We start from the raw sequence: 43,512 nt of genomic DNA, 5'->3' as shown, positions 1-43,512 counted from the left end.
TGAATCGCCCCGAGTTCATCGGAGACCAGTTTGTTTAAGTCAGGCCACTTTACCTGACTCGTTTAAATTATCATAGTAGTCTGTTTCATATTGAGCTGGTGAAATATACCCAATTGAAGATAATAAGCGTTGATTATTAAACCAATTGACCCACTCTAACGTTGCGTATTCAACAGCATCAACATTCTTCCACGGGCCATTTCTGCGAATAATCTCTGTTTTAAATAATCCATTTATTGTTTCAGCCAATGCATTGTCATAAGAGTCACCCACACTGCCTACAGACGCTTGAATTCCAGCTTCAGCAAGTCGCTCAGTGTATCGTATAGACAAATATTGGCTGCCTCTGTCGCTGTGGTGAATTAACCCTTCGGGGTTGCCACGATGCCAAATAGCTTGCTCTAACGCATCAAGAATAAGCTCTGTGTGCATTGTCGTTGATACACGCCAACCTACAATGTATCGTGAAAAAACATCTATCACGAAAGCGACATAAACAAACCCACTCCATGTGGCAACATAGGTGATGTCAGCTACCCAAAGTTGATTTGGCTGCTCAGCAGTAAATTGACGATTAACTAAATCAAGTGGCTTATCTTGTTGCTCGTCAGGTATCGTTGTCTTATGTGCTTTACCCCGACGAACACCTTGAATTCCCATAACTCGCATCAATCGTTCGACTGTACAGCGGGCGACTTGATGGTCGTCAAGCTGTAGCTGCTTCCATATTTTTCTTGCACCATAAACTGACATATTATCCTCCCACACTTCGCGAATGAGTATTATCAGCTCAGCATCACGCTTTTTGCGGTTAGACAGTCGCTCAGGCTCTCTTTGTATCTGTTTATGAGAATAATACGTTGATGGTGCAATCGGCAATTCCTTGCAAATTGACTCGACACCGTAATGCTCTCTGCAAGCATCAATAAAATCCACTATTACTTCTGTTTGCGGTCGAGCTCCGCTTGGGCGAAAAAAGCGGCAGCTTGCCTCAGGATATCATTCGTTCGCTTGAGCTCTTTATTCTCGCGCTCTAAGACGGCAAGGCGTTCTTCAGTTGATTGCGTATTAGAAGAGGGTTTAGACGGTTGAGCTTGAGATTTCTTGACCCATGCTCTAAGTGTTTCTGGGGTACATCCCAGTTTATCTGAAATCGATACTAGCGCAGCCCAAAGAGAAGGGTATTCATGCTGTTGTGTGGTAACAAGCCTAATTGCACGTTCACGAAATTCTGATGTATAGCGATTTGATTTTTTCATAGTTCCAGTTTCTCAAGTTATTGAGTCTCTGGCAAACACGGGGCGATTCAAACAGTTTGAAGATTTATTTATTGTATAGCGCCCCTTAGATAGAATATAAAACAAACTATTAAGCTTTGCTTGTAACCCCATAGTCGCAAAGGCATCAATTAAGCTTTTGCCTAGCTCTTGTTCTTGCAATAAGTATTTTAAGTCGCTTAGAGCTTCATTTAGTATTGCTTCTATTGCTAAAGCGCAAAGTAAAACAAAGGGCTCTCGCTTATCGCACAAAAATAGCTCATCGTCTTCGATTAAATCTAGCAAAGTTTTTGCAGCAGATATAAGTCGTTGCGATCTAACAATAGATATTTCTATTTGGTTTGACATTAATTGTTTACCTAAAAGTAATTCAACAGCTTCTTATTTCTGTCAGCCAATATGAGCAATAATCCTCACCATCATATATAGATGAGCTTAGTGCGGATTTATCTTTTGAACCTACTCTAGCATTACAGCTGAGGCTTATCTTCTTCATGCATGGAAGTAAGAAATAGCCTTCATATTCATTGAGCCGATTATTCTTTTTAGCTTTTTCTAAATCGTTTACACGACCATTTACTTGTTGTTTTAATTTGGAATATTTGACTGAGATAACATCCAAATTTATTTCTTTGTCATCAAATAGGCGCATTAACTCAGTAAATTGTATTTGCAGCTCAAAGATTTCTTTTTCCACTTCATTTTTCATCATTACATACACCTAAATACTATTAACTCTCAAGGGGGGAGCTGTAAAAATATACTTGCTCATATAACGAGGCATATTCTATTTTTAGTTGATATCTGGTAGTTAGTCTCTTCTCGATAGAGCTCATATCCATTCCAGGTAAAAAATGTAATTTAAGAATACATACTTTTTCATTTTGAGCTATGTAGCTCGTGGCAGATAAACTTGATGTATATATATTCTTAGTGTCTAACTCAGCTTTAAAATAATTACGAATATCACTATCAAGTTCAGGCCAAGAGATGCTTTTATCATTAACAATGAACTCAAATGATCTAACTTGTGCAGTACCTAGCCCTTTATTGATTATATCAAAACAAATGGAGCTATCGTCCGTATGAAGCCAGTCACTTAGCCTTGGTGCAACCGATAGTTTATTGTGTTTTTGTTGTGTTCTAATAGTCCAATAGGTAAGCCCAATAGCTAATAACGCTGTTATTGTTGTAATGAGCTGAACCAAAAGGTTTATATCCATTCTAACCTCTTAATTGTAAGTTAATTATTTTCACATATTTTAGTTAGTTTCATAAATTGCTGATTATTAACAATATCATTGTTTGCTTGCTCTATAAGATCTAGAACTTCTTTTAAGTGATAAAGGGATGAACGTGTCTCTTTTGGTATTATCAAATCACACAGGCTTAGAACCTCATTGGGAAATTGAGATGCTAATGGAATTGAATCTGAAGTATTGCGTGCAAATGAATTTAACCAATGATGTTGAACTTCCAATGGTGTTAAACACCACTCCATAGAGTGAAATAAGTTGGGAAAATAGCTACCAGACTTCTCTAATAAGTTAATCCATGCAGAAGTTTGTTCTTTAGTTCTGTATTTTCTCTCTCTGGGCCAAATACTCTCGATAATAGTAGTTACGTCTCTAAGACATTCATTAGAATTTTTTGCAAAGCCCTTACTCAAATAACGAATTACCGCTGCTCTTTCTTTTTCTCTCATATTTCTAAAGCAATTTTTAGCATCTGAAGCGTTTATTTTATCCTTACCTTTATATGAAGGTAAGGCAAGCTCAATTATTTTATGTGATGTGGCCTCTATGAGTCTCTGATCCCAAGCCCATTCATAAATTTTGGGGAATAGATGAGTAATCTTTGGCTTCAATAGGACGCTTACTTCGACAGATGGTAATTTATTTGCAATCACACCACTCCAAGCAGGACCAGATAACTTATTATCTAGATTTAGTAATGGCAACAGGAAGCTTTGAACCCAAGAAGAGTCTATATAATGTAACCAACTTATTTGATAAGAGAGTATTGCTGATGCGTAAGCGCTAACAGTATCTTCACTTATTAAAAATTGTTCAATTTTGTCTTTAAATATGCTTGGTATTTCAGCATCTTTGTCTAAACGATAGGAGTCAATTTCTTGAATATATGTATTAAGAATAGCCCCTGTCAGGCTACTTTTAGCTTCAACCCATGTAATATGACTTAATGAAGTCTCCTTGGATTTCGAAGCACCTTGCTTACCCCTTAAAACTACTAATGTACAGTGGTCAAAAAATTTATAGCATAAGTTGGGCAACTCTTTTAGATAGATTTGTCCGTGGCGATCAAGCCAATTACCTAAGTGATAACTTAGCTCAGTTAATATCTCTTTAGGTAATAAATAAAGCCGATTTAGTAATGTAATTTTAGTCTTTCTGCTTGCACTATCCGGCCAATTATCTAATAAAACCGACCAGAAATACTTTGGGTTATCTTTTCTTTTACTCAAATACGACAATGCTAATAACGCTTTTTTAGGCCTAAGTTTTACTAAGCCATCAAATGGCCTCCTAGCTGTATATTCTTCAAAGCCTCTATTATAAACTTGTATTGATCTTTTAATTACTTCACTAATAGGCGCATTAATGATTAAATCAGCTTCTTCATCAATTGTAATTCCATGAACTTTTACAGATGTGTTATGCACCAGCTCTGCCGGTTCTTTAACCTGCCAGTCTTGATGCATGGATATGATCATATCGATTTTTTTTCTGTACTTTTCAGGCAGTACCAATTGACTGAGTTCACACCATTTAATGTAGCGAAATATCTCTAAGTTCTTGAAAATTTGAAATTCTTCATCTGTTATTTGTTTAGATTTATTAGGACCATCTAAGATTTTTTTAACTAGCTTTTCTTTATTTGTATTAGAAAAATCTTTCCATCGTTTTTCTAATAAACGAAGCAAATCGAGTTGATAACTTCTATTCCAAAAGTATTCTAGATCAATTGATAATACGTAGTTTGCGGCTTCTGAAGCGGAGAAAATAGAGTTAAACCCAAATGAATATAAGCTTAGTTTATTAAAATATAAGGAGTTTTTTAAATTTAAATTAAAGCTAAGCGCTTTTGCCTGTGAAGGAAACTTATCAACTAATCGTTTAAAGTTTTCAATAAAGAAATAAAATGAGCTGTGCTCTTCTAAGTTGTAAGTGTCTTCATTAGGGTCTGGATAACACGAAGGAGTATTATAAAAGTGCTTGTGGCCAAACTCATCTGATAAATCACTAGCGTATTCCAAGTGGGTTAAAGTAGCTTGCAATATTCTGTACAAGTTGTCATATGGAACTTCAATACTAGGGTTAAGCTTTAAAGGAAACTTTATTTCGAAATTACAAATATCAGATAAATGTATTGCACTCCATGCTTTTAAAGGAGGCTTTGATGCATGTATACCATAAGGGTTTTCAAACTCTACGAAAGGCTCTAACTTTGTCTCATAAAAACGCAAGGTTGTTAAATTCCATCCTTCATTTTTTATTAGATCTTGAAATCTATAGTAGTTATGGGACGGGTTAAACCATTCACTACTCTCAAACTGCTTGCTAGCTATAAAGCCTAGTATTTTTTGTGCCTTAGCGGGAAGTGAATTGGCACTATAAAGCTTCACTAAGATTCTTTCTTTTAAGGCGTTATGCAAAGCTCTTTTTCTAATGGCCCACCATGCAATGACAGGATCGTCTAAGTTCTTTACTATCCAATTTGTGATATACCAGAGTCTAGGTGATATCAAGTTATTGTTTGAGCGCAAGTCCATATCTTCAGTTGCAATATTGTCACACGGTAACCATGATAAATAGTTTTTATGTGGTAGTGTTGGTAAATTGTAGTTTTCTTTATCCACCGGTCTCGAAGGATCATCGTCTAGTCCATACTCAATAAATGGGTCAAATGATTCGCCATCACTATCCCTAAAATTGTGACCTTTACTCGGGTTTCCTATCCTTATTTGCGGGTCAAAAACACATAACCATTCAGCTAAAGGTGTGGGCTCTGTAGTACTAAATAATTTAGCCCCAGCTGAGGTAGTAAGAAAATTAGCAACTTGGCCTCTTTGGAATGATTTCAACTGCCTTGGGCTTGAGGCTGCAAGGTTTAATATGTAACTTATCCATTTTTTTGGCTTATCGACTTTTTCTGACCAAATAGAAAGTGTTTCCCATAAATCACTATGGTCAGGGTATGCTATTGCAGTTACACCGCGATCACGCCATTTGACTTCGATGTCTTCAGCCTCACCTTTATCAAATGCGTAAATTTTTGTCCGGTCAAACTTTTCATCATGATTAAGTCCCTGAAGTAAATATTTCACCTGAGGATCTTCAGCTTGATAGCCGACTAAAACAACTGTGTATACCTCTAATAATTGAATTATAAATTTAGTTGCCCAACCTTCGGATAAATATGCTCTTCCAAAATCTGCGCTACTTAAAATATAAGGATGATGTTTTTCAGACGGATCTTTTAGCCTGCCATGCAAATAGGTTATTGCTTCGAGACTTGCGCCGGATGATAAATCAGGGAAAAATGGAGGTTCACTATAAGAGAGGATTTCGTTCTGCTCAAAAAGTAGGTCAAAATTTGTAGTTACTATTTTTGGTTTACCGCTTTGACCACTGGATAAGAGTTTTAATATACCATGCTCCTTGCCAACATCATCAATAGAATTAGATTTGGAAAGTACCCTGGCAACGATTTGATTAACTTCGTCACGTCCATAGTCTTGGTATAGCAAGTGGAAAATTTGATCCAATGGAGTTCTTAGATGTGACTTATTAGAGTTTTCGGTGATCCAAGGTAAGAACTCTTGGTAAACCTCGGAGCTTTCTAGTGGAGAAAAAAAATCAATTACAGCTTTTGTTAGTTCTATAAAGCTTGGTAGTCCAGAGTTAAAAGAAACACCAGCCCCACAAAATAAAACTACTTTGCCGTGGTCACATTTATCAAGAAGTTCATCTGGAATATTAGGTCCATTTTCATTAAATCGCATTTAACCTTCCTTGTGTATGGGTACAATATAGCTATTTAGATGGTCCTTTAAGCTCTTGAATTAATAAAAGCTTTTTCTCTGTATCTAACTTTGATATTTCAATTGCTAGTTCTGCTGTTGTCTCATCTTCACAGAAAAAATAATTCAATGGAACATTTAGTTCATTAGCGATCTTTTTTAGAGTCGTTAAATCTGGAATATGACGGCCTTTTTCATAGTGGTTCATGCGACCACTCGCTGAGTTTTCATCCATACCGATAAGTATACCCAGTTGCTTTTGAGTAATACCTGACTTAGCGCGGGCTTGTTTGAGTCTAATTGGAATTGGATTTTGGAACACAGAAGCATCATTTTTCAGTCTCTAATAGCTTAGATTGTCTAAGTTTTACAAAGGTTTGTACACTTAGGAATCCTAAGTTCTATTTGTGGGAATGTTCTTAAAATCACTCTCGAGCATAAAACTTAGTATTTCTAAGTTTTGCATTGTTCTATATACTTAGCAACCCTAAGTTTTCTTAATTGTTGTAGTATAAGAAATGCCCCAAGTTATCAAATTAAACCAACACATTTACTCCCTTTTGATCGAAAAAGAGTGCAATGGTTTTACAATTGTCGAGCTCAGAGATGAGTTATTAACCGTAACTGATAAATATCAAGATATCGATGAGGCGCGTAAATTCATTTATAGGCAAATTACAGCGCTTGAACGAAAAGAGCTCTTAAAAACAAAAGGAAGTGGCCGCCATAAAAAGTATTTTAAAACTGAGCTGTTTAATAACGCTACGTTTGTGGCGAAACAAGTTGTAATTGAAAAAGAAAAATCAATTAGCAGTCATACTAATAATCAAGCATCACCGCTTGTTGAAACTTTATTGAATGAAAAGAAACAGTTTGAGGCTGAGCTTGCGATTTTGTTAGGGGAAGTTGATGAATATAAAGCTCTACAAAAGCGATTCCCTGAGCACCTTAGCTTGTTTTATTCTGCATTAGACGATGCTAAAAATAATTCAGCGAAGTTATTAGGAAAAGTTAACGCTTTAACTAATATATTGGCCTCTTTGGATAATGGTGCACGGCAATGCTGAGAAGTTGGCAAAGGGAATGTGTTGAGTTAGCAGTAAAAAAATATACAGCTATTGATAAGCACTTTCTATGTCAGGCCACTCCTGGTGCTGGTAAAACAATAATGGCAGCTTCATTGGCCAAAACGTTATTTGATAAAGGAATGATAGATAGAGTGATCTGCTTTTCACCATCGGTTGAAGTGGCTAATAATATCAAAAGAACATTTGGAAAAATAATTGGGTGTTCGTTTGATGGCTCATTTACGGCTGTAGGTGCCTCTATGACTTATCAAAGCTTATGCTCTATTCCTGAAAGTACTTGGGATGGGCTTAGAAAGTATCGTACATTTTTTATTTTTGATGAAATACATCACTGCTCATTCTCGCAAGATAAATCTAAAATCAATACGTGGGGTGAGAAAGTTGTTTTCCATTTACAGGATATTGCAACTTACACACTTGCGCTATCGGGCACTCCTTGGCGCTCAGACGCCCTTCCTATTGCTTTAGTGAATTATTCTGACCCAGAAGGTGAGTTGATATGCGATTATCAATACAGCTTGAGTCAAGCTATTAGAGATAACGTCTGTAGAGAGCCAAAAATAGTTTTAGTTGATAGCAATAGTATTTCGGATGGCCAAGATACATATGGATCAATAGCTGAATTTGTTAAACAAGCTCAATCAGCGTACCAAGAGGTACTTAATAATGACTCTGCACTTAGGTATTTATTGAAGTTAGCCGTATTAAAACTGTCGGAGATAAGAGCTTCAAACCCGGCTGCCGGCGGCCTAGTTGTTGCGTCTTCAGTTAAGCACGCTGAAATGATAAACAGCTTATTAATTGAAGAATTTAATCAAACGTCAACCATAGTTACTTACTTACACGATAATTCAACACAGAAGATCAACTCATTTAAGTCATCTACTGAACAGTGGATCGTTAGTGTTGGTATGATCAGTGAAGGGACCGACATACCTAGGCTACAAGTATGTTGTCATTTAAGCTCTATAAAAACAGAGTTGTATTTTAGGCAAGTTCTAGGGCGCATTCTTAGGTCTGGCAAAGGTAAAGTTGAATTCGCCTGGTTATTCACATTTGCAGAAACAAGCTTAATTGAGTTTGCTGAGCGTATTAATATTGATATACCAGATAGTTGCTCTTATGTTGATATGGAATGTGACACAACTTTGGTGAGAAAAGATACATTTAGACCTTTAACATTGCCAAAAATAAACAGGGATAATAAGTTAAAAGAAAACCTTGATAAACTCGTTCTAGGGGGCCTAACTTCAGAGCGCGGTTTAGCTTATTATGAGCTGCTTTCAGGTTGTTCATTGAGCAGTATACAAATTAAATCACTTAGAACTAGAGTTATAGAAGCATTTTTATAGTTCCATAAAATGAGCCATATTCTGTTTATATTATCACTCTTAGTACATAAATAAGGCTAGCTTTTATTTGACTCTGCTAAGTAATGGGAAATTTTTTAGAGATAAGTATCGAAATTATTGCCTCAGCTACATCCTTGATTTCACCATATTATTAATTTCAGAAACAACTTTTAGGGTAATAAATTTATTCCAAATTTACTAACGACGAATGCAAACACTCCAAAAATAAAACAAGTTATTAAGGCGCTGAGGCCGAGTGATGGCCAAAAACCAAATCGGTGTAGTAATGATGGAAATATTAAAAACATCGGTAAGGTAGGCACAACATACCAAAATGTGTACCAGGCATGACTCGCAATTTTCTCTGGCGGCTGTTTTTCAACGTACAACCAAATCATCGCTAAAATGGTTACCAATGGAAGTGCTACAATTAGTGCTCCGAGTTTATCACTGCGCTTTGCGACCTCTGAAACCGCTACAACAATTGCTGCTGTCACTAAGTATTTAAAAATTATCCAACCCATGTATTACTTTCCTTTTTAAATAAAAAAATAAAAACCGATTGCCTATCGGTTTTTATTTTGCCATGATATGGCTATGTTGTTAAGAGATATTTGATTATGCAGTTAGGCGAATTAGAAAAACTAGTACTTCAATATTTGTGGTCTTCTAAAGAAGCGGATGCAAAGCATGTGCACAGTCGTTTAGGTAAAACACGTGGCTGCACTCTCAATACTATTCAAAGCACCCTTGAAAGACTTTATAAAAAAGGCCTTCTTAGCAGAACTAAGCAGGGTCATGCTTATAATTACCGAACTAAAGTTGATCGTAACTCGCTTATAGCTACTTTAATAAATGATATTACAGCTGACTTTGTTGAAGAGGGTGAAAACAGTTTAATTGCTGCATTTTCTTCTACTTCGACTAATTTTAATGATACACAATTAGATGAGCTCGAAAAACTTATAGAGCAGCAGCGAAAACTACGAAGCGGAAAAGTGTAAACATGATTGTTGGAAATTGGGCCGTGTTTTTAAATCTAGCGAGCGCAGCGGTGACCGCTTTTATTTGTGTGATCATATTGATTTCCTTCTTCCACACCTCGCTTTGTAAAAAACTTACTATTTTCCAGTTTACCGAGCGTAAGTTCATGCTTTGGTTAACTATTAGCAGCCCTTGGTGGATCTCATTATTGTGTGCAGCTGTATTTTGGCAGGCACATCAAAATCCAATGTCTAATTGGTGGCAAGGAGTCGCTCACTGGCATCACCTTGAGGTTTTCTCTGTATATAGTTGGCATTCGGTATTGCTTATATCGGCTGTTTGTTTGATGGCAAGTGCTAGCGTACATGCATTTTTTAGTCTTAATAGACATAGTTCAGCAATGAGCAGTCTGTTGGCTTTATCAAATACTCAACCTCACAAAGATTATCCAAACCAGTCTGTACACGTTATTGAACACCTTATACCAGAGGCATTTACTGTTGGTTTTTTCAATCCAAAAGTATATATAACCAGCGGATTACAAGCACTTGATGAAAAAACAGTACACATAGTCATACAGCATGAACTAGCACATTTAAAAGCCCGAGATCCGCTTTTTAAAACACTGTTTAGTCTATTTGGTTGGTGTTTTCCTGCGTCAACGCGCGCGGCGTTACAGCAATCTTATACGGCTTTAACAGAACAAATTGCTGATGTCGGTGCAACGCAAAGTTTTGATGGCTTAGATGTGGCTCAAGCACTTATTAATGTTGCTCGATTTCAACGACAACAACATATTACGAATGACAATATATACATGAGTCATTTTAGTAATGAGCAAATAACTCAGCGTATACAAACATTGTTAATGCCAATCTCCACTACGCCTAAGCTACTTTTAATGATCACTTTGTTTAGCTTTGTGGTTATCAGTTTATTCACACTGTCGACTGTCGATAGTGTCCACCATCTTATCGAAACTTTTTTCATCCACTAAGTAAGGATTAAAATGAAATCATTTAGTAGTCATTTCACCCACAAAAAACCGATTGGCAGTCGGTTTTTTGTGGGGGTATTGATGGCTTTTACAGCACTGCCGTGTTTTGCAAGTGCTGAGGCTTATCAAACATTAAATCTAAAGCAAGCCATCTCATTCACGCTTGCTAACAACCCGCAGTTACAGGGCTTCTTTTATCGAGATAAAGCCCAGCAAGGCAAAATAAAGCAAGCAAGTATAGGCCAAAGACCACAAATAGGCTTAATGGTTGAAGATGCTTTTGGGACAGGTGAGCATAGTGGTTTGCAAAATATGCAATCAACCTTAACTTTCTCTTGGCTGATTCAACAAGAGCAAATTGATAGTCGCGTAAAAGCAAGCCAGTCTGAACTTGAGCAGTTACGTTTAGATAAACAAATTATTGCACTTGATTTAGCCGCGATGACTGCGAAGCAATTTATTCAACTACTGGTGAAAGAAGAGGCACTAAAGCTCAATAAAATGGCAGTAAGACAAGCGAATGAAGTTGTAAATGCAATAGATAAACGAGTTCGTATTGGTCAGTCGTTGGCTATTGATAAAAATTTAGCCAAAGCTGAACTAATTAAACAAAAATTACTTGTCGAAGATCTTGAGCATGAAATAGCCAGCGGAAAATATCAGCTTTCAGCCTTGTGGGCAGAGCCTCGCACTGACTTTACACTTACAGGTAACTTATTGCAGTTACCTAAAATTGTAGATTTTCAGTCACAGTTCGAGCGCTTTAAAAATGCGCCTCGTTTGATGCAGTTAGCAAGTCAAAAACGTATTGCACAATCACACATTGAATTAGCTCAAATTGAAGCAAAACCACAATGGCAATTTACAACAGGCTTACGTCGTTATGAATCAACGGATGACTATGGGCTCGTGGCCGGTGTTTCTATTCCGTGGGGAGCATCTGGCAGCAATGCCGGAACGGTCGCTAAGTTACGTGCCGAGCAAGATGTATTAACAGCGCAAGCGAAGAGTTTAACTCAACAAGCTAATAGCCAGCTTTATGCTTTGCTTCAAGAAGTTAAGCATTCTGTTCATGTAATTACCACCTCAAAAAATGAAATCATTCCCACGCTAGAAACCGCGCTTACCCAAGCAAAACAAGCATTTAACGTTGGTAAATTGAATTACAACCAGTGGAGTAGCGTGCGTCAGGCGCAATTAAGCGCGCAATCAGAACTACTTAGCGCTTATGAAAGCTTACATTTACAACATATAGAAATTCAGCGTCTTACTGGCGCATCGATAGAACAATGAGATTATTTATGAAAACGACAAACTTTATTTCCTCCATAACCGTTGCCGTATTACTCGGCCTCAGCGCGGGGGTACATTTACCCGCTAGCGCAGTATCAACACCTACTACAGAGCAAGCAGAGCCTGAAAAAGGGCCGCATAATGGTCGTATGCTTCGTGAAGGAAACTTCGCATTGGAGTTAGCGATTTTCGAAACAGGCGTACCACCTGAGTTTAGAGTATGGTTAACAGATAATAAAAACCCAATTAATCCCGACGATGTTGAATTAACGGTTACGTTAACCCGATTAGGTAATGTGATTGATGATATTAAGTTTATTAGCCAAAGTGACTTTTTACGTGGGGATATGGAAATTTACGAACCGCACTCTTTTATTGTCACAGTAAATGCGAGCTACCAAGGAAAAACATATCGTTGGCAATACGATAACCTAGAGGGGCGAACAAAAATCGAACCCGCAGTAGTAGATGCAATGGCGATTGAAACTGCAATTGCAGGGTCTCAAAAGCTTCATCAAACGATCCCTGCTTATGGACAGGTTTGGTTACCGCCGAGTGCGCACCGCACTGTTTTTGCACGTTTTGAAGGTGTTATTACGCACTTAAATGTAAAGCTTGGCGATAAAGTAAATAAAGGCCAAACTTTAATGACGATTGAAAGTAATGAAAGTTTAAACCCCTATGAGATAAAATCGCCTATTGCTGGTTTTGTCGCAAAACAAATGGCTAATTCAGGTGAGCAAACGAATAACCGTGAACTGCTTGTTATCACAGACGCGAGTCAATCTGTCGTTAAATTAGCTGTCTACCCGAGCGATTACAGCAAAGTATCTCAAGGCACTCTAGTGAGCATTAAGGCAGAAGGTAGTCTTGTGAATATTGCTGGTAAGGTATCATTTATAGAGCCAAAAGTTAGAAGTGATCAGGCAAGAATGGTGTGGGTTACGTTGGCACAACAGACTGAGCCTTTGTTGGAAGGGAGTTTTGTTAAAGCCGATATTGAAACTGCTTCTTTTGAAGTTCCTTTAGCGGTAAAGAAAATAGGCTTACAGAGCTTTCGTGATTTTACGGTCGTGTATGCAAAAGTCGCTGATGAATATGAAGTCAGGATGCTTGAGCTGGGTCGTTCAGATGCAACATGGATAGAAGTACTAGGTGGACTGCCTGCCGGTACCGAGTATGTTACTGAAAATAGCTATGTCATCAAAGCCGATATTGAAAAATCTGGCGCGTCACACGATCACTAGGAGAGCGTAATGTTAGAATCGATTTTACGCTTTGCTATAAAGCGCAATATCCTCGTTCTTGTCATGGTATTAGCCATTGCAGGATTAGGCTTATGGAATTTTACTAAACTGCCTATTGATGCAGTACCTGATATAACCAATGTTCAGGTTATGATCAACACCGAAGCGCCAGGCTATACGCCGTTAGAGGTTGAACAACGCGTTACTTTCCCCCTCGAAAACGCACTTGCGGGGTTACCAGGACTTGTAAACACACGCTCAGTGTCTCGTTATGGTTTATCTCAGGTTATTGCTATTTTTGCTGATAATACCGATGTTTACTTTGCTCGTCAGTTGGTTAATGAGCGGTTGTCTAGTGCACGTTCGGAGTTGCCGATAAACCTTTTACCTGAGCTTGGTCCCATTGCTACTGGATTAGGTGAGATTTTTATGTTTACGGTTGATGCTGTGCCTGGTGCTAAAAATCCCGACGGTAGTGATATAACCCCCATTGATTTACGAACAGTACATGACTGGACAATTCGCCCTCAATTAATGCGGGTACCAGGTGTTGTTGAAGTAAACCCTATTGGTGGTTACGAGCGTGAAATTCTCGTTGCGTTTAAACCTGAAAAACTACTGGCTTATAATCTTACCTCAGCAGATGTTGTTGATGCTATTGGTCAAAACAACCAAAACCAAGGCACCGGATTTATTGAAAAAAGCGGTGCGCAATGGTTAATTCGTGTCCCAGGTCAGGTTGCTGGTTTAACTGAAATCACTAATTTACCCATCAAAACCATAGACGGCAGTGCAGTGTTTATTAAAGATGTTGCCACTATAAGTGATGGCAAAGGATTGCGTACTGGTGCTGCTACACAAAATGGCCGCGAAGTGGTGATGAGCACCGTGTTCATGTTAATAGGTGAGAACAGTCGCACAGTTGCACAAGGCGTTGGTGAAAAGTTAAAAGAAATCAATGGCAGTTTACCCGAAGGTATAGTTGCAAAAGCCGTCTATGACCGAACTAAACTGGTAGATAAAACGCTTAATACTGTTCAAACTAACCTGCTCGAAGGGGCCATTTTAGTTATTGTTGTATTATTTATATTACTGGGGAATTTCAGAGCCGCATTTTTAACGGCTTTAGTGATCCCATTTGCAATGTTGATGACAATAACCGGTATGGTACATACGCGAGTCAGTGCAAACTTGATGAGTTTAGGGGCATTAGATTTTGGTCTATTGGTTGATGGTACGATAATTATCGTCGAAAACTGCTTACGTCGTTTAAGTATGAGAGGTGATACCCCTCTTTCTTTAAAAGCACGTTTAGACATTGTTTTTACGGCTACACGAGAGGTTATTCGACCCGCTTTATTCGGTGTATTCATCATCACCGTTGTTTATTTACCTATTTTCGCGCTTGAAGGCGTTGAAGGAAAAATGTTCCATCCAATGGCATTAACGGTTGTGATTGCTTTGCTTTGTTCAATGGCGCTTTCGATCACATTTGTGCCTGCAATGATCGCCCTATTATTTAAAAAGCCAATTAAAGAAAAACCTAATCATATTATGCTGGGGTTAAGTCGTATTTATAAGCCGGTACTCTCATTAGCATTAAAAGGCCGCTGGGCTGTGGTGCTAATAACTTGTTTACTCGTAACATTCTTTGGTTATCAAGCGACACGCTTAGGAAGCGAGTTTGCACCAAATCTTGATGAAGGAGACATTGCCATGCATGCGCTTCGTATTCCTGGTACATCATTAAGCCAAGCGATTGAGCTACAAAAAGTGTTGGAAGAAAAAATTACGCAGATGCCTGAAGTCGAGCGTGTATTTGCAAAAATCGGCACCGCAGATGTAGCAACAGATGCAGTACCCCCTAGCGTAGCCGATAACTTTATTATTCTAAAACCACGAGAGCAATGGCCAAACCCTGATAAGTCAAAAGCACAAATTGTTGAAGAGTTAGCAGCCTTAGTTAAGCCAATTCCAGGTAACCGCTATGAGTTTTTACAACCAATTCAAATGCGCTTTAATGAATTATTAGCAGGTGTACGCGCTGAGCTGGCAATTAAAGTGTTTGGTGATGACTTTGAAACACTTGCTGCGTTAGGTAAGGAGATTGAATCCGCTATTGGAAATGTTGACGGTATTGCCGATTTAATGGTAGAGCAAACAAGCGGGTTGCCAATGCTTGAAATTGTACCCAATACTGAAAAGCTAAGCCAGTTTGGTATCAGCAAAGCACACATTCAGTCACAGTTAGCCACCGCATTAGGAGGGACTATTGCAGGTAAGTATTATCAAGGGGATATCCGCTCTAATATTGTTGTTCGTTTAGAAGAGCAGCAGCGTAATAATGTGCAAGAGATAGGTTACTTACCTATTAATTTACCTAATGGTCGCGCTGTGCCGCTCCAAGAGTTAGCAACAATCAAACTCACTAATGGCGCAAGTCAAATTAATCGCGAAAATGCTAAACGTCGTATTGTAGTGACTACCAATGTACGAGGACGTGACTTAGGAAGCTTTGTTGGAGATATTCAAACAATTATTGAAGATAAAGTCACTATTCCTGCTGGTTATTGGATTGAATACGGAGGAACGTATCAAAAGTTACAATCGGCCTCTGAGCGTTTGAGTGTGGTTGTGCCCGTTACATTGTTAATGATTATAGGCTTGCTTATTTTAGCTTTAAACTCACTTAAAGATGCTGCGATTATTTTTACCGGTGTGCCTTTAGCGCTTACCGGTGGAATTGCAGCACTGCTGTTACGTGATATTCCATTTTCAATATCTGCAGCGGTCGGTTTTATTGCTTTATCCGGCATTGCCATATTAAACGGCTTGGTAATGGTATCGTTTATTCGTGAATTACGCAGCTCAGGAATGGGGCTTAATCAAGCGATAACAGAGGGGGCATTAACACGTCTTCGCCCAGTGATAACTACAGCACTGGTTGCCTCATTAGGATTTATTCCTATGGCACTTAATACAGGGATTGGCTCAGAAGTACAGCGGCCTTTAGCAACCGTGGTAATTGGCGGCATTATTTCGTCGACCTTACTAACATTATTTGTGATCCCCGCACTGTATCGACTTTTACACAATGAAAAGGAGTCTATTTTGACTGAAAGTGAAACGTTGGAGCAACATGATGTCAACTAAAATAATAAACGTTAGCATAATGATTATGGTGCTTGTTTTGGCTTTTCTTAGCTTTGAGACCTTGGCCCATGGAGTTGATGACAGCACTCGCGCTTTTTTAGAGCAAAACCAAGGCGTACAGTTTGTGCCATTTATTTATATTGGTGCAAAGCACATGATCACCGGTTACGACCATATATTGTTTTTAATCGGTGTTATCTTCTTTTTGTATCGCAGTAAAGAGGTTTTGCTGTATGTCACCATGTTCACCATCGGCCACAGCACAACGTTACTATTAGGTGTGCTTGGCGATATTCAGATTAATGCCTATTTAATTGACGCTATTATTGGTTTTTCAGTTATTTATAAGGGCTTTGATAACTTAGGTGGGTTTAAGCGTTGTTTTAATTGGCAGCCAAATACAAAAATGGCGGTGCTTATTTTTGGTTTGTTTCATGGCTTTGGTCTAGCAACCAAGTTACAAGAGTTTCAATTACCCGAAGATGGATTACTGACAAACCTAATCGCCTTTAATATTGGCGTAGAGCTTGGCCAATTTTTAGCGCTCGCAGTTATTTTAATTGCCATTAATGTGTGGCGTAAACGGCCGTCATTTCATCGTTTTTCAACATTTATCAACGGTGCGTTAATGAGTGCCGGCTTAATGCTAGTCGGCCTTCAATTAACCGGCTATATAATTAATTAATTTAGAGAAATATATGCAACATACAGTTAGTTCAAAAACACTTATAAAAGCCAGTATCACCGCTTCATTAGTTGCGATAATCGCCTTTGTGCTATTTATCCTTCCGGCAGAATATAACATTGATCCAACCGGGATCGGTAAACAACTGGGCGTTACTAAAATAGCTCAGGCATCAGCGCAAAAACCACTTAAAACATCAGATTCATTGCAAGTGGGCAGTGATGAGTTTCAAACAATTGAAGTCACTATCCCTGCAAATCGCGGGGTTGAATATAAATTTGAGATGCAACAATATGAAAAAATGACCTACGAATGGATGACCGATGGCGCTTCTTTACATTTTGATTTACACGGAGAGCCAGCAGGAGACACAACCGGTTACTTCGAAAGCTATGCAATTGCCAATTTAAGCGAAATGAAGGGCAGCTTTACCGCCCCATTTGGGGGCTCACATGGCTGGTACTGGAAAAACAACTCAGATAACCCCGTGGCTATACAACTTTTAGTAAAAGGTCAATTTAAAGTGATTGGCTTAAAAAAGTAAACTTAAAATTTAACCGGAGAAAACAATGAATAAATTAATTTCAATCGTCTTAGTTTGTATTACGTTAATGAGTACTGGTGTTTTAGCACATAGTGATCATGCCCATGGCTACATTAATGATCAACAAGCGATTAGTATCGCAGCTAAATCAATAAAAAAATTGACCTTTAAAGACTATGGTTTTGAAGTTGGAAAATTAAATGATTCTTGGCAAGATATTTCTTCAGAAGCGTTTTCAGTCATAAGCAAGAACGGTGACTATTATGTTGTTCAAGCATCAAATAATAACGGTAGTGATCACGTTTATTTCAAAATAGCTAAAAATGGTCAGCTACTAGATGTAAAACCGAAGAACGATTTCTAAGCTTAAAGGTAAATTGGCACTGTGAGCTTTTACAGTGTCAATTTTCAATTTGTATTTTTGACACTAATTAAATTAGAAGGTAAGGCTTAGTAGGTAATAACTAAAATGGGTGTCGCATTTGTTTTTTATAAAATATTTTTGTATTAGCTGGTCTTTAAGCCGCTTTACTAATGAAAGTTGGCTCTTTTTCGAGAAAAGGAAGGCTTTAGTTGTACATAATATTGAAGAGGGCTTTTTATTCTCACCTAAGCGTCAGTACTTTTGTCGTTTTCTCATTATGAAATTTAAGCTTATGATATAAAAATATATAGCTGTAAGTTCAAGTCTAAACTAATACATGCTATAAATTGGTACATTCTGCTAGTTACTTCCCTTAAGCAGAAATAACTCAGATTCGAGGTCATTAATCTTTTTTAAGTGCTGGTGATTTGAAAGCGCTAGGGCATTGTGGGTAGAAGCCATTTGTGCCATTTGCTCTTTTAAGCTGGCTATTTCCGCTCGATATTTTTCTTTTAACCGTTTCTCGTTGGCAAGCTTTTCACGTAACTTAGTAACATCTGAGTTTTGCTGTGCTTGCTTTTTTGTTATAGCTTTTGATTTTAGTAGTTTAATTTTTTCAATGACGTCTGAGTAATAGTAAGCTGAGCCATTACCAAGGTTAGCTTCTTCCTCAACTGCAATGGCACTTAAACCTCGTTTGGCATCAATACGTACTGTATCGCCAGAAAGTATCCTGTCAATTGCGCTTAGAAGCTCTAACCTTGTATTCTCTGACTTACTCAAAGCTGTCTGATCTCAATTTCGGGTTTGTATGGAGTGTAGCTTATCTCAAAGTAGTCCATAACCTTTTCAGCTGCACGTAATTGCGTAATAAAATGGCTTAGCTGCGATTGAGATAGTTTAGTATGCTGCTCCATTTCAGTTATAGTCTCAACAATCCACTGATGTCGTTTTTGCCAAGCTTGTGCTTTAGTTTCGTCTATGACAACGTTCTCGCAGTTAAAACAGTTGGTTGGTGATACGACCTTTTCCATTCTGCATTCATAACCAGCCATGCAGTATGAGTGAAGTGTACCAGCAATAGATATTCTACCAGCAGATACTTGAGCATAAAGAGCATCCCAGGATGAGTATTTAACAGCGGTATCTTCTCTATCTTTAACAACATCTATACCTTTCTTACCATATAGCTTGTCATCTGAGTTATACCACTGATGCAATAGTTGTGTAGTGACTTCTTTATCCACTTCTTGAAGTAAATTATTGAGTTCTGAGTCCACTTTTACATGTTTTATTTTGGCTGCTACGCCTCCTTCTGAGTACCATTGAGACATTGGTAAATATATATGCTTATACTGTTGTTTAATGGCAACGTCAGAGAGTAAATTATAGCGTTTACCAAATACTGCAAAAGTTCGCCTGAGTTGGTGGGTTGTAAAAGCCCAAGGCTTACCTATAACTATCTTTTGCTTGTAAGCGTGTATGTTTAGGTTTGGATTTAGAAGTTTAAACTCTTCATAATCTTGCTCATTTACGATGGCGCCAGCCTCTTCTACTAGCTGCTTATGATGAAGAGCAAAAGGTGGACCTGTCAGCATGTTTGGCTTTCTGCATTTCATTTGTTGAACTAGCCAGATGCTTGAGGCTCTAGCATTTTCGACTCGGTCATCTGAGAGCATGAGTTGAGTTCTCATATTTTGAGTGAGTAGTGATGCGAGCTCGATTGCTTTCCCAGTAATTGGAGATGCCAACCACTCTGCTTTTTCAGGCACCGCAGGTGTCATTTTACTGTGGTAGGATTGTAACGAATAAAACACTTGGTCTTTTAATTTTAATGTTTTAAAGCTATCAGAGTGTAAACTATAGATCTCGCTTCTTCTCATGCCCGAAAAGGCTCCACAAATTATAAAGCAGCAAGTTAGAATATGGGAGTATAACCAATTGAATCTTCGTATATCACTAGGAATTAATTTTTCGATATCAGCGTTGGAAATATAGCTTTTAAGTATATTGGTAGAAGTTTGGGGTTTAGCTTTAGTTATCTCAGCTTTGTAGTGAGGGGAATCAGATGTTAACCAGTTCCATTGACCTGATTTTATTTTGTTATCAACAGCCGCTTTGCCAATTTCATAGTTTTCTTGCTGCTCGGTATGGATATCTAATAATGTATCTCGAATAGGATAGTAAGTATCTATATACTCGATAGCCTTTGAGTATATGAGTTGCATCAAGCGTGATGGTATAGCGTAATACTGCTCACTTTCTAGTTTGGTTGGGCAACCTAATTGACGGCCTAATTCTGTAATTGATGTCGTCAAAGGTAATGATAGTTTTATGGGGGTTTGGTTCTTAACCGCTTCGATCCAGTTTAATGCGAAAATAAGTTTTGAAGTATATGGCCCACTCATTTTAAGTGACTTTAAATATTCGCAAAACCTAGAAAACTGTATGGGATGGTTAAGGACACAAATCGAATCTGCTTTGATGGATTCTATGTATTTATATACTTGGGTTAAATTGATATTTCTCTCTAAAAATGTTGTGGTTTTTATCATTGCCCCTTGCCTTAAGGTGCCGACAGCAAATAAACCAAGGAATGCGAGTAACTTTTGTTCTTGCAACAAGGAAATAGTTGTTAAATGAGTAAAAGAAGCCCGCTTTTTCGAAACAATTTTGACATCTACATAGTGTGTTAAATCCCATGTGTTATCGCCAAAGTAACTTATGGTTTTACCATTTTGGTCAATCATTACTGGGATTTTGTTTAAATTGTCCCAATCCTTATTTTCAAAATACTGTATTGCCTGTTCAACAAAAACAGTATTCTCTTTTATAACTTGTTCTGGTGCAGCAAGTAACGGTTTCATAGCATTTCCTTATAAAACCAAATTAAGCGTATCGGGCCAAAAAGGGTGGCGACCAATTGTATGTAGCTTCCGCTCAGCTTGCCTGCGCACTTTTAAGTCGATACTAAAAAGCACTTGCTTTATTTTTCTTAGTACTCGATCAAAATTGTTTTTAAAGTGTGACATGTTGAGGTGATCTTCTTTGGCATCCTCTAACGCTTCATAAAAACTCAATAAACACCAAATATCATCAACTTCTTCAACCAGCACTTGATTTGGGCAGGAAAAGCAATTTAATAAGTCTGCACAGGCAAGATGGGTCATGTCAACGCTATCGATAGAGGCCTTTCGTCGAAAACGGTCACCATGGTTATCAAAGGGGTCTTTGCAACCTGTACCTAAAGGTGTTTTTTGACCATTCCCTGATTTAGCATAGCGGTTTACGAATTCATCATAGGGTAGTATTTCTAGATTCATTTGCTCAAGAGTTTGTTCTCGTGCTCTACTAATATCGCCACATTTAATTGCATTTTCTAAGGTGTTAGCTGTGGCTTGAAGTTGGGCGTTATTTTCTGACTCGTTACCTCTGCTATAGTGCTTTCGAACTACATCAGGTGTGTTATTGAGCAACATGGATGTTTCGAGTGAGTTTCCTGTGAGTGCTAAGTAATTAGATGCACCTGTAGCTCTAAAGCGTTTAGCTTCAGGCCTAAGTTGTTGACCATTGTCATCAGTCAAATCGAATATATTAATTAGCCAATTCATATTGGAACGAATATGCGTTGGGCACAAGGGCTTATTTATCCCGTTTAGACATTGATGAAGTAGTCTATTGGCATCTGGAAACAGCACGTGCGTAAGGGTGATAAGGTCATTAATAAAATTTAGCGCATGCTTTGGAATGTCTGTGCTAAGATTATCGCCGAGCTCGATGGTAACAAATTTATTAGCTCTCTTCTTTAACGCTGTTTGCACAAACCACTTACCTTGCTGTCCCTTTTTTTGTGAAGCTTTGGGGATATCCATATCTCTTATCGTACTAGCGTTTGCCCATGTGTAATAGGCAAGTAAGAAATATGCAGCACAGTAACACTTGGTAATAGCACCACTTACAGGCACTTCGATTTTATTAAAAGAAAAGCTCGCGTATTGGTCGCTTCTCCTTGCTTGAATGTATTCTTTAGGTGAGGTTTGAATTTGCTTGGAAAGCTGAAAATATAGTTCTTTTAGTATTTTAATTAACTTTTTCAATTCAGATTCTGAGTATGCTTGAGTTGGATTTATTTGGCTGCGAAATAGTTTGAATTTAGAAAACCACTCATCAACAGGGTGATCTAGCATCTTCATTATTGTTCTTATACTACTTAATTCACCTTTTGCTGTGTTTGAACTTTTGCTGCCAATTCTAACGCTGTGAACTAGAGCTGTTTCAAATGCATTGATACCCTCTTTTGAATCTGGATTTACTGGAATACTGTCACAAATATTCACATACCGTGTAAATGTTCTAAAAAGGGTATTCATTGTTGTGTCAGTATATTCTGTATTAGCTTTGAATGCTTGATACCACTTAATAATTTGGTTGTCTCGGTTAAGCAAAGTACCCCGATGCATTTCAAAAAGTTTAGGCACGCCTTTGTATCTAAATCTTTGAAAGTCTGGGTATACAAATTGATCACCATAAATATTTAACTTAAGTTTAAGGTCAATATTTAAATTTGATTTGTTAATCACGAGAGATCCTCATTAATGACTGACTCCATAACTTGATCTAAAAAGCAAACTGCACGTATCGATGCCTTGCTTCGGTTTATAAAGTTCAGGTATCGCCAAGTTGTTTTCTCATCTTTATGTCCCATCCACCCCATGATTAATGACATAGCATCGAATGGTGACAACCCAACTTTTTCGTCTAAAAGGGACGCAAGGCGAAATGTACCGTAAGTTGCACGTAAATCGTGAGTTCTATGCTGAAAGTGGGTATTTAGCTCATTGCGTATGTAATTACGAGTTAAGCTAAAGTGACGCTGTATTGCATTGGTAGTATATGGTTTACCTCGATTGGTAATTAATAATTCCGTAATCGGTTTATCGGTTTTAGACTCTCTTTTCTGGCGACGCTCACTAATCAAGTAGCGATGCATCTTGTTCATTAACAGTGTTGGAATTTCGATAGTTCTGACTGAGCCAAATTTGGTGAGTACACCGTTATGAGGTCCTATACTAACTTGAATATGGTATTTATTCGGGTCACATCTATTCACTAGATTAGCAGGAAAGGTGCAGGCTTCTTCTATACGAAGGCCGCACATGAGTTGTAATAGTTGATGTATTTGGAACTCAATTGACTGTTCTTTGAGTGCTCGCGAATATAATTTTACCTCATCTTCTGTAAGGGGATTCAAGCTTTGCTCTGGTGTACGCCTTGGGACCCTGATCCTTAAGTCTGAGCTTCTAACAACATAATTACGATTGATATGCGCAAGCATCCCAGTCGTTTTGATGCTAACAAACTCTACTTCAAATGGTTTATTTTCCTTAGAGAAGTTAATTAACCTCTCGTAATATGCCCACTCGTAGAATTTAATTATATGGTTCATATATACAGCTGCTGTTGAACTATTTAGCTCACCGGCTTTCACTGAGGCCAAAAGATCTTGGTTTCGGAAAATATATGTGGGCTTATTTGATTTGATAGTTGGAAAGTCTTTCCAAGAGAGTTCATGGCTTTTTAAAAAGCGCCAATATCGACTTATGGCACGAACGTTTGAATTGATGTTTTTTGCGCGCTTAACGTTAATGAGGTGATTCATCCAAAGGTTTATTGGCATGACGTATTCACCATCTTCATAAAAAGTTGGAAAGCCTTTTAGCTGAATGCTTGATTTTGTTTTGCAAAAGGGAGTTTGGATCTCAGTTTTAAAATCATCTGATTGAACTATTGTGAGCATGAAAAAGCCGACCAAAAATTGTACGTTACTTGGTCAGCTTAGTTCGTTTTCCAGAGTTAGCAAATGTAAAGTTTCACTTTTCCAGAGAAAAATTTACATAGTACACTTGGGTTTCAATATTTATATCTTTGTAAGGAGAGACTAAATCGTTTAGCCATAGCTCACGATCTTTTAGTACGGCGTCACGCATTGCTTCGCGTTCATCGCCTGATAGCATGGTTGTCATTTCGTAAGAGAAGTCGTAAACCGTCATAAAAGCGGTAATACTTGCGCCAGACTTTTTAGCTAAATCTATTGAACGTGCTAAGCCGTGTTGATCGTCTTTGGTAGGGTCAATAACCGCAATAATGCGTTTAATAGTGTTCATATGCTACTCCATTTACATAACGGGTGTACATTTAGTGTAACGTAAATATAAAACAGTTAAAGGGGTAGCATATAAATTGTTGTTCTAAATCAAACTATTTAATTTGACGAGGTTTTACTATTGCTGCTGTTTTAGCCAAGGCATCATTATCTAAAATTGTAATAAATTTACCTTCTACTTTAATTAAGTCTGCTTTTTGAAAACGACTTAATAAACGACTAATAGTTTCTACAGTTAGGCCTAGGTAGTTGCCTATTTCACCGCGAGTCATCGTAAATCTAAATTCCTTACGCGAAAAACCGCGCTCACCAAAGCGCTCAGATAAGTTATAAATAAAACTAGCTAGGCGCTCTTCTGCTGATTTTTTATTGAGTAGTAACAGCATTTCTTGATCGTAAGTAATTTCGCTACTCATTAAACGCATTATTTGTTGGCGAAGTTTAGGTAATTTCCCTGATAGTTCGTCAAGAGTATCGAATGGGATTTCGCAAACCATTGACGTTTCAAGTGCTTGTGAAAAACTCGGATGAGTCATTTTATTTATCGCATCAAAACCAACTAGATCGCCAGCTAAATGAAAACCAGTAATTTGCTCATCACCTCGCTCTGATAATGTGTACGATTTAAATGAGCCTGAACGTACCGCATAAATAGCCTGTAGAGGTGCGCCTGATTCAAATAAGTAGTCGCCTTTATGGAGAGGTTTTTTTCGCTCAATAATTTCGTCTAGCTTGTCCATTTCTTGGCCATTAAGTGAAAATGGCAAACACAATTGACTAATACTGCAGTTATTACAGCTAATAGCACAATTACCTTTAGTACGGCTTTGAGAGAAATCCATAATTTAATCCGTTTAAATTTTTATTCACGACATTGTGTAGATTAATGTACCAACTTGTCGGTTGCAATAATCAATAAGTAGATACCATACCAAATTATAACACTGCCTAATACAATTCGGGTCCATGGGTGGTTAATAATAGTATTTAGTTTTTGCGCTGCAACGCCTAACGTGATCATCGCGGGAAAAGTACCCAGAGCAAAGCAAAGCATAACTAAAGCACCATCTAAAGCACTAGGACTAGTCATCGCCCATGTAAGCGCTGAATATACTAAACCACAAGGCAGCCAGCCCCACAAAGCACCGTAACCTAAGGCTTTAAAAGGAGAGTTGATAGGCATTAAATATTTATTTAGTTTAACAATGTGTTGCCACACTAAAGTTTTGCCAATTCTTTCTAACCACTGCAAAGTAGGGCCCAAGCGCATTATATACACGCCAACGAGGAGCATAAAAATAGCAGCAATGAATGAAAGGGCTAAAGAAAAGGACGTATTTTGCCTTGCAAATTGGCTACTAATTCCTGCAACAAGTGCTCCTGCTGCCATGTAGCTCAGGGCACGTCCAACATTATAGGCAAATGAATAGGTAAATGTTTTGCGTTTGTCACTAGCCAGTTGTAATGAGCTTGCAATACCGCCACACATAGCAATGCAATGACCGCTACCGATTAGGCCCATTAAAAATGCGCTGGTATAAAGAGGGTCAATCATTACTTTTATTATGTTGCTCTTTGTCGTCTTCAAACAAAATACTATGACCTTGCTTGTTTAAATCCGAAAACTGCTCACTTTTTACGGCCCAAAAAAATACGCCAATAGCAATAATGACAAATAAAATGGCAATAGGGATCAAAATGTAAATTATGCTCATAACTTTAATAGCCTTAGTGAATTACTAATCACAATAATTGAGCTGGCAGACATGCCAATAACAGCCATCCATGGGGCTACTAAGCCCAGCGCTGCCAATGGTAATATGGAAGCATTATACAATAAAGACAGCGCAAGATTTTGTTTAATAATACGTCTGGTTTGTTTGGCAACATTAAGTAAATGACCAATGGAGGCTAAATCGCTATTAAGAAGCACTACATCAGCGCTATTTTTTGATATGTCAGCACCGGTTTCCATAGCAATTGATAAGTGCGCGCTGGCAAATACTGGGCTGTCGTTTATGCCATCACCGACCATAGCAACCACTTCGCTTTGTGAAGACCATTGCTCAACTGCGGTTTGTTTATCCTGTGGGGAACATCCTGATTGTACGCTTTCAAGTTTAAGCTGTTTAGCTACTTTTTGCCCTGCATCTGACGCGTCACCGGTCAACATATGACACGTTAAGTTTTGCGATTGAAGAGACTCTATAAGCTTTTTCGCATCGCTTTTTACTTTATCAACAAAGTAAAAACGTGCAACAACTTGTTTATTTATATATAAGCTTGCTTGTGCATTCGATTTTTTGCTATCAAACCAGCCACTTTTACCAATTGCGTAATGATGAGTTGCATCTTGTGCGCTAATTCCTAGCCCTGGATGTACTTCAACGTTATCAAGAGTATTATGAACGGGCGTGATTTCATCAAAAGCGCTGGCAATAGGATGCTCAGAATAACGCTCTAGCATGGCTGNCTGCCATATCTAGCACTTGCGTTTTTGTATATTTTTTATCGATTATATCTACTTCATCAAGGCTAAATTTACCTTGCGTAAGTGTGCCTGTTTTATCAAAGGCAAATAACGTAATTTGTGAGAGTGTTTCGAGCACATGCGCTTGTTTTATTAATACGCCTTTACGGGTCAAGGTTGCAACCGCGCATGTAAGCGCGGTGGGTATCGCTAAACTCAGCGCACACGGGCAGGTAGCAACTAAAACCGAAATGGTGATCCAGAATGCGTGCTCAGGATCAATTTGGTACCAGCCGATCGCTGTAAGTGAAGCAAATACAAGCAAACAAGCTATGAACCACTGCGCAACTTTATCAGTAATTTCAACTAGTTTAGGGCGCTTGGTTAATGCGTTATGTTGCAGGCGTATTATTTGATTCAAAAGTGTATTTTGGCCAATTTTATTAATTTTTATTTCAATAACGCCGTCGTGGTTAACGCAACCAGCATAAACATTGTGACCAATAAACTTAGTTACAGGTTGATGCTCCCCCGTCATCATTGACTCATCAACGGTGGTTTTACCTTTAATTAGTTCGCCATCNAGGAATCGTTTCACCCGCTTTAATAAGTACTACGTCATTAAGTTTTAGTTTTTTGGCTGCAATTATAAGCTCTTCGCCACTTTCGTTAATGGTGCGGGCTGTTAATGGCAATAGTTTTTGTAAGTTGGCAGTAAACTCACTCGCTTTTAAACGCGCTCTAAATTCAAGATATTTACCCAACAACAGTAAAAAGGTAAACATGCACACAGATTCAAAATACACTTCGCCGACTTGCATAAATGTGGCGTAACAACTTGCACCAAATGCGCCAAAAATGGCCAGTGATACAGGTAAATCCATATTGAGCTGTTTTGCTTTTAAGCCATTTATAGCGTTGGTTAAAAAGGGCAGAGCACTATATAAAATAACTGGTGAGGCCAGTACTAAGCTGATCCATCTAAAATACTGCTCAAAATTACTGTCCATGCCTGAAAACATGCCAAAGTACATGGCAAATGCAAACATCATTACTTGCATGGTCATTAAACCGGCAACACCTAAACGGCGAATATAGGCTTTTGCTGTTTGTTGCTTTTGTTGGGATTCAGTATCGGCTTGAAACGGGTAGGCTTTATAACCAATCTTAGCAAGCGCAGTAATTATTTCGCTTAAAGGGGTGCTGGTTTTATCCCATTGGATCATAGCGCGGTTAGTGGATGTGTTTACATCAACACGTTTTACTGAGGTTAAATTTAATAGTTGTTTTTCGATAAGCCACGCACAAGCGGCGCAGGTTATACCTTCGACACTCAGTAATACTTCTGAGATATTATCGTTAGTGGCTATAAATTCGTCTTGAATGTCTTCGTTGTCATAACTTTTTATAAATGCGAGTTGCTCGGGTACCAATTGTTCCACTTTACCTGCACGTACGGTCCGATATTTGTAGTAATCGGTCATACCTTGGTCAACGATGTTTTGTGCAACAGCTTGGCAGCCAATGCAACACATTGGCTGGGCTTTATCGTCAATTATAACGCTTGCACTAAATCCGTTTGGCACATTTTCAAGGCAATGAAAACAAGAGTTAGACATAGTTATACTACTTATAATTAGGAGTAACTAAAACAGTTTGTTCAGTTGGTAACGTTATATTTTCTTTCATTTTCCAACTGCTATCTATAGGCTCAATAAATACTGAGTAGGCACCTGGTGTGTACATATCAAGTAGTGCTGTAAACTCTTGATTGGCATTAGGCGTAAGTGTTGCCTCAAAGTCATGCGCTTTAATAGTACGGTGGTAAAACGAAAGTTTTAAAACATGCACGTTGCTACTGTCACCTTTTGTAAACTTAAAGCTTACACGCTCGTTGGTTACATTTAATTCGCCATGTAAGTAAAGTGCTTTTGCTTTTTCAAACTTAGTCAGTTCTAAGTTTATTGCTTTGCCTTTTTTGTAGTAGTCGTCAACAACCATATCTGGGCCGTTACCTATTGCCGTAATAAATAAGCTAATACAGCCAATAATGGCAACTAACGGAAAAAAGATTAAAAACCAAGGCCAAAAATTCTTATACCACGGAGTAGGTTGCATAGTTGCTCTAAATTAGTTTAGGGAGGTTTATTTTATAGGATTTATACGTAAAAGACTAAAAAAAAGCCTCACAGTGGAGGCTTTTTTGATCTGGATTAATCTATTGAATTAAATAAATTAATTTATAAACATTTTATTAACCGCATGCTTATTTATCTTGCGATAAACTGTAAACATAGGCTGTTAATAAGTGAATTTTTTCTTCACCTAAAATGTCTTTCCATGCAGGCATTACACCAGCACGACCATGGTTAAGTGTTTCTTCAACTGCACGTTGAGAACCACCATATAACCAAATGTTATCTGTCAGGTTAGGCGCGCCAAATGGTAGGTTATGTGCAACCGACCCTTTACCGTCAGCACCGTGACATGCGGCACACATTGCAAACTTAGCTGCACCTGCTGCTGCATCTTTTTGGTTAACAGTACGGCCAGAAAGGCTTAGCACATGTGCTGTCATTTCTTTAACGCCTTGCTCACCAAGAGCATCGCCCCAAGCTGGCATTGCAGCTATACGACCATTAAGGAGTGTTTCTCTAATTTTGTCTGGTGTTCCGCCATATAACCAATCTTTATCAGTTAGGTTAGGAAAGCCGGTACCACCACGCGCATCAGAGCCATGACATTGCGCACAGTTTTGTGAGAACAAACGCTGACCAATTTCGATGGCTAATTGACCATCTGTTTGCTCGTGTTTGTCGCCATTATCAAGTGCTACTTGCTGCGCTGCGTCACCTTCAAACTTAGAATTAACTAAATCTAAAACCGGTACCTGTGCCAATTTATTAAAAATAGGACCGAAGCGCTCTTCTGCAGCTTCATACTCTTTATCAAGTTTAACAAAGCGACCTTCTGCTTTGGCCTCTGCAACTGCTTTTTTAGATTCAGCTAAAGACGTAATACCTTGGTTAGAACTCGTCCATTTACCCAAACCTTCCCAGTTGCCTAAACCTGGGTAAGCTGCAAGGTAATATACTGACCAAATAAAAGTTGCGAAAAACATGTAAGTCCACCATTTTGGTAGTGGATTATTTAGCTCTTCAATGCCGTCAAATTCATGTCCACAGCTTTCACCTTCTTTTACGCCAGCATAGTTTTTTAAGTTCCAAACTAATAGGCCAAAGATGATGCATAAGCATGCAAGGGTTAAAACAATAACCCAAATACTCCAAAAGCTAGTCATTTTTCAGACTCCTTTTCCTCGTTAGAGAGTGTGTTGTTATGTTTTTTTTCATCTTCAAAAATGGCATTAGCAGCGCTGTCAAAACGATTTTTGCTACGCTTGCTGTATGCCCATACAACAATCACAATAAACAATACTAAAATTACCAGAGTCAAAATGCCTCTGTATGTTCCGTAATCCATAATAATTTACTTCAAGTGGGTACCAAGTTGCTGTAAATACGCGATTAGAGCTTGGATTTCTGTTGCGCCTTCGCCGTTATTCATAGCGTTAACTTTTTCAACATCAGCTTTAAGTTCTTCGTCGCTGCCATAACCTAGGCCCGGGTGTTTAGGGTTTTCTGGGTTAATAGCAAAAGTATCACGGAAAATTTGTAGTTTTTTCAGAGTCAGGCTTGTGTCTACCTTATCCTCTGCTAACCAAGGAAAACCCGGCATATTCGACTCAGGAACCACAGCACGTGGGTCAACTAAGTGAGCATAATGCCAATCGTCCGAGTAACGTTTACCAACGCGAGCAAGGTCAGGGCCAGTACGTTTAGAACCCCATTGGAAAGGGTGATCCCATACTGATTCGCCTGCTACAGAGTAGTGACCGTAACGCTCAACTTCATCACGAAAAGGGCGGATCATTTGTGAGTGACAGTTATAACAACCTTCACGTACATATATGTCACGGCCTTCCATTTCTAAAGCATTAAGAGGGCGTAGGCCTTCTACTGGTTTAGTTGTGTCGTCTTGGAACATTAGCGGAGTAATTTCAACTAATGCACCAAAGCTGATAGCAAAAACAGTCAGAATAGCCATAAGGCCAACGTTCTTTTCTACTATTTCATGTTTGTTTTGTGAATTTTTATTGCTCATCATCTCACTCCGTTATGCTAATTGTGCTTGCGCGTCTAACTTCAGAGATTCTTTCTCTGCTGAAATTGTACGGAAAACGTTATAAGCCATAACTAACATGCCTGTTACGATGAATACACCGCCTACAAAACGCATAATGTAGAAAGGATGCGACGCTTCTAAAGACTGCACAAAGCTGTACATTAATGTACCGTCGGCATTTACCGCACGCCACATAAGACCTTGCATTACACCAGAGATCCACATTGCAACAATGTATAAAACAACACCTACAGTGTGTAACCAGAAGTGGGTATTAACTAATTTAACGCTATACATACGACCTTGCGCAAATAACGCAGGAATTAAGTGGTAAATAGCACCAATTGAAATCATAGCAACCCAACCTAGTGCACCTGAGTGTACGTGGCCGATTGTCCAATCTGTGTAGTGAGATAACGCATTTACAGATTTAATTGCCATCATAGGGCCTTCGAACGTAGACATACCGTAGAAAGACAATGAAACAACTAAGAAGCGTAGTACTGGATCAGTACGCAGTTTATGCCATGCGCCTGATAGGGTCATAATACCGTTAATCATACCACCCCAAGACGGTACGAATAGGATAATAGACATAACCATACCTAAACTTTGCGTCCAATCAGGAAGCGCAGTGTAGTGAAGGTGGTGAGGACCTGCCCAAATATATAATGAAATTAATGCCCAAAAGTGAACTACCGATAAACGGTATGAGTAAACTGGGCGACCTGCTTGTTTTGGTACAAAGTAATACATCATACCCAAGAAACCAGCAGTTAATAGGAAACCTACAGCGTTATGACCGTACCACCACTGAACCATAGCATCTACCGCACCTGCGTAGATTGAGTATGATTTAGTTAACGACACAGGCACTGCCATGCTGTTTACAATGTGTAGTACTGCAACAGTAATAATAAAGCCAGCATAGAACCAGTTAGCAACATAAATGTGCGACACTTTACGCTTGATTAAAGTACCAAAGAATACAATAGCGTAAACAATCCAAACCACAGCGATTAAAATATCGATTGGCCATTCAAGTTCTGCGTATTCTTTTGAGCTAGTAATACCAAGTGGTAATGTAATTACTGCTAATACAATAACTAGCTGCCAGCCCCAAAATGAAAAGGCGGCGAGTTTGTCTGAGAAAAGACGCGTTTGGCAAGTACGTTGTACGACGTAATAAGACGTCGCAAACAGTGCACTAGTACCAAATGCGAAAATTACTGCGTTCGTGTGTAACGGACGTAGTCGAGAGTAAGTTAACCATGGTGTATCAAAGTTAAGTGCTGGCCAAGCTAATTGGGCAGCAATCAGAACCCCAATACTCATGCCAACGATGCCCCAAATCACTGTCATAATAGCGAATTGGCGTACAACCTTATAGTTATACTCAGTTTGTGATGCTACTGTTTGGCTCATTTTCTGGCTTCCGCTGCAATAAATGCGTTTAGAAATGAATTACCCACTATTAAAAGTGGGGCCTACTATTTTTCTCAAGCGTGTTACCTAAAACTTCCAATACATGAAAACTTCAGAAAAAAAACTTGAGAAACCCTTATTTTTTTGCGGGTGAAATGATAAATTTTTTGGCCTAAAAAAGATAGGTCAATTACATAAAATTATGACATCAATCAAACTTTGTGAGCTTGTTGTTTATTTTTTGATACAGTTTGTGCCTAATTTGGCCTAATAGTAACACTCGCACTTGTTATTTACAGTCACGATTATTAGTATTTGCTTTTCTTTAGTGCGAAATTGTTATGCTTATATATAGGTTAAGTTTATTCACTGTGGTGTTTTTTTTATTAACAGCGTGTGATTTTTCTAAAAATACAGATGAAAAATTTCTTAAAAATGCCCAGTGCGAAGCCAATTTGCCTTGTACTTTTTCAAATGATGTTAAAGTATGGTTAAGCGAGAAAACCCTTTCCCCCGAAACCCCATTTACTATCTTTAGTGACTTACCTGCAAACGTTACAATTGAAGATGCCAAGCTTAAAGGCATCACTATGTACATGGGTTACATTCCCCAAAAATTTAAAAAAAATAATGATCTTTGGCAAAGTAATACTATGGTTGGTATTTGTTCAGAGCAAAATATGCTTTGGAATTTAGAACTAACCGTTAAAGATAATGCCACCTCTGTAATACAAACACTCAATTACTCTTTTTACGTTACGTATTAAAGTTGCGACTACAAACTCTTGTATACAGCTTACATTTTTGATGTGAGTTCGTTTTCTTATACATACGATTATTTGAGTGACAAGATCAATAAAATTGCCTTTTTAGGTTTTAATACTGACAAAACTTCAATAGTGAATAAGTGCTCTCAAAAAGTTCAACTTTAATTACGACTGAATAAAAAAATCTAATCAAAAAACCTTCCAAAGAGGCTAAATAAGACTATTTAAGCATCAAGTATGCATAAATATGGTTATTAATTAACATTTAGTTTTGCGGTTTTAATAATGTGCTGTGATTAAGTTGTTAATTTGTCTGTTTTTGGTACGTAGCTCAGTTAATTACATTTGATTACAAAGTGAATCACTTTGGTTTCAGGTGTGTTTCTAATGTTTCCTTGTATTTTCAAGGTATTGTTTTTAAAGTGTATTTATTAATTAACACTGAAACATAATGTAACCTATGTACCTACTATGGTTATTCCATTTTATTTCTTGATATAAATTGAGCTGCCATTAAGTTTTCGTTCAGTTAAAAGCGCCTAAGTTGCCCACCTGACTCACTATTCTAATAAAAAGTGAGCATTACCAATAAAGGTAAATTTCCAACAAGTAGGGTTCTTTCATGAAAAAATCAACTCTTGGTTTAGCTGTAATCGCAGCATTTCCAATGTTCTCAAGTGTGCAAGTTCTTGCTGCTGAAGACTCAGCACAAGCGATCGAAAAAATTCAAGTAACGGGTTCTCGCATTAAGCGCGCAGATATGGAAACCGCTAGCCCAGTTACTATTATCGGTGCTGACGATATTGCTGCTTCAGGCGCAGTATCAGTAGATTCTGTACTACAAAAAATGACCGCTACAGGCGGCGCAATGACAAACCCAGGTATCAATAATGGTTCTGGTGGTAATGCATCAATTGATTTACGTGGTTTAGGTTCACAACGTACTTTAGTACTTGTAAACGGCCGCCGTATGATCAACTCAGGTACAGGCGCAGCTTCTACAGTTGATTTAAATACTATCCCAGTATCTATGATCAAGCATATTGAAGTGCTTAAAGATGGCGCATCTGCTGTTTATGGTACTGATGCTGTTGCGGGTGTTGTAAATATTATCTTAAAAGATAACTTTGAAGGCTTAGACCTTAATGTTAAATCAGCAATCACTACTGAAGGTGATGCAGATGAAACGTCTTTTGATATTACAATGGGTGGTAACTTCGGTCGTGGTAACGTTGTAATCGGTTTGCAGTACACAGACCGTGGCGATGCTTCTCAGGCTGATCGTAGCTTTTCTGATTGTCCATTAACTGAAGATGGCGATGGCAGTGCTCCGTACTGTTCTGGTTCTTCTTATACTCCTAATGGTCATGTTTGGTCAGGTGATGAATCTTTACAAGGTCAAGCTGATAATGGTTGGCATGACTTTGGTACTAGTGATGCTTACAACTATTCGCAATCTAGCTACTTATACACGCCAATGCGTCGTTTAAACCTTACAGGTATTGGTAGTTTTGATTTAACTGATGACACGCGTTTATACTCTGAGTTTACATACTCAAAACGTTGGTCAGAGCAGCAACTAGCACCTCAACCAGTATGGTTCGACTTTGACTACGCTGAGTGGATGGGTGATTCTTTAATCGACCAAAATATTAATTACGGTGATGAAGTTTCTTACGGCCGTCGTATGGTTGACACTGGTACACGTGATTCATCTCAAGTAGTTGATACAGTTCGTTCTGTTATCGGTGCTTCAGGTTATTTAGATAACGGTTTAGAGTGGGATACATCAGTAATTTTTGGTCGTAATGACTCAGTAGATCGCTTAAGCAACCTTCACAATATGGGTTCAATTCAAAGCGAAATTGAAGCTGGTAACTTTAACCCACTTTCACAAGCTTCATGGTCAAGCAGTAGCTTTAGTGATTATGTTTACACTGAGCAAAACTCAGGCGGCAGTCAATTATTTATGATTACAGCTGCGCTTTCTGGTGAGTTAATGGAAGTACCTGCGGGCTTTGTAGGTTTTGCTGCAGGTCTTGAACGCCGTGAAGAAAAAGCGTGGTACACACCAGATTCGATCACTTCACAAGGTCTTGCAAATGATCCACGCGTTGATGCAACAAGCGGTCGTTTTGATGTAAACGAAGCATACCTTGAGCTGGCTATTCCTTTAGTTGCAGATGCTTATCTTGCACAAAATGTAGAATTAAGCGCTGCGATCCGTGCTTTTGATTACAGCACATTTGGTTCTGATGAAACGTGGAAACTTGGTTTAACTTGGCGTGTAAACGACGAATTAATGCTTCGTGGTGTTCGTTCTACAGCTTTCCGTGCTCCTACAGTTGCTGAGCTATACTCAGGTGACTCTCCATCTTATGAGCAAGTTAGCTTCACCGGTGCACAAGATCAGGCTGAAGTAACCGTTGGTGGTAATGACCAATTAACACCTGAATTAGCTGATACAGTTACCGTTGGTGTAGTTTACGAACCAGAATGGTTTGAAGGTTTCTCAATGACGTTAGATTACTACGACATTGAAATCGAAAACGCTATTGCTACAGTAAACAACCAATACATTGTTGATTCATGTCTTGCAACAGATGGCTCTTTAGCGAATCAATCAACAGCACTTTGTAGTTCAGCAAATATCGATTTTAACCAAAGCACAGGTCGTATCGCGTTTAATAACCAACTACAAAACGTAGGTTATGAGCAAACAAAAGGTTATGACTTAAACTTAAATTACAAATTTGATTTAGCTGGCCTTGCTTGGAATACGTCATTAGATGTTACTTACCTTGACGAGTACACTGTTGATGTTATTGAATCAAGCATTGATTACGCTGGTTTAATTACTTCTGGTATAGGTGGTTATGCTGACGTAAAAGCAAACTTTGAGCTAGATGTTAAAGGTGATGCTTGGTCTGCTAACTACAAAGCACGTTACATTGCAGGAATGGATAGCTACAGCTGTTTAGGTAAAGAATCTACATGTTATGCACCAACAACACCATCTGTTGTTTACCATGATGTGAGCGGTTCTTACTTTATCAGTGACATGGTTTCGTTAACTGCAGGTGTAAATAACTTATTCGATAAGCAACCACCATACTACTCAGGTAACAACGATTCTAATACTGACCCGTACACATATGATGTACTTGGCCGTCGTGTATTTGCTGGTGTAAACGTTAAATTTTAACTAGCACATTAATCTTATTAAGGCTCAGTATTTACTGAGCCTTTTTTATTGAACAAAATAAAGGAGACAAGTACACTAAAACGATATTTTAGAAGGAGAACTGATTGTTAAAACAAGATGAAAACTTATCTTTTGTCATTGAACCAGAACTAACACCTCGTTCTGAACAGCGCATAGATCTGTATTTTTCTATCCCTAATGAAATGGGGATTAATCCGCAAACACTTACCGAAGAATCTTACTTTAATAACCACTTTAAATCGCACTTAGCGTATAACGCTAACAATATACACTTGCCTTTAGTGCGAAGTCGTTTTGTTAGTAAAAACAAAGGTGAGCAACAAGATTACCGGCAAAATCTTAATTTATTTTGTTACCAAGTACGTTTAGCCCTTGATGCCGATATAAAAGACGCGTTAAAAATTGATGAGGCAGAAGATTTTTATAAACGGGCTAACGAGGTATATGAGCAAAGCGAAGGGCTTTTAAAAAAGCTGCGTCGCTACACACCAGATGACGAAAAACTACTGCCGTTTTTTACCAATGCTGATAACTATTTAAGTTGGCATGTTGAGCAATCTTTTTTAAAGCTTTTAGATGAAGGCCCACGTAGTAGCGATTATGCAAAAGAGCGTAACGATTTACTGCAGTTTTGTAAAAGCGAAAATACGTATCGAGCAGAGAAAAGCTACAACTCTGAAACAACCATGCAAGACGCAAATCGAATAACAAATAAAATGCGCTTGTTACAACGCTTAATTGAGCACGGCGTAATATTACAGCGTCAAACGCGGTTTCTTAACAGCTACCTTAAGCGATTAGTTAAAGGCACTGTTACAGCCGTTATCATGGCATTTGTGATGGTTGTAATACTCAATGCTCGCTCAACGTTTACGGAAGTCACCGCGACGCTTATTTTAATTTTAGGTGTTATTTACGGGCTACGTGAAATATTTAAAGAGGATATTACACGTATGATTTGGCGAGCCATTGTACAAGGGCGACCTAAGTGGCGATTTAGTTTTAAAAATAGTATTACCAAAGACAAAGTAGCGAGTCAGTTAATTTGGCTTGAATACATGCGCTTTAAAAAAATACCTAAAGAAGTGAAATCTATTTTTTCAAAACGTCGTCAACAAAATAAACAAGCTGCGCAGTGGTTACACTTTGCAAGTGAGACACGTGTTAGTGCGAAAGAATTTTTGCCCGGCTACGATACACTACAGCACACGCTACAATTTAATCTTGCACCATTTGCACGTTATTTAAAACGTGGTGAAGGGAAGCTATATCATTTAGACAGTAATAAAATTTCTAAGCAGGCTGTAGAAAGGCGTTATCAATTAAACATGGTACTTGTGCTAACTGAGGAAGATAAAACACTTTATCAACGCTATAAAATAACGTTAAATCGCAGTAAAATCGTTAATATTGAGCTTATCTACTCCAAAAAATGAGTTTAATTAATTTTAAAAGGGGCTGATACAATCAGCCCCTAATATTTGGTCAGTTTATTTATTAGCTAAGCCATGTTTGCTATATAAAGTTACTTTGTCTGATACTAGCGTGATCTCGATATTTTTTGCTTCATCGCCCCATACACAGTTAGTATGTAGTGTTTTTTCAACACAGTTATCAGCACTGCCTAAAATAGTTTCAACTTCAGTCTTATCCATGCCTACTTTAATTTTTTCATAATTTTCAAGACTTACCTTAGAACAAGCCGCAAGGCTTAATGTAGCTGCGATGATAAGGAGTTTTTTCATTGTTATATCCTACTTAATATTAATGTTTGAATTTTCTGATCTGGACAATCATGCCCATTCGTGGATGGTCAAAGTAATGTACTTCACCACTAATTACACGTCTAAACTGAGAAAAACGGGCTGACTCTATATCGCCGTTTTCTAGCTTTTGGCTAATATCAAAATTAGCTGTTATGTATAAATAATGTCGTAAATGTATTTTAAATAAACCGTCTAGTTCCCATTCTGCTTTTGATTGATCTGGGTCGTTAAATAGCGCCGGTTGTGAATTTAATAAACTTACAAAATCAGGGTTTGAATAGCTAGGTGTTACATTGGGTTCATTTTTAAGATGCTTACCCGCTATTAAATGCATGCTTGGGGCGCGTGACTTGCTTGCGCCTTCAAAGCGCCAGCCAGTGTGTAGAATAGGTGTTAAGCCTTTGCGGTCTAGTTGCCTATATTGCGCTTTAAATTGCAGCTGTTGCGGCGCTAATAAATAAATTTGCTGCATATCATCTTTAGCGGGTGCTAAAGGCGTTACAGGTAGCTCCTCGTAGCTTTGTAGGTAGTCAATACTGTTGTCACATACACCCGATTGCGGGTTTGAATTAACTAATGAATCAGTAAAAGTGCGTTTTTGAAAACGCTCATCGCCATCTATGCAGGCCTGAATTGCTTGTTCAGTGTAAAGAGGGGTCAGTAAGTCTAGCGTATTTTTATCTTCAATAGCTTTGTGCTTAAGGCTAAAGTCTTCTTGTAAATACGGGGCAGGGCGCTGTTTAAATACAAGCACCTCAACCTCAAACCAGCGTTCTGCAAATGCAGTGCTGCTAAATAAGCAGCATAAAACAATAAGCGATTTTTTTAGCAACATTAATGGCTAACCTTTTTTTCGAAATCTGCAATCATTGCAGTGACCATTTTTAAGCGTTCGCGGGCATTTGCCTCACTAATTGCAAAGCGCAGTTTATTTGCGCCATCCATTTTGTACACCTTAGGTGCACTTTGTATCAAGCCAATGATGAAGCTAGGGTTAACCTTGGTATCTTGGCTAAACTCAAAGTAACCACCTTTTGGGTTTGCCTCAATTTTAGTTATACCTAAACTACTAGCTTTCATTTTTAATAATTGTAGGCTAAATAGGTTTTTAGCAGCATCAGGTAGTAAACCAAAGCGGTCTATTAGTTCTACCTGAAGTTCATCCATATCATCAAGGTTAGCACAACTTGCAATGCGCTTATACATACCCAAGCGTGCATTAACATCGTGTATGTAGTCATCAGGTAATAATGCAGCCAGCTTTAAATCTACTTCGGTTTGTTTTTGAAGTAGGTTTTCAAGCGTTGGCTCTTTACCTTCGCGCAGCGCATTTACGGCTTGTTCGAGCATTTCCATATACAAACTAAAGCCGATGGTTTGCATTTGGCCTGATTGATCATCGCCAAGTAGCTCACCCGCACCACGAATTTCTAAGTCATGTGTAGCGAGGGCAAAACCTGCACCTAAGTCCTCTAATGATTCAATTGCTTGTAAGCGTTTACTCGCATCTTTAGAAAGGGCTTTAGGGTCACCTGTTAGTAGGTAGGCATACGCTTGATGGTGGCTTCGACCAACTCGTCCACGTAATTGGTGTAACTGGGCAAGGCCGAGTTTATCTGCTCTGTCCATGATAATGGTATTAGCCGTAGGCACATCAATACCGGTTTCGATAATCGTGGTACATACCAGCACGTTGTATTTTTGATGGTAAAAGTCAGTCATTATTTGCTCAAGCTCTTGCTCGCGCATTTGGCCATGGGCTGTAGTCACACTGGCTTCAGGTACCCATTCACTAATTTCTTGTGCAACACGCTCGATAGTTTCTACGTTGTTATGTAAAAAGTAAACTTGGCCACCGCGTTTAATTTCTCGCAGTACCGCTTCGCGTATTAGTTCTACATCGCGTTGGCGTACAAAGGTTTTTACCGCTAAACGTTTAGCCGGTGGCGTTGCGATTATCGATAAATCGCGCATGCCGCTCATGGCCATGTTGAGTGTACGAGGTATTGGCGTTGCAGTCAGTGTGAGTATGTCTACATCGGCGCGCAGTGCTTTAATTTTCTCTTTTTGGCGAACACCAAAGCGATGCTCTTCATCAACAATTAACAAGCCTAAATCGTTAAATTTAATGTCTTGTTGAATAAGTTTATGCGTGCCAATAACTATATCGAGCTTACCATTGGCCATTTTTTCAAGTGTGTCTCTTTGCTCTTTAGTGGAGTTAAAGCGCGAAAGCACACCTACTTCAATAGGAAAATCAGCAAAACGGTCTTTAAAGTTTTCATAGTGTTGTTGAGCGAGCAAGGTGGTGGGCACTAAAATGGCTACCTGCTTATCATCGTTAACTGCTACAAAAGCAGCGCGCATGGCCACTTCTGTTTTACCAAAGCCTACGTCACCACACACTAAACGATCCATCGCTTGTTTTGATTGCATATCACCTAATACGGCTTCTATGGCGTTGCGCTGATCGTCTGTTTCTTCAAAAGGAAAGCTATCGCTAAATTGACGATATGCGGGGGCATCTAGAGTAAATTTATTACCAGGTTTTGCTTGGCGCTGAGCATAAATGTCGAGTAATTCTGCGGCGACATCGCGAACTTTTTCAGCAGCACGTTTTTTTGCTTTTTCCCATGCATCTGAGCCAAGCTTATGCAGCGGGGCGCTGGCTTCTTCACCACCAGAGTATCGACTCAGCATATGCAATGCAGATACCGGCACGTACAATTTAGCTTCACTTGCGTAAGTAATTGTTACAAACTCAGTAACTACACCTGCAGCATCAATTGTTTGCAACCCCTGATAACGGCCAACACCGTGATCAAGATGCACAACAGGTTGACCTTCTTTAAGCTCTGCTAAATTACGAATTAGCGCATCTTGGCTGGCTTCGTACTTGTGCTTGCGGCGTCTGCGCTGAGATACTTTTATGCCAAGCAGTTCTTGCTCGGTAATAATAGAAAGGCTTGGTTTAGTGCCAAGTACGACACTTTGCTCGAGCGGACTTACTATTAAGCCTACGTCACTTGCACTTTTTATAAATTGTTCGAGTGTTTCAAATTCTTTAAATTTTAAACCGCTTGGCTTTAAAATGCTCAGCAATGATTCGCGACGACCGTCCGATTCAACACTGAGTAATATGCGGCCTTTTTTCTTTTTTTGCTCTGCTACATAATTTATAAACGCGCCATAAGGTTCATGCTGTTTATGATCAATACGAATGGCCGGCAGCTCGCTAACGCTTAAGTTTTTATTACCTGCTTTAGTGCCAAGCTTTGCAAGGGATAATCTAATACGTGCAAAATTGCCTAAATTAGAAAACAGCTCTTCAATAGGCTGATAAAGCGCATTGGGTTCAAGTAATGGACGAAGTGGGTCAACTCTGCGGTTTTCATAGCGTACATTTACATCGTGCCAAAAGTTATCTGCCGCATGCTCTAAATCACCCAGCTGCATAACGGTTGTTGTATCTGGCAGGTAGTCAAAAATAGTCGCGAGCTTTTCAAAAAACAACGGCATGTAGTATTCAATACCTGCAGGCCAGTTACCTTTGCTTACTTGCATGTATACTGAATCTTGCTGCGAGCTTGCGCCAAATTTTTCACGGTAGCTTATTCTAAAGCGTTCAATATCAGCGTCGTTAGTAGGAAATTCATGCGCTGGAAGTAGCTCAATTTTATCTACTTTTTCATCAGAGCGCTGTGTTTCTACATCAAATAAGCGAATGGTATCGAGTTCGTCATCAAAAAAGTCGAGTCTAAATGGGTGTGGGCTACCCATTGGGTATAAGTCAACGATAGAGCCGCGTATAGCGTATTCGCCATGCTCCATTACTTGTTGAACATTTAAATAACCAGCTTGCTCTAAGTTGTCACGAAAATTATGTGTGTCTAGTTTGTCGCCTACTTTAAAGTTTATTGTTGAACCGTAAATAAATGAGGCCGGGGCTGTGCGCAACATTAAAGTAGATACAGGCACAATTAACACACTTTGTTGTTCTTTTTTTAAGGTGTTTAAAGTGGCCAAACGGGCTGAAATAATATCTTGATGGGGAGAAAAATGATCGTATGGCAGAGTTTCCCAATCAGGAAATACCATGACTGGGTTATCGGGTAATAAATATTCTAATTCTGTTTCAAGGCGCAGTGCACTTGGTGTATCAGGCGTAACAATTAAGACTAAGTTATCTTGTTGTTTAACGCCTTCAGCAATAGCAATACTTAAACCACTTCCGCTTAGCTGGCCCCATTGAATTTTATCTTTATGAGATTTTACCCAAGGCAAGGCTGCCCATTGCTCAAACGCCATTTATTACTCCATTTATAGTTGGCTCTTAGCAAGTAAGAGCCATCTTGAGTTAAGGTTACTTAGTCTCGGTATATTTTTGTTAGGTCTTTATAGTGATCAATTCGTCTATCACGTAAGAAAGGCCAAATACGTCTTACGTTTTCTGAGCGTTTTTGATCAATTTCTACTACTAAAATTTGCTCATCAGTATTATTAGCCTCTGCTAATAGTTCACCTTGTGGGCCTGCAATAAACGAATTGCCCCAAAACGAAATACCATCGCTTTGCGCACTAGGGTCACTTTCATGGCCAACGCGGTTACAGCTAATTACCGGCACGCCATTGGCAACAGCATGGGCACGCTGGCTAATAACCCACGCATCTTTTTGACGAGTTTGCTCAGCAATGTCGTCATTAGGATCCCAACCGATAGCAGTTGGGTAAATTAATACCTCAGCGCCAGCCATTGCCATTAAACGTGCAGCTTCAGGAAACCATTGATCCCAACATACTAGCACGCCTAATTTACCCACCGAGGTTTGAATAGGCTCAAAACCGATATCACCTGGGGTAAAGTAAAATTTTTCGTAAAAACCTGGATCATCAGGAATATGCATTTTGCGGTATTTACCTGCAATACTGCCGTCTTGCTCTAATACAACCGCAGTATTGTGATAAAGGCCCGTAGCGCGTTTTTCAAATAAAGACGCGACAATAACAATGCTTAGCTCTTTAGCAAGCTCACCTAAGGCATTACTGCTAGGGCCTGGAATGGTTTCGGCTAAATCAAATACGTCAACATTTTCGGTTTGGCAAAAATAGAGGCTTCGGTGTAGCTCTTGGAGTACAACCAGTTTTGCACCTTTTTGAGCGGCTTCACGAATGGCACTTATTGATTTTGCCATATTGTCCTTTGCGTTATCGGTATTGCTTTGTTGCACTAACGCAACGGTTAATTTTGCAGGGCTTGTCATTGTGCTGCTCCAGCTAAAAATCCACGAGGTAATTGCATTGTAATACAGTGCAGGCTGCCAAATTGTTCAATAATTGGTTGGCAATTTACGCCAATAATAGTGTGTTGTGGGTATGCTTTTTGAACTTGTGCAAGAGCACGTTTATCATTGGCATCATTATACGTTGGCACAAGCACAGCATTATTAATAATTAAGTAGTTAGCGTAGGTAGCCGGTAAGCG

Annotated in this window: 37 protein-coding genes, 2 pseudogenes and 1 other annotated feature; of the genes and pseudogenes, 13 read left to right on the top strand and 26 right to left on the bottom strand. The window is 38.7% G+C overall.

Annotated elements, in window-relative coordinates; genetic code table 11:
- Positions 1-39: 39 nt before the first annotated feature.
- From L652_RS0119090 to L652_RS0119060, 6 genes are all read right to left on the bottom strand, one after another.
- Positions 40-1,259 (bottom strand): IS3 family transposase gene (locus L652_RS0119090; protein WP_223230517.1). Its coding sequence is split into 2 segments (ribosomal slippage): positions 40-971 and positions 971-1,259, totalling 1,221 coding nucleotides; the frame shifts between segments, so codons are not numbered across the junction.
- Positions 865-981 (bottom strand) — a sequence feature (AL1L pseudoknot). Its footprint overlaps the gene before it by 117 nt.
- 12 nt (positions 1,260-1,271) lie before the next feature.
- Positions 1,272-1,625 carry a hypothetical protein gene (locus tag L652_RS0119080; RefSeq protein WP_024597109.1) on the bottom strand — a complete coding sequence of 118 codons (354 nt, stop codon included), beginning with the start codon at positions 1,623-1,625 and terminating at the stop codon, positions 1,272-1,274.
- A gap of 22 nt (positions 1,626-1,647) precedes the next feature.
- Positions 1,648-1,989 carry a hypothetical protein gene (locus L652_RS0119075; RefSeq protein ID WP_008467175.1) on the bottom strand — a complete coding sequence of 114 codons (342 nt, stop codon included), beginning with the start codon at positions 1,987-1,989 and terminating at the stop codon, positions 1,648-1,650.
- Positions 1,990-2,008: 19 nt separating this feature from the next.
- Positions 2,009-2,500, bottom strand: coding sequence for a hypothetical protein (locus tag L652_RS0119070; RefSeq protein WP_008467177.1), 492 nt, complete (start codon positions 2,498-2,500; stop codon positions 2,009-2,011).
- A gap of 20 nt (positions 2,501-2,520) precedes the next feature.
- Positions 2,521-6,303, bottom strand: a complete 3,783-nt coding sequence (locus tag L652_RS0119065; RefSeq protein WP_024597110.1) for an SIR2 family protein — start codon at positions 6,301-6,303, stop codon at positions 2,521-2,523.
- Between the two features lie 31 nt (positions 6,304-6,334).
- Entirely contained in the window at positions 6,335-6,643 is a 309-nt protein-coding gene (locus L652_RS0119060; protein WP_008467181.1) for a helix-turn-helix transcriptional regulator, read from the bottom strand.
- A 196-nt stretch (positions 6,644-6,839) separates the two neighbouring features.
- On the opposite strand from L652_RS0119060, the gene L652_RS0119055 reads away from it, so the two are divergent.
- Positions 6,840-7,388 (top strand): hypothetical protein, encoded by a 549-nt coding sequence (locus L652_RS0119055; RefSeq protein ID WP_024597111.1) that lies wholly within the window; start codon positions 6,840-6,842, stop codon positions 7,386-7,388.
- Positions 7,382-8,761, top strand: a complete 1,380-nt coding sequence (locus tag L652_RS0119050; protein WP_008467184.1) for a DEAD/DEAH box helicase family protein — start codon at positions 7,382-7,384, stop codon at positions 8,759-8,761. The genes L652_RS0119055 and L652_RS0119050 overlap by 7 nt, the downstream gene beginning before the upstream one ends.
- A 170-nt stretch (positions 8,762-8,931) precedes the next feature.
- Here L652_RS0119050 and L652_RS0119045 read toward each other — a convergent pair whose 3' ends face one another.
- Entirely contained in the window at positions 8,932-9,285 is a 354-nt protein-coding gene (locus L652_RS0119045) for a DUF3147 family protein (RefSeq protein WP_008467186.1), read from the bottom strand.
- Positions 9,286-9,381: 96 nt separating this feature from the next.
- Here L652_RS0119045 and L652_RS0119040 point away from each other — a divergent pair, with 96 nt between their 5' ends.
- Genes L652_RS0119040 through L652_RS0119005 form a run of 8 tightly spaced genes read left to right on the top strand, consistent with a single transcriptional unit; the run spans position 9,382 to position 18,028 of the window.
- Positions 9,382-9,765 carry a BlaI/MecI/CopY family transcriptional regulator gene (locus L652_RS0119040; RefSeq protein WP_008467191.1) on the top strand — a complete coding sequence of 128 codons (384 nt, stop codon included), beginning with the start codon at positions 9,382-9,384 and terminating at the stop codon, positions 9,763-9,765.
- 2 nt (positions 9,766-9,767) lie between these two features.
- The gene (locus L652_RS0119035; protein ID WP_008467193.1) at positions 9,768-10,742 is read left to right on the top strand and encodes a M56 family metallopeptidase; all 975 of its coding nucleotides are present in this window, start codon (positions 9,768-9,770) and stop codon (positions 10,740-10,742) included.
- Between the two features lie 12 nt (positions 10,743-10,754).
- Complete coding sequence (locus L652_RS0119030; protein WP_008467195.1) at positions 10,755-12,035, top strand: TolC family protein; 1,281 nt, start codon at positions 10,755-10,757, stop codon at positions 12,033-12,035.
- An 8-nt stretch (positions 12,036-12,043) separates the two neighbouring features.
- A complete protein-coding gene (locus L652_RS0119025; RefSeq protein ID WP_008467197.1) occupies positions 12,044-13,282 on the top strand; it encodes an efflux RND transporter periplasmic adaptor subunit in 1,239 nt (412 codons plus the stop codon).
- 9 nt (positions 13,283-13,291) lie between these two features.
- Complete coding sequence (locus L652_RS0119020; protein WP_008467199.1) at positions 13,292-16,435, top strand: CusA/CzcA family heavy metal efflux RND transporter; 3,144 nt, start codon at positions 13,292-13,294, stop codon at positions 16,433-16,435.
- Positions 16,425-17,120: a HupE/UreJ family protein gene (locus tag L652_RS0119015; RefSeq protein WP_008467202.1), complete on the top strand. Its 696-nt coding sequence runs from the start codon at positions 16,425-16,427 to the stop codon at positions 17,118-17,120. The genes L652_RS0119020 and L652_RS0119015 overlap by 11 nt, the downstream gene beginning before the upstream one ends.
- Positions 17,121-17,133: 13 nt before the next feature.
- On the top strand, positions 17,134-17,664 hold the full coding sequence (locus tag L652_RS0119010; protein ID WP_008467204.1) for a hypothetical protein: 531 nt from the start codon (positions 17,134-17,136) through the stop codon (positions 17,662-17,664).
- 25 nt (positions 17,665-17,689) lie between these two features.
- Positions 17,690-18,028: a DUF6488 family protein gene (locus L652_RS0119005; protein WP_008467207.1), complete on the top strand. Its 339-nt coding sequence runs from the start codon at positions 17,690-17,692 to the stop codon at positions 18,026-18,028.
- A 360-nt stretch (positions 18,029-18,388) separates the two neighbouring features.
- Here L652_RS0119005 and L652_RS0119000 read toward each other — a convergent pair whose 3' ends face one another.
- The 14 genes and pseudogenes from L652_RS0119000 to ccoN form a co-directional block, all read right to left on the bottom strand.
- Entirely contained in the window at positions 18,389-18,811 is a 423-nt protein-coding gene (locus L652_RS0119000; protein WP_008467209.1) for a hypothetical protein, read from the bottom strand.
- Positions 18,808-20,895, bottom strand: a complete 2,088-nt coding sequence (locus L652_RS0118995) for a hypothetical protein (RefSeq protein WP_008467210.1) — start codon at positions 20,893-20,895, stop codon at positions 18,808-18,810. The genes L652_RS0119000 and L652_RS0118995 overlap by 4 nt, the downstream gene beginning before the upstream one ends.
- Positions 20,896-20,904: 9 nt before the next feature.
- Positions 20,905-22,608 carry a hypothetical protein gene (locus L652_RS0118990; protein WP_008467212.1) on the bottom strand — a complete coding sequence of 568 codons (1,704 nt, stop codon included), beginning with the start codon at positions 22,606-22,608 and terminating at the stop codon, positions 20,905-20,907.
- Positions 22,605-23,825 carry a site-specific integrase gene (locus tag L652_RS1000000125535; RefSeq protein ID WP_008467214.1) on the bottom strand — a complete coding sequence of 407 codons (1,221 nt, stop codon included), beginning with the start codon at positions 23,823-23,825 and terminating at the stop codon, positions 22,605-22,607. Before L652_RS1000000125535 ends, L652_RS0118990 begins: the two co-directional genes overlap by 4 nt.
- Before the next feature lie 103 nt (positions 23,826-23,928).
- Positions 23,929-24,192: pseudogene (locus L652_RS0118980) on the bottom strand (universal stress protein); the annotation flags it as partial.
- A 94-nt stretch (positions 24,193-24,286) separates the two neighbouring features.
- Positions 24,287-25,033, bottom strand: coding sequence for an FNR family transcription factor (locus tag L652_RS0118975; protein ID WP_024596435.1), 747 nt, complete (start codon positions 25,031-25,033; stop codon positions 24,287-24,289).
- 41 nt (positions 25,034-25,074) lie between these two features.
- Positions 25,075-25,746, bottom strand: a complete 672-nt coding sequence (locus L652_RS0118970; RefSeq protein WP_024596434.1) for a sulfite exporter TauE/SafE family protein — start codon at positions 25,744-25,746, stop codon at positions 25,075-25,077.
- Positions 25,739-25,906 carry a cbb3-type cytochrome oxidase assembly protein CcoS gene (gene ccoS, locus L652_RS0118965; RefSeq protein WP_002963071.1) on the bottom strand — a complete coding sequence of 56 codons (168 nt, stop codon included), beginning with the start codon at positions 25,904-25,906 and terminating at the stop codon, positions 25,739-25,741. Before ccoS ends, L652_RS0118970 begins: the two co-directional genes overlap by 8 nt.
- Positions 25,903-28,280: pseudogene (locus L652_RS01000000124135) on the bottom strand (heavy metal translocating P-type ATPase). The gene ccoS and the pseudogene L652_RS01000000124135 overlap by 4 nt, the downstream one beginning before the upstream one ends.
- 7 nt (positions 28,281-28,287) lie before the next feature.
- Entirely contained in the window at positions 28,288-28,779 is a 492-nt protein-coding gene (locus tag L652_RS0118955) for a FixH family protein (RefSeq protein ID WP_024597382.1), read from the bottom strand.
- Positions 28,780-28,927: 148 nt separating this feature from the next.
- Complete coding sequence (gene ccoP / locus L652_RS0118950) at positions 28,928-29,962, bottom strand: cytochrome-c oxidase, cbb3-type subunit III (RefSeq protein WP_024597381.1); 1,035 nt, start codon at positions 29,960-29,962, stop codon at positions 28,928-28,930.
- A complete protein-coding gene (locus tag L652_RS0118945) occupies positions 29,959-30,144 on the bottom strand; it encodes a CcoQ/FixQ family Cbb3-type cytochrome c oxidase assembly chaperone (RefSeq protein WP_024597380.1) in 186 nt (61 codons plus the stop codon). The genes ccoP and L652_RS0118945 overlap by 4 nt, the downstream gene beginning before the upstream one ends.
- A 6-nt stretch (positions 30,145-30,150) precedes the next feature.
- Positions 30,151-30,825 carry a cytochrome-c oxidase, cbb3-type subunit II gene (gene ccoO, locus L652_RS0118940; protein WP_024597379.1) on the bottom strand — a complete coding sequence of 225 codons (675 nt, stop codon included), beginning with the start codon at positions 30,823-30,825 and terminating at the stop codon, positions 30,151-30,153.
- A gap of 12 nt (positions 30,826-30,837) precedes the next feature.
- The gene (gene ccoN / locus L652_RS0118935) at positions 30,838-32,271 is read right to left on the bottom strand and encodes a cytochrome-c oxidase, cbb3-type subunit I (protein ID WP_002961515.1); all 1,434 of its coding nucleotides are present in this window, start codon (positions 32,269-32,271) and stop codon (positions 30,838-30,840) included.
- Between the two features lie 341 nt (positions 32,272-32,612).
- On the opposite strand from ccoN, the gene L652_RS0118930 reads away from it, so the two are divergent.
- The 3 genes from L652_RS0118930 (at position 32,613) to L652_RS0118920 (ending at position 37,700) form a co-directional block, all read left to right on the top strand.
- Positions 32,613-33,038, top strand: a complete 426-nt coding sequence (locus tag L652_RS0118930) for a hypothetical protein (protein WP_024597378.1) — start codon at positions 32,613-32,615, stop codon at positions 33,036-33,038.
- Positions 33,039-33,660: 622 nt separating this feature from the next.
- A complete protein-coding gene (locus tag L652_RS0118925) occupies positions 33,661-36,243 on the top strand; it encodes a TonB-dependent receptor (protein WP_024597377.1) in 2,583 nt (860 codons plus the stop codon).
- Positions 36,244-36,347: 104 nt separating this feature from the next.
- Positions 36,348-37,700, top strand: coding sequence for a hypothetical protein (locus L652_RS0118920; RefSeq protein WP_024597376.1), 1,353 nt, complete (start codon positions 36,348-36,350; stop codon positions 37,698-37,700).
- 54 nt (positions 37,701-37,754) lie between these two features.
- Here the strand turns inward: L652_RS0118920 and L652_RS0118915 are convergent, their stop codons facing one another.
- The 5 genes from L652_RS0118915 to L652_RS0118895 all read right to left on the bottom strand — a co-directional run.
- Positions 37,755-38,009, bottom strand: a complete 255-nt coding sequence (locus L652_RS0118915) for a lipoprotein (RefSeq protein WP_024597375.1) — start codon at positions 38,007-38,009, stop codon at positions 37,755-37,757.
- Positions 38,010-38,028: 19 nt separating this feature from the next.
- The gene (locus tag L652_RS0118910) at positions 38,029-38,865 is read right to left on the bottom strand and encodes a peptidoglycan binding protein CsiV (protein WP_024603600.1); all 837 of its coding nucleotides are present in this window, start codon (positions 38,863-38,865) and stop codon (positions 38,029-38,031) included.
- A complete protein-coding gene (gene mfd / locus L652_RS0118905; RefSeq protein ID WP_024597240.1) occupies positions 38,865-42,338 on the bottom strand; it encodes a transcription-repair coupling factor in 3,474 nt (1,157 codons plus the stop codon). The genes L652_RS0118910 and mfd overlap by 1 nt, the downstream gene beginning before the upstream one ends.
- Before the next feature lie 59 nt (positions 42,339-42,397).
- Positions 42,398-43,291 carry a carbon-nitrogen hydrolase gene (locus tag L652_RS0118900; protein ID WP_024597239.1) on the bottom strand — a complete coding sequence of 298 codons (894 nt, stop codon included), beginning with the start codon at positions 43,289-43,291 and terminating at the stop codon, positions 42,398-42,400.
- Positions 43,288-43,512: agmatine deiminase family protein (locus tag L652_RS0118895; RefSeq protein WP_029770345.1), on the bottom strand; the 225-nt coding region annotated here is incomplete at its 5' end. The genes L652_RS0118900 and L652_RS0118895, both read right to left, overlap by 4 nt.

It is taken from the genome of Pseudoalteromonas sp. TB25, assembly GCF_000497995.1.
Lineage (GTDB): Bacteria > Pseudomonadota > Gammaproteobacteria > Enterobacterales > Alteromonadaceae > Pseudoalteromonas > Pseudoalteromonas distincta.
The sequence above is the reverse complement of the archived record's forward strand: the minus strand, read 5'-3'. Positions and strand labels throughout refer to the sequence as shown.

Coding starts and splice junctions, on each gene's coding strand:
- L652_RS0119080 (WP_024597109.1), bottom strand. CDS start 1,625: ATGTCAAACCAAATAGAAATATCTATTGTTAGATCGCAACGACTTATA.
- L652_RS0119075 (WP_008467175.1), bottom strand. CDS start 1,989: ATGATGAAAAATGAAGTGGAAAAAGAAATCTTTGAGCTGCAAATACAA.
- L652_RS0119070 (WP_008467177.1), bottom strand. CDS start 2,500: ATGGATATAAACCTTTTGGTTCAGCTCATTACAACAATAACAGCGTTA.
- L652_RS0119065 (WP_024597110.1), bottom strand. CDS start 6,303: ATGCGATTTAATGAAAATGGACCTAATATTCCAGATGAACTTCTTGAT.
- L652_RS0119055 (WP_024597111.1), top strand. CDS start 6,840: ATGCCCCAAGTTATCAAATTAAACCAACACATTTACTCCCTTTTGATC.
- L652_RS0119050 (WP_008467184.1), top strand. CDS start 7,382: ATGCTGAGAAGTTGGCAAAGGGAATGTGTTGAGTTAGCAGTAAAAAAA.
- L652_RS0119045 (WP_008467186.1), bottom strand. CDS start 9,285: ATGGGTTGGATAATTTTTAAATACTTAGTGACAGCAGCAATTGTTGTA.
- L652_RS0119040 (WP_008467191.1), top strand. CDS start 9,382: ATGCAGTTAGGCGAATTAGAAAAACTAGTACTTCAATATTTGTGGTCT.
- L652_RS0119035 (WP_008467193.1), top strand. CDS start 9,768: ATGATTGTTGGAAATTGGGCCGTGTTTTTAAATCTAGCGAGCGCAGCG.
- L652_RS0119030 (WP_008467195.1), top strand. CDS start 10,755: ATGAAATCATTTAGTAGTCATTTCACCCACAAAAAACCGATTGGCAGT.
- L652_RS0119025 (WP_008467197.1), top strand. CDS start 12,044: ATGAAAACGACAAACTTTATTTCCTCCATAACCGTTGCCGTATTACTC.
- L652_RS0119020 (WP_008467199.1), top strand. CDS start 13,292: ATGTTAGAATCGATTTTACGCTTTGCTATAAAGCGCAATATCCTCGTT.
- L652_RS0119015 (WP_008467202.1), top strand. CDS start 16,425: ATGTCAACTAAAATAATAAACGTTAGCATAATGATTATGGTGCTTGTT.
- L652_RS0119010 (WP_008467204.1), top strand. CDS start 17,134: ATGCAACATACAGTTAGTTCAAAAACACTTATAAAAGCCAGTATCACC.
- L652_RS0119005 (WP_008467207.1), top strand. CDS start 17,690: ATGAATAAATTAATTTCAATCGTCTTAGTTTGTATTACGTTAATGAGT.
- L652_RS0118995 (WP_008467210.1), bottom strand. CDS start 20,895: ATGAAACCGTTACTTGCTGCACCAGAACAAGTTATAAAAGAGAATACT.
- L652_RS1000000125535 (WP_008467214.1), bottom strand. CDS start 23,825: ATGCTCACAATAGTTCAATCAGATGATTTTAAAACTGAGATCCAAACT.
- L652_RS0118975 (WP_024596435.1), bottom strand. CDS start 25,033: ATGGATTTCTCTCAAAGCCGTACTAAAGGTAATTGTGCTATTAGCTGT.
- L652_RS0118970 (WP_024596434.1), bottom strand. CDS start 25,746: ATGATTGACCCTCTTTATACCAGCGCATTTTTAATGGGCCTAATCGGT.
- ccoS (WP_002963071.1), bottom strand. CDS start 25,906: ATGAGCATAATTTACATTTTGATCCCTATTGCCATTTTATTTGTCATT.
- L652_RS0118955 (WP_024597382.1), bottom strand. CDS start 28,779: ATGCAACCTACTCCGTGGTATAAGAATTTTTGGCCTTGGTTTTTAATC.
- ccoP (WP_024597381.1), bottom strand. CDS start 29,962: ATGACTAGCTTTTGGAGTATTTGGGTTATTGTTTTAACCCTTGCATGC.
- L652_RS0118945 (WP_024597380.1), bottom strand. CDS start 30,144: ATGGATTACGGAACATACAGAGGCATTTTGACTCTGGTAATTTTAGTA.
- ccoO (WP_024597379.1), bottom strand. CDS start 30,825: ATGAGCAATAAAAATTCACAAAACAAACATGAAATAGTAGAAAAGAAC.
- ccoN (WP_002961515.1), bottom strand. CDS start 32,271: ATGAGCCAAACAGTAGCATCACAAACTGAGTATAACTATAAGGTTGTA.
- L652_RS0118930 (WP_024597378.1), top strand. CDS start 32,613: ATGCTTATATATAGGTTAAGTTTATTCACTGTGGTGTTTTTTTTATTA.
- L652_RS0118925 (WP_024597377.1), top strand. CDS start 33,661: ATGAAAAAATCAACTCTTGGTTTAGCTGTAATCGCAGCATTTCCAATG.
- L652_RS0118915 (WP_024597375.1), bottom strand. CDS start 38,009: ATGAAAAAACTCCTTATCATCGCAGCTACATTAAGCCTTGCGGCTTGT.
- L652_RS0118910 (WP_024603600.1), bottom strand. CDS start 38,865: ATGTTGCTAAAAAAATCGCTTATTGTTTTATGCTGCTTATTTAGCAGC.
- mfd (WP_024597240.1), bottom strand. CDS start 42,338: ATGGCGTTTGAGCAATGGGCAGCCTTGCCTTGGGTAAAATCTCATAAA.
- L652_RS0118900 (WP_024597239.1), bottom strand. CDS start 43,291: ATGACAAGCCCTGCAAAATTAACCGTTGCGTTAGTGCAACAAAGCAAT.